The sequence below is a fragment of the Micromonospora sp. NBRC 110038 genome (assembly GCF_020884815.1).
GTDB lineage: Bacteria > Actinomycetota > Actinomycetes > Mycobacteriales > Micromonosporaceae > Micromonospora > Micromonospora haikouensis.
In genome coordinates this window covers 1-57,056 of the sequence record NZ_BBOL01000014.1, presented here as the reverse complement: position 1 = coordinate 57,056, position 57,056 = coordinate 1, and the positions used below count along the sequence as shown (strand labels likewise).

At 74.2% G+C, this 57,056-nt stretch carries 50 protein-coding genes; 37 read left to right on the top strand and 13 right to left on the bottom strand.

Annotation, left to right across the window (positions count from 1 at the left end):
- Positions 1 to 713 precede the first annotated feature (713 nt).
- From araB to LPU61_RS31035, 9 genes are all read left to right on the top strand, one after another.
- Positions 714 to 2,411 (top strand): ribulokinase, encoded by a 1,698-nt coding sequence (gene araB / locus LPU61_RS31075; RefSeq protein ID WP_229406929.1) that lies wholly within the window; start codon positions 714 to 716, stop codon positions 2,409 to 2,411.
- Positions 2,408 to 3,100, top strand: coding sequence for an L-ribulose-5-phosphate 4-epimerase (locus LPU61_RS31070; RefSeq protein ID WP_199486030.1), 693 nt, complete (start codon positions 2,408 to 2,410; stop codon positions 3,098 to 3,100). Before araB ends, LPU61_RS31070 begins: the two co-directional genes overlap by 4 nt.
- A gap of 157 nt (positions 3,101 to 3,257) precedes the next feature.
- Positions 3,258 to 4,274 (top strand): ABC transporter substrate-binding protein, encoded by a 1,017-nt coding sequence (locus tag LPU61_RS31065; protein WP_043963291.1) that lies wholly within the window; start codon positions 3,258 to 3,260, stop codon positions 4,272 to 4,274.
- Positions 4,275 to 4,346: 72 nt separating this feature from the next.
- Positions 4,347 to 5,891 carry a sugar ABC transporter ATP-binding protein gene (locus tag LPU61_RS31060; RefSeq protein WP_043963292.1) on the top strand — a complete coding sequence of 515 codons (1,545 nt, stop codon included), beginning with the start codon at positions 4,347 to 4,349 and terminating at the stop codon, positions 5,889 to 5,891.
- Positions 5,888 to 6,958, top strand: coding sequence for an ABC transporter permease (locus LPU61_RS31055; protein WP_229406928.1), 1,071 nt, complete (start codon positions 5,888 to 5,890; stop codon positions 6,956 to 6,958). The genes LPU61_RS31060 and LPU61_RS31055 overlap by 4 nt, the downstream gene beginning before the upstream one ends.
- On the top strand, positions 6,955 to 7,947 hold the full coding sequence (gene yjfF / locus LPU61_RS31050) for a galactofuranose ABC transporter, permease protein YjfF (protein WP_043963294.1): 993 nt from the start codon (positions 6,955 to 6,957) through the stop codon (positions 7,945 to 7,947). The genes LPU61_RS31055 and yjfF overlap by 4 nt, the downstream gene beginning before the upstream one ends.
- Positions 7,948 to 7,975: 28 nt before the next feature.
- Positions 7,976 to 9,481, top strand: coding sequence for an L-arabinose isomerase (gene araA / locus LPU61_RS31045; RefSeq protein WP_229406927.1), 1,506 nt, complete (start codon positions 7,976 to 7,978; stop codon positions 9,479 to 9,481).
- Positions 9,482 to 9,622: 141 nt separating this feature from the next.
- Positions 9,623 to 10,651, top strand: a complete 1,029-nt coding sequence (locus tag LPU61_RS31040) for a LacI family DNA-binding transcriptional regulator (RefSeq protein ID WP_043963296.1) — start codon at positions 9,623 to 9,625, stop codon at positions 10,649 to 10,651.
- A 234-nt stretch (positions 10,652 to 10,885) separates the two neighbouring features.
- Positions 10,886 to 15,691, top strand: a complete 4,806-nt coding sequence (locus LPU61_RS31035) for a family 43 glycosylhydrolase (protein WP_229406926.1) — start codon at positions 10,886 to 10,888, stop codon at positions 15,689 to 15,691.
- Positions 15,692 to 15,762: 71 nt separating this feature from the next.
- On the opposite strand, the gene LPU61_RS31030 is transcribed toward LPU61_RS31035, so the two are convergent.
- Positions 15,763 to 17,169 carry a PLP-dependent aminotransferase family protein gene (locus LPU61_RS31030; RefSeq protein WP_255700277.1) on the bottom strand — a complete coding sequence of 469 codons (1,407 nt, stop codon included), beginning with the start codon at positions 17,167 to 17,169 and terminating at the stop codon, positions 15,763 to 15,765.
- Here LPU61_RS31030 and LPU61_RS31025 point away from each other — a divergent pair.
- Complete coding sequence (locus LPU61_RS31025) at positions 17,168 to 18,154, top strand: DMT family transporter (RefSeq protein ID WP_229406924.1); 987 nt, start codon at positions 17,168 to 17,170, stop codon at positions 18,152 to 18,154. The two genes, LPU61_RS31030 and LPU61_RS31025, sit on opposite strands and share 2 nt — an antisense overlap.
- Here the strand turns inward: LPU61_RS31025 and LPU61_RS31020 are convergent.
- Positions 18,151 to 19,710, bottom strand: a complete 1,560-nt coding sequence (locus LPU61_RS31020; protein ID WP_043963298.1) for a polysaccharide lyase family 1 protein — start codon at positions 19,708 to 19,710, stop codon at positions 18,151 to 18,153. The genes LPU61_RS31025 and LPU61_RS31020 overlap by 4 nt on opposite strands.
- 473 nt (positions 19,711 to 20,183) lie before the next feature.
- On the opposite strand from LPU61_RS31020, the gene LPU61_RS31015 reads away from it, so the two are divergent.
- The gene (locus LPU61_RS31015) at positions 20,184 to 21,164 is read left to right on the top strand and encodes an ion transporter (protein WP_374199737.1); all 981 of its coding nucleotides are present in this window, start codon (positions 20,184 to 20,186) and stop codon (positions 21,162 to 21,164) included.
- A 76-nt stretch (positions 21,165 to 21,240) separates the two neighbouring features.
- Here the strand turns inward: LPU61_RS31015 and LPU61_RS31010 are convergent, their stop codons facing one another.
- On the bottom strand, positions 21,241 to 22,257 hold the full coding sequence (locus tag LPU61_RS31010) for a DUF1996 domain-containing protein (protein ID WP_052503789.1): 1,017 nt from the start codon (positions 22,255 to 22,257) through the stop codon (positions 21,241 to 21,243).
- Positions 22,258 to 22,578: 321 nt separating this feature from the next.
- Here LPU61_RS31010 and LPU61_RS31005 point away from each other — a divergent pair, with 321 nt between their 5' ends.
- The 3 genes from LPU61_RS31005 to LPU61_RS30995 all read left to right on the top strand — a co-directional run bounded on the left by LPU61_RS31005 (position 22,579) and on the right by LPU61_RS30995 (position 25,273).
- Positions 22,579 to 22,878 carry a hypothetical protein gene (locus LPU61_RS31005; protein WP_043963300.1) on the top strand — a complete coding sequence of 100 codons (300 nt, stop codon included), beginning with the start codon at positions 22,579 to 22,581 and terminating at the stop codon, positions 22,876 to 22,878.
- Positions 22,878 to 24,545, top strand: coding sequence for an amidase (locus LPU61_RS31000; RefSeq protein WP_229406922.1), 1,668 nt, complete (start codon positions 22,878 to 22,880; stop codon positions 24,543 to 24,545). The genes LPU61_RS31005 and LPU61_RS31000 overlap by 1 nt, the downstream gene beginning before the upstream one ends.
- A gap of 152 nt (positions 24,546 to 24,697) precedes the next feature.
- Positions 24,698 to 25,273, top strand: coding sequence for an NADPH-dependent FMN reductase (locus LPU61_RS30995; RefSeq protein ID WP_043963302.1), 576 nt, complete (start codon positions 24,698 to 24,700; stop codon positions 25,271 to 25,273).
- Between the two features lie 53 nt (positions 25,274 to 25,326).
- On the opposite strand, the gene LPU61_RS30990 is transcribed toward LPU61_RS30995, so the two are convergent.
- Positions 25,327 to 26,256: a diacylglycerol kinase family protein gene (locus LPU61_RS30990; RefSeq protein WP_043963303.1), complete on the bottom strand. Its 930-nt coding sequence runs from the start codon at positions 26,254 to 26,256 to the stop codon at positions 25,327 to 25,329.
- Positions 26,257 to 26,402: 146 nt separating this feature from the next.
- On the opposite strand from LPU61_RS30990, the gene LPU61_RS30985 reads away from it, so the two are divergent.
- Complete coding sequence (locus LPU61_RS30985) at positions 26,403 to 28,031, top strand: alkaline phosphatase (RefSeq protein WP_043963304.1); 1,629 nt, start codon at positions 26,403 to 26,405, stop codon at positions 28,029 to 28,031.
- Positions 28,032 to 28,104: 73 nt separating this feature from the next.
- On the opposite strand, the gene LPU61_RS30980 is transcribed toward LPU61_RS30985, so the two are convergent.
- Complete coding sequence (locus tag LPU61_RS30980; protein WP_229406921.1) at positions 28,105 to 28,932, bottom strand: amidohydrolase; 828 nt, start codon at positions 28,930 to 28,932, stop codon at positions 28,105 to 28,107.
- 110 nt (positions 28,933 to 29,042) lie between these two features.
- On the opposite strand from LPU61_RS30980, the gene LPU61_RS30975 reads away from it, so the two are divergent.
- The 6 genes from LPU61_RS30975 to LPU61_RS30950 are packed head-to-tail and all read left to right on the top strand — an operon-like array spanning position 29,043 to position 34,878.
- Positions 29,043 to 30,293, top strand: a complete 1,251-nt coding sequence (locus LPU61_RS30975) for a M20 family metallopeptidase (protein ID WP_229406920.1) — start codon at positions 29,043 to 29,045, stop codon at positions 30,291 to 30,293.
- Positions 30,290 to 31,291 (top strand): Gfo/Idh/MocA family protein, encoded by a 1,002-nt coding sequence (locus LPU61_RS30970; RefSeq protein WP_043963306.1) that lies wholly within the window; start codon positions 30,290 to 30,292, stop codon positions 31,289 to 31,291. The genes LPU61_RS30975 and LPU61_RS30970 overlap by 4 nt, the downstream gene beginning before the upstream one ends.
- Positions 31,292 to 31,304: 13 nt before the next feature.
- Positions 31,305 to 32,606, top strand: a complete 1,302-nt coding sequence (locus tag LPU61_RS30965) for an ABC transporter substrate-binding protein (RefSeq protein WP_229406919.1) — start codon at positions 31,305 to 31,307, stop codon at positions 32,604 to 32,606.
- Positions 32,607 to 32,666: 60 nt separating this feature from the next.
- Complete coding sequence (locus LPU61_RS30960; protein ID WP_229406918.1) at positions 32,667 to 33,629, top strand: carbohydrate ABC transporter permease; 963 nt, start codon at positions 32,667 to 32,669, stop codon at positions 33,627 to 33,629.
- Positions 33,626 to 34,459, top strand: a complete 834-nt coding sequence (locus LPU61_RS30955) for a carbohydrate ABC transporter permease (RefSeq protein WP_043963308.1) — start codon at positions 33,626 to 33,628, stop codon at positions 34,457 to 34,459. Before LPU61_RS30960 ends, LPU61_RS30955 begins: the two co-directional genes overlap by 4 nt.
- The gene (locus LPU61_RS30950) at positions 34,456 to 34,878 is read left to right on the top strand and encodes an L-rhamnose mutarotase (RefSeq protein WP_229406917.1); all 423 of its coding nucleotides are present in this window, start codon (positions 34,456 to 34,458) and stop codon (positions 34,876 to 34,878) included. Before LPU61_RS30955 ends, LPU61_RS30950 begins: the two co-directional genes overlap by 4 nt.
- Before the next feature lie 135 nt (positions 34,879 to 35,013).
- Here the strand turns inward: LPU61_RS30950 and LPU61_RS30945 are convergent, their stop codons facing one another.
- Positions 35,014 to 36,144, bottom strand: coding sequence for a mandelate racemase/muconate lactonizing enzyme family protein (locus LPU61_RS30945; RefSeq protein WP_052503792.1), 1,131 nt, complete (start codon positions 36,142 to 36,144; stop codon positions 35,014 to 35,016).
- A 130-nt stretch (positions 36,145 to 36,274) separates the two neighbouring features.
- Between LPU61_RS30945 and LPU61_RS30940 the strand changes: the two genes are divergently transcribed.
- The 7 genes from LPU61_RS30940 to LPU61_RS30910 all read left to right on the top strand — a co-directional run bounded on the left by LPU61_RS30940 (position 36,275) and on the right by LPU61_RS30910 (position 42,714).
- Complete coding sequence (locus tag LPU61_RS30940) at positions 36,275 to 37,210, top strand: thiamine pyrophosphate-dependent dehydrogenase E1 component subunit alpha (protein ID WP_229406916.1); 936 nt, start codon at positions 36,275 to 36,277, stop codon at positions 37,208 to 37,210.
- The gene (locus tag LPU61_RS30935; protein WP_043963310.1) at positions 37,203 to 38,183 is read left to right on the top strand and encodes an alpha-ketoacid dehydrogenase subunit beta; all 981 of its coding nucleotides are present in this window, start codon (positions 37,203 to 37,205) and stop codon (positions 38,181 to 38,183) included. The genes LPU61_RS30940 and LPU61_RS30935 overlap by 8 nt, the downstream gene beginning before the upstream one ends.
- Positions 38,180 to 38,971 carry an SDR family NAD(P)-dependent oxidoreductase gene (locus LPU61_RS30930; RefSeq protein WP_229406915.1) on the top strand — a complete coding sequence of 264 codons (792 nt, stop codon included), beginning with the start codon at positions 38,180 to 38,182 and terminating at the stop codon, positions 38,969 to 38,971. The genes LPU61_RS30935 and LPU61_RS30930 overlap by 4 nt, the downstream gene beginning before the upstream one ends.
- Before the next feature lie 48 nt (positions 38,972 to 39,019).
- Positions 39,020 to 40,342, top strand: coding sequence for a hypothetical protein (locus LPU61_RS30925; RefSeq protein WP_043963311.1), 1,323 nt, complete (start codon positions 39,020 to 39,022; stop codon positions 40,340 to 40,342).
- A gap of 13 nt (positions 40,343 to 40,355) precedes the next feature.
- A complete protein-coding gene (locus LPU61_RS30920) occupies positions 40,356 to 40,718 on the top strand; it encodes a YciI family protein (protein WP_158499177.1) in 363 nt (120 codons plus the stop codon).
- On the top strand, positions 40,715 to 42,298 hold the full coding sequence (locus tag LPU61_RS30915) for a hypothetical protein (protein ID WP_229406914.1): 1,584 nt from the start codon (positions 40,715 to 40,717) through the stop codon (positions 42,296 to 42,298). The genes LPU61_RS30920 and LPU61_RS30915 overlap by 4 nt, the downstream gene beginning before the upstream one ends.
- Positions 42,299 to 42,447: 149 nt before the next feature.
- Complete coding sequence (locus LPU61_RS30910) at positions 42,448 to 42,714, top strand: GlsB/YeaQ/YmgE family stress response membrane protein (protein WP_229406913.1); 267 nt, start codon at positions 42,448 to 42,450, stop codon at positions 42,712 to 42,714.
- A 53-nt stretch (positions 42,715 to 42,767) separates the two neighbouring features.
- Here the strand turns inward: LPU61_RS30910 and LPU61_RS30905 are convergent, their stop codons facing one another.
- From LPU61_RS30905 to LPU61_RS30895, 3 genes are read right to left on the bottom strand one after another with little or no spacing between them, the layout of a single operon-like run.
- A complete protein-coding gene (locus tag LPU61_RS30905) occupies positions 42,768 to 43,490 on the bottom strand; it encodes a lysoplasmalogenase family protein (protein WP_229406912.1) in 723 nt (240 codons plus the stop codon).
- Positions 43,487 to 44,353, bottom strand: a complete 867-nt coding sequence (locus tag LPU61_RS30900) for a sterol desaturase family protein (protein WP_077937696.1) — start codon at positions 44,351 to 44,353, stop codon at positions 43,487 to 43,489. Before LPU61_RS30900 ends, LPU61_RS30905 begins: the two co-directional genes overlap by 4 nt.
- Positions 44,350 to 45,072 carry a FadR/GntR family transcriptional regulator gene (locus LPU61_RS30895; protein ID WP_043963317.1) on the bottom strand — a complete coding sequence of 241 codons (723 nt, stop codon included), beginning with the start codon at positions 45,070 to 45,072 and terminating at the stop codon, positions 44,350 to 44,352. The genes LPU61_RS30900 and LPU61_RS30895 overlap by 4 nt, the downstream gene beginning before the upstream one ends.
- Before the next feature lie 253 nt (positions 45,073 to 45,325).
- On the opposite strand from LPU61_RS30895, the gene LPU61_RS30890 reads away from it, so the two are divergent.
- Positions 45,326 to 45,577 (top strand): hypothetical protein, encoded by a 252-nt coding sequence (locus LPU61_RS30890; RefSeq protein ID WP_063838578.1) that lies wholly within the window; start codon positions 45,326 to 45,328, stop codon positions 45,575 to 45,577.
- A 47-nt stretch (positions 45,578 to 45,624) separates the two neighbouring features.
- On the opposite strand, the gene LPU61_RS30885 is transcribed toward LPU61_RS30890, so the two are convergent.
- Both LPU61_RS30885 and LPU61_RS30880 read right to left on the bottom strand, forming a co-directional pair.
- Positions 45,625 to 47,445 (bottom strand): sulfatase-like hydrolase/transferase, encoded by a 1,821-nt coding sequence (locus LPU61_RS30885; protein ID WP_374199736.1) that lies wholly within the window; start codon positions 47,443 to 47,445, stop codon positions 45,625 to 45,627.
- Positions 47,446 to 47,477: 32 nt separating this feature from the next.
- Positions 47,478 to 48,236, bottom strand: coding sequence for a CDP-alcohol phosphatidyltransferase family protein (locus LPU61_RS30880; protein ID WP_374199735.1), 759 nt, complete (start codon positions 48,234 to 48,236; stop codon positions 47,478 to 47,480).
- Between the two features lie 122 nt (positions 48,237 to 48,358).
- On the opposite strand from LPU61_RS30880, the gene LPU61_RS30875 reads away from it, so the two are divergent.
- The 7 genes from LPU61_RS30875 to LPU61_RS30845 all read left to right on the top strand — a co-directional run bounded on the left by LPU61_RS30875 (position 48,359) and on the right by LPU61_RS30845 (position 54,303).
- Positions 48,359 to 49,354, top strand: a complete 996-nt coding sequence (locus tag LPU61_RS30875) for a zinc-binding alcohol dehydrogenase (protein ID WP_043963319.1) — start codon at positions 48,359 to 48,361, stop codon at positions 49,352 to 49,354.
- The gene (locus LPU61_RS30870) at positions 49,342 to 49,740 is read left to right on the top strand and encodes a 6-carboxytetrahydropterin synthase (protein ID WP_043963320.1); all 399 of its coding nucleotides are present in this window, start codon (positions 49,342 to 49,344) and stop codon (positions 49,738 to 49,740) included. The genes LPU61_RS30875 and LPU61_RS30870 overlap by 13 nt, the downstream gene beginning before the upstream one ends.
- A gap of 68 nt (positions 49,741 to 49,808) precedes the next feature.
- Entirely contained in the window at positions 49,809 to 50,834 is a 1,026-nt protein-coding gene (locus LPU61_RS30865; protein ID WP_229406934.1) for a glycosyltransferase family 4 protein, read from the top strand.
- Positions 50,835 to 50,944: 110 nt separating this feature from the next.
- A complete protein-coding gene (locus LPU61_RS30860) occupies positions 50,945 to 51,772 on the top strand; it encodes a class I SAM-dependent methyltransferase (protein ID WP_043964629.1) in 828 nt (275 codons plus the stop codon).
- Positions 51,773 to 51,809: 37 nt separating this feature from the next.
- Complete coding sequence (locus LPU61_RS30855) at positions 51,810 to 52,886, top strand: lysylphosphatidylglycerol synthase transmembrane domain-containing protein (RefSeq protein WP_229406911.1); 1,077 nt, start codon at positions 51,810 to 51,812, stop codon at positions 52,884 to 52,886.
- Positions 52,887 to 52,906: 20 nt separating this feature from the next.
- The gene (gene ribA, locus LPU61_RS30850) at positions 52,907 to 53,560 is read left to right on the top strand and encodes a GTP cyclohydrolase II (protein ID WP_043963321.1); all 654 of its coding nucleotides are present in this window, start codon (positions 52,907 to 52,909) and stop codon (positions 53,558 to 53,560) included.
- A gap of 68 nt (positions 53,561 to 53,628) precedes the next feature.
- Positions 53,629 to 54,303: a dihydrofolate reductase family protein gene (locus LPU61_RS30845; RefSeq protein WP_255700278.1), complete on the top strand. Its 675-nt coding sequence runs from the start codon at positions 53,629 to 53,631 to the stop codon at positions 54,301 to 54,303.
- 73 nt (positions 54,304 to 54,376) lie between these two features.
- On the opposite strand, the gene LPU61_RS30840 is transcribed toward LPU61_RS30845, so the two are convergent.
- Positions 54,377 to 55,132 carry a MerR family transcriptional regulator gene (locus LPU61_RS30840; RefSeq protein ID WP_229406910.1) on the bottom strand — a complete coding sequence of 252 codons (756 nt, stop codon included), beginning with the start codon at positions 55,130 to 55,132 and terminating at the stop codon, positions 54,377 to 54,379.
- 89 nt (positions 55,133 to 55,221) lie between these two features.
- On the opposite strand from LPU61_RS30840, the gene LPU61_RS30835 reads away from it, so the two are divergent.
- The gene (locus LPU61_RS30835; protein ID WP_229406909.1) at positions 55,222 to 55,764 is read left to right on the top strand and encodes a DUF6194 family protein; all 543 of its coding nucleotides are present in this window, start codon (positions 55,222 to 55,224) and stop codon (positions 55,762 to 55,764) included.
- On the opposite strand, the gene LPU61_RS30830 is transcribed toward LPU61_RS30835, so the two are convergent.
- Positions 55,745 to 57,056, bottom strand: a 1,312-nt coding sequence (locus tag LPU61_RS30830; protein ID WP_229406908.1) for a condensation domain-containing protein, incomplete at its 5' end; no start/stop codon positions are given. The two genes, LPU61_RS30835 and LPU61_RS30830, sit on opposite strands and share 20 nt — an antisense overlap.

The window sequence follows — 57,056 nt, the reverse complement described above, 5'->3', positions numbered from 1 at the left end:
CGGGCGCGGCCTGCCTCCGCGTCCGCTGTCGGCCGGGTCGGCGCCGCCGGACGGGGCGGCGTCGACCCGGTTGCCCGACACGGGGCGCCGGGCCGGGATCGCGGGCCGGGGGTGCGGTTTCGGCGGGGCCCGCGGGCTCAGGTGGTGCCGTCGCGCTCCGTGACGAAGGGGAGCTGTCCACATCGGGCCGATCGTTCTTACTCCGCGTTGCCATCCTTTGGGGTCCGCCTCGGTCCTGTCGCGCGCTTTGCTCTGCACCCACGGGCGCAGCACCCTGGTGGAGCTGCGGATACGTGGCATCGCCGGGAATCGCGAAGGTTCGTGCGCGGCGGCGGAGCGTGAGCGTTGCGTCCCTGGGTGCAGAGCAAAGCGGGTGGGCGGGATGGGGTGCCGCTGGGTCGAGAACATTCACTCCCCGTCACGGCCGGGCGGCGGGCGGGCGCGCCGGCCGCAGCCGGCGCGCGGCGGCGGGGCGTGCCCTGCCTCACGCGGCCGAAGCGCCCACTTCCTTGTGAACGCACACATCCCTGATCCAGGGCCGTCTCCGTCGTGGGTCGCGTCCCGTGACCGGATCGTTGCCGACGTCGTCATCTGGAGAGATTCCAGGCAGCGGGCCGTGTCGTGGACCGGACTGAAAGATCTTGGCGGGAAGCATCTTGACGCCACTACATGTGAGCGCTAACACTGTTGCCAGCAAGTGAGCGGAGGATGTCATGAGCGTTTCGGCAGGGCCGGGCGACCGGTACGTTGTCGGCGTCGACTACGGCACGTTGTCGGGTCGAGCGCTGGTGGTACGGGTCGGTGACGGTGCCGAACTGGGCACGGCGGTGCACGAGTACCGACACGCCGTGATGGACACGGTACTCGCCGTCGACGGCCAGGCGCTACCCGCCGACTGGGCCCTGCAGGACCCGGACGACTACCGCGAGGTGCTGCGGCAGGCGGTGCCGGCGGCCCTGGCCGCCAGCGGCGTCGACCCGCAGCAGGTCGTCGGCATCGGCATCGACTTCACCGCCTGCACCGTGCTGCCCACCCTCGCCGATGGCACGCCGCTGTGCGAGCTGCCCGACCTGCGTACCCGGCCGCACGCCTGGGTGAAGCTCTGGAAGCACCACGCGGCCCAGCCCCAGGCGGACCGGATCAACGAGCTGGCCCACGCCCGCAACGAGCCGTGGATCGGCCGCTACGGCGGCAAGATCTCCGCCGAGTGGCAGTACGCCAAGGGCCTGCAGCTGCTGGAGGAGGACCCGGAGGTCTACGACCGGGCCGAGCGGTGGATCGAGGCCGCCGACTGGATCGTCTGGCAGCTCTGCGGCGTCGAGACCCGCAACGTGTGCACCGCCGGCTACAAGGGCATCCGCCAGGACGGGCGGTACCCGTCGCGGGAGTACCTGGCCGCGCTGAACCCGGGCTTCGCCGACTTCGTCGCCAAGATCGACGGTCCGCTCGCGCCGCTGGGCGCCCGGGCCGGCGGGCTGACCGCCGAGGCCGCGGCCTGGACCGGCCTGCCGGAGGGGATCGCGGTGGCGGTCGGCAACGTCGACGCCCACGTCACCTCCGCCGCCGCCCAGGCCCTCGAGCCGGGCCGGCTGGTCGCCATCATGGGCACCTCCACCTGCCACGTCGTCAACGGCACCGAGCTGGCCGAGGTGGCCGGCATGTGCGGCGTCGTGGACGGCGGGATCAGCTCCGGGCACTGGGGCTACGAGGCGGGCCAGAGCGGCGTCGGCGACATCTTCGGCTGGTACGTCCAGCACGCCGCCCCCGCCGGCTACGCCTCGCACGAGGCGCTCACGGCTGCCGCCGCCGCCCAGCCGGTCGGCGCGCACGGCCTGGTGGCGCTGGACTGGTGGAACGGCAACCGCTCCCTGCTGGTCAACCACGACCTCAGCGGGGTGATCGTCGGGCTGACCCTGGCCACCCGGCCGCCGGACGTCTACCGCGCGCTGCTGGAGTCCACCGCGTTCGGCACCCGCATGATCATCGAGGCGTTCGCCGACGCCGGGGTGCCGGTCGACGAGATCATCGTCGCGGGCGGGCTGACCAACAACGCGCTGCTCATGCAGATCTACGCCGACGTCACGCAGCGCCCGCTGGGCATCATCGGCTCGGCGCAGGGTCCGGCGCTCGGCTCGGCGATCCACGCGGCGGTCGCCGCGGGCGCGTACCCCGACGTGCCGGCCGCCTCGGCGGTGATGGGCCGGGTCGACCGCGACGTCTACCGGCCCGACCCGCAGCGGGCGCTCGCCTACGACGCGCTCTACGCGGAGTACCGGCGTCTGCACGACCACTTCGGCCGGGGCGGCGACGACGTCCTGCTGCGGCTGCGCACCATCCGCAACGCCGCCCGCCGGGCGGCCGACCACTTCCCGGCCGGCGAGGCCGCAGTCCCCCTGGAGGTGTTGGCATGAGCCCCGACCTGGGCGCCGAGGTGACGCGCCTGCGTGAGCAGGTCGCGACCCTGCACGGCGAGCTGGTCCGGTACGGCCTGGTGGCCTGGACGGCCGGCAACGTCTCCGCCCGGGTGCCGGGCGTGGACCTGATGGTCATCAAGCCCAGCGGCGTCTCCTACGACGACCTGCGACCCGACAACATGATCGTCTGCGACCTCGACGGGGCCGTCGTGGAGGGCGACCTGTCGCCGTCGAGCGACACCGCCGCGCACGCCTACGTCTACCGGGCGATGCCGGAGGTCGGGGGAGTGGTGCACACGCACAGCTCCTACGCCACCGCCTGGGCGGCCTGCGGCGAGTCGATCCCGTGCCACCTCACCGCCCAGGCCGACGAGTTCGGCGGCGAGATCCCGGTCGGCCCGTTCGCGCTCATCGGCGGCGACGACATCGGCAAGGGCATCGTGGCCACCCTGTCCGGGCACCGCTCGCCGGCGGTGCTCATGCGCAACCACGGCGTCTTCACCATCGGCAAGGACGCCCGCGCGGCGGTCAAGGCGGCGGTGATGTGCGAGGACGTCGCCCGCACCGCCCACCTGGCCCGCACGCTCGGCCGGCCGGTGCCGATGGCCCGCGAGGACATCGACTCCCTCTACGACCGCTACCAGAACGTCTACGGGCAGCCCGGGGTCTCGTCCGCGGCCCCCTGACCGCCGCCCGCACCGTCCAGGCCGGTCCGCACCCCGAGGGCCCGGCCCGTTCCACCGCACCTCACCACAGCACCACCGGTTGGCCGTGCCGTCCCGGCACGCCGAGGCGGCCCCGGCCCATGTAGGTACCCCACCCACCCCCGCAAGGAGTCATCACATGCGCAAGTCCGGCACGACCATCACCCGCCGCGGGTTCGGCGCGATCCTGGCCGCCGGCCTGATGGCCACCAGCCTGGCCGCGTGCGGCAACAGCGACACCGGCTCGGACGCTGGCGACGGCAAGGGCGACGGCAACGGCCAGATCGTCCTCGGCTTCTCGCAGGTCGGCGCGGAGAGCGGCTGGCGGACGGCGAACACCAACTCCATCAAGGAGTCCGCCGAGAAGGCCGGGATCAAGCTGCAGTTCGACGACGCGCAGCAGAAGCAGGAGAACCAGATCAAGGCGATCCGCAACTTCATCCAGCAGAAGGTCGACGTGATCGCCTTCTCGCCGGTGGTGGAGTCGGGCTGGGACACCGTGCTCAAGGAGGCCAAGGACGCCAAGATCCCGGTCATCCTGACCGACCGCGCCGTCGACTCGGCCGACAAGAGCCTCTACAAGACCTTCATCGGCTCCGACTTCGTGAAGGAGGGCCGGCTCGCCGGCGAGTGGCTGGTCGAGCAGAAGAAGTCGGCCACCGGTCCGGTGAACATCGTCGAGCTGCAGGGCACCACCGGCTCGGCGCCGGCCAACGACCGCAAGAAGGGCTTCGCGGAGGCGATCGCCGCCAACCCCAACCTGAAGGTCGTCGCGTCGCAGAGCGGTGACTTCACCCGGGCCGGCGGCAAGCAGGTCATGGAGCAGTTCCTCAAGGCCAACCCGAAGATCGACGTGCTGTTCGCCCACAACGACGACATGGGCCTCGGCGCGCTGGAGGCGATCACCGCGGCCGGCAAGGTGCCGGGCAAGGACATCACCATCATCACCATCGACGCGGTCAAGGACGGCATGCAGGCCCTGGCCGACGGCAAGTTCAACTTCATCGCCGAGTGCAGCCCGCTGCTGGGCGACCAGCTGATGGAGCTGGTGAAGAAGGTCAAGGCCGGCGAGGAGGTCCCCGCCCGGGTCGAGACCCAGGAGACCACCTTCACCCAGGAGCAGGCCAAGGCCGCTCTGCCGACCCGGAAGTACTGACCGGAGGGGGCCGCCGCGCCACGCGCGGCGGCCCCGCCGCTCGCTTCCGCGACACACGAAAGGCCTGGTCAGATGTCGCAGAGGCATCCGGTCCTGACGATGACCGCGATCAGCAAGATCTTCCCGGGAGTACGCGCCCTCGACGGCGTCGACTTCCGCCTCTTCCCCGGTGAGGTCCACGCCCTGATGGGCGAGAACGGCGCCGGCAAGTCCACCCTCATCAAGGTGCTGACCGGCGTCTACGGCACGGACGCCGGCACGATCACCCTCGACGGTCAGCAGGTCTCCTTCGCCGGGCCGATGCAGGCCACCGCGGCCGGGGTGAGCACCGTCTACCAGGAGGTCAACCTCCTGCCGAACCTGTCGGTGGCGGAGAACATCTTCATCGGCCGCGAGCCGCGCCGCCTCGGGTCCGTCAACTGGCGTGAGATGCGCCGCCGGGCCCAGGAGCTGCTGGCCCGCATCGACCTGCACATCGACGTCACCGAGCTGCTCGGCAGCTACTCCCTCGCGGTGCAGCAGATGGTCGCCATCGCCCGCGCCATCGACGTGAACGCCCGGGTGCTGATCCTCGACGAGCCCACCTCCAGCCTTGACGCCGACGAGGTGGCCCAGCTGATGCGGATCATGCGCCAGCTGCGCGACGACGGCATCGCGATCGTCTTCGTCACCCACTTCCTCGACCAGGTGTACGGCATCGCCGACCGGATCACCGTGCTGCGCAACGGCCGCCTCGTCGGCGAGTACCCGACGGCCGAGCTGCCCCAGATCGCCCTCGTGGAGAAGATGATCGGCCATGAGCTCGACGCGCTGGAGCGCCTCGACTCCGAGACCGACCGGGACCGCGCGGCGATCGCGGCGGGGGAGCCCTTCGTGGCGGCGGACGGGCTGGGCCGCAGCGGCTCGGTCGCGCCGTTCAGCCTCACCATCCACGCCGGCGAGGTCGTCGGGCTGGCCGGGCTGCTCGGGTCGGGGCGTACCGAGGTCGCCCGGCTGTTCTTCGGCGCGGACCGCGCCGACCAGGGCCGGCTCACCGTCGACGGCGCGCCCGCCGCGATCCGCAACCCGGTGGCCGCGATCGACCGCGGCGTCGCCTTCTGCTCCGAGAACCGCCGCACCGAGGGACTGGTGGGCGAGCTGTCGGTGCGGGAGAACATCATCCTCGCCATGCAGGCCGCCCGCGGCTGGCTGCGGCCGGTGCCCCGGCGCAAGCAGGACGAGCTGGTCGAGCGCTACATCAAGGCGCTGAGCATCCGGCCCGCCGACCCCGACATGCCGGTGCGCAACCTCTCCGGCGGCAACCAGCAGAAGGTGCTGCTCGCCCGGTGGCTGATCACCGAGCCGCGGCTGCTGATCCTGGACGAGCCGACCCGGGGCATCGACATCGGCGCGAAGACCGAGATCCAGCGCCTGGTGGCGCAGCTCTCCGACGGCGGCATGGCGGTGCTGTTCATCTCCGCCGAGCTGGAGGAGGTGCTGCGGCTCAGCCACAAGGTCGTCGTGATGCGCGACCGGCGGCTGGTCGCCCAGCTCGACAACGACGACACCCTCGACGCCGACCGCGTGATGCGGGCCATCGCCAGCGGTGCGGCGCAGGAAGGGTTGGAGAAGGTATGAGCACAGCCCGTACCCGCCTCGCGGGCGTCACCGGCCACCGGCTGTTCTGGCCCCTGGTCATGCTGGTGGTGCTGCTGGCGGCGAACACCATCTACCGGCCGAGCTTCCTGTCGGTCGAGCTGAAGAACGGCCACCTCTACGGCAGCCTGATCGACATCGTCCGGCTCAGCGCCCCGCTGATCCTGGTCGCGCTGGGCATGTCCCTGGTGATCGCCACCGGCGGCATCGACCTGTCCGTGGGCTCCGTGGCCGCTGTCAGCGGCGCGATAGCCTGCCTCTACATCAGCGAGCAGCCCGACCAGAACAGCCTCGGCGCGGTGCTCACCGCGGTGGCGATCGCGTCCGGCATCGCTCTGGTGCTCGGCGCGTGGAACGGGATCCTGGTCGCCGGGATAGGCATCCAACCGATCATCGCCACGCTGATCCTGATGGTCGCCGGCCGAGGGCTGGCCCAGCTGGTCACCTCCGGGCAGATCATCACGATCAACAGCGAGCCGTACAAGACGATCGGGGTCGGGCACCTGCTCACGCTGCCGTTCGCGATCATCATCGCCCTCGCGGTGACCCTGGTCGTGGCGGTGCTGACCCGCCGCACCGCCCTCGGTATGATCATCGAGGCGGTCGGCGGCAACGCCGAGGCCAGCCGCCTGGCGGGCGTGCGCTCGCGGCGGATCACCTTCCTTGTGTACGTGGTGAGCGCCGCCTGCGCGGCCGTCGCCGGGTTCATGATGACCGCGAACGTCTCCAGCGCCGACGGCAACGCCGTGGGCCTCTGGGTCGAGCTCGACGCGATCCTCGCCGTGGTCATCGGCGGCACGTCGCTGGTCGGTGGCCGGTTCTACCTCAGCGGCACCATCGTCGGCGCGCTGATCATCCAGACCCTGACCACCTCGGTGTACGCCATGAACATCGACCCGCAGACGGCCCTGCTGTTCAAGGCGGTCGTGGTGATCGCGGTCTGCCTCATCCAGGCGCCGGCGTTCCGCGCCCGGTTCCGGCGTCGGCAGGCACCGGGGGCGCCCCCGGTGGCCCCGGTCGAGAAGCAGAAGGAGCAGGTTCCGGCATGACCACGACCCCACTGGCCGCGCGAGGCCCCCGGGCCTGGTGGCGGGTGCCGCAGCGGCAGGTGCCGGTGCTGGCCACCCTGGCCCTGCTGCTGGTGATGTACGGCATCGGCGTCTCGCAGTACCGCGCCTTCTCCAACATCCAGGTCGTCTTCAACATCTTCATCGACAACGGCTTCCTGCTCGTCGTCGCGGTCGGCATGACCTTCGTGATCCTGACCGGCGGCATCGACCTGTCGGTCGGCTCGGTGGTGGCGATGACCGCGATGGTGTCGGCGTCGCTGCTCGGCGACGGCGTGCACCCCGCGCTGGTGCTGCTGATCGCGCTGCTCATCGGCCCCGCCCTCGGGTTCGCGATGGGCTGCGTCATCCACTTCTTCGACATCCAGCCGTTCATCGTCACCCTGGCCGGCATGTTCTTCGCCCGGGGCATGTGCACCTGGATCAGCTCGACGTCCATCCCGATCACCGACGGGTTCTGGACCTCGGCGGCGCAGGAGCGCATCCGCATCGGCGAGAACTTCGTGACCGTGAGCGTCCTGGTCGCCCTCGCCGTGGTGGCGGTCGCGGCGTACACGCTGGCGTACACCCGGCTGGGCCGCAACGTGTACGCCATCGGCGGCAACCAGCAGTCGGCGCTGCTCATGGGCCTGCCCGTGGGGCGCACGAAGATCGCCGTCTACACGATCAGCGGGCTCTGCTCGGCGATCGGCGGCATCCTGCTGTCGTTCTACACGCTGTCCGGCGCCCCGCTGATCGCCATCGGCATGGAGCTGGACACGATCGCCGCCGTCGTCATCGGCGGGACCCTGCTCACGGGCGGCTCCGGCTACGTGTTCGGCACCGTGCTGGGTGTCCTCGTGCTGGGGGTGATCCAGACGCTGATCACCTTCGACGGCAGCCTCAGCTCCTGGTGGACCAAGATCGTGATCGGTGGCCTGCTGTTCGCGTTCATCCTCCTCCAGCGCCTCGTCGGCATCCGCAAGAAGTGACCACCCCAGTACACCGGAAGGCAACCCCATGACCAACCCATCCCCGGCCGCCGAGGTCTGGTTCCTCACCGGCAGCCAGGGCCTGTACGGCCCGGAGACCCTGCGTCAGGTGGCCGACCAGTCCCGGCAGATCGCGGCGCAGCTCGACGCCGACCCGGCCATCCCCGCCCGGGTGGTCTGGAAGCCGGTGCTCACCTCCAGCGCCGACATCCTGGCCGTCTGCCGTGACGCCGCCGTCCAGGGCGCGGTCGGGGTGATCGCCTGGATGCACACCTTCTCCCCGGCCAAGATGTGGATCTCCGGCCTGGACGCGCTGCGCACCCCGCTGCTGCACCTGCACACGCAGGCCAACGTGGCGCTGCCCTGGTCGGACATCGACATGGACTTCATGAACCTCAACCAGGCCGCCCACGGCGACCGGGAGTTCGGGTTCGTCCAGACCCGGCTGGGGGTGGCCCGCAAGACCGTCGCGGGGCACGTGAGCAACCCGAGCGTCACCGCCCGCATCGCGGCGTGGACCCGGGCGGCGATCGGGCACGCGGAGATGCGGTCGCTGCGGCTGGCGCGCTTCGGCGACAACATGCGCAACGTGGCGGTGACCGAGGGCGACAAGGTCGAGGCGGAGCTGCGCTTCGGCGTGTCGGTCAACACGTACGGCGTGAACGACCTGGTGGCGGCCGTGGACGCGGTGGCGGACTCGCGCATCGACGAGCTGGTCAAGGAGTACGACGACAGCTACCGGCTCGTCGCCGAGCTGCGGGCCGGCGGCGAGCGGCACGACTCGCTGCGCTACGCCGCCCGGATCGAGGCGGGCCTGCGCGACTTCCTCGACGCGGGCGGGTTCCGCGCGTTCACCACGAACTTCGAGGACCTCGGCGGGCTGCGGCAGCTGCCGGGGATCGCGGTGCAGCGGCTGATGGCCGACGGCTACGGCTTCGGCGGCGAGGGCGACTGGAAGACCTCGGTGCTGGTGCGCACGCTCAAGGCGATGTCGGTGGGCACCACGGGCGGCACGTCCTTCATGGAGGACTACACCTACGACCTCACGCCGGGGCAGGAGGTGGTCCTCGGCGCGCACATGCTGGAGGTCTGCCCGACCATCGCCGCCGACACGCCCGCCGTGGAGATCCACCCGCTGGGCATCGGCGGCCGCGAGGACCCCGTGCGCCTGGTGTTCGACGCCCAGGCGGGGCCCGCCGTGGTGCTGGGGCTGGCCGACATGGGGGAGCGGTTCCGGCTGGTCGCCAACGAGATCGATGTGATCGTCCCGCCGCAGCCGCTGCCGAAGCTGCCCGTGGCCCGCGCGGTGTGGCGGCCCCGGCCGGACCTGGCCGGCTCGGCGGAGGCGTGGCTCACGGCCGGCGCGCCGCACCACACGGTGCTGTCGCAGGCCGTCGGGGTCGAGGAACTGCACGACCTGGCCGAGATGGTCGCCACCGAGCTGGTCGTCATCGACGCGGAGACGAACACCCGTGGGCTGACGAACGAGTTGCGGTGGAACCAGGCCTACTACCGGTTGGCCAGGGGCTTCTGAGGCCCGACCGGTCGACCGTACGACCGGGTGTCCGGCGTGGTCCCGGAGGCGGGAGCACGCCGGACACACCGTCCGCGCAGCGAGCCTGACCGCCCGTCTTGTTGATCACGACGGGCTACGATGGCCACGAGGGGAGTTGCCATGGGTCAGCAGCCGGCCGCACGCGCGGCGGTGATGAACGACGTCGCCCGGCTCGCCGGTGTCTCGCACCAGACGGTGTCGCGGGTGCTCAACAACCACCCGAGCGTCCGGCAGGAGACCCGCGAGCGGGTGATGCGCGCGGTGCACCAGCTCAACTACCGGCCCAACGCCCTGGCCCGGGGGCTGGCCGGGCGGCGCTCCCGGGTCATCGGCGTGGTCAGCTTCGACACCATCCTCTACGGCCCGGCGGCGACCCTGCTCGGCATCGAGCGCGCCGCCCGCGCGGCGGGGTACGGCATCAGCATCGTCACCCTGGAGCAGCTCGACCGGGCCGGGATGCGGTCGGCGATCGACGCCCTCACCGAGCAGTCGGTGGCGGGGGTGGTCGTCATCGCCCCGATGATGACGGCGGCGGTGGCCGTGCACGGACTGCCCACCGGCGTGCCCGCCGTGGTGGTCGAGTCGAGCGGCGGCGCCCGGGAGCTGCCGAGCATCTCCGTCGACCAGGTCGCCGGGGCCCGGCTGGCCGTGGAGCACCTGCTGTCCCTCGGGCACGAGACGGTGTGGCACATCGCCGGCCCCCGGGACTGGCTGGAGGCCCGCGACCGCGTCGACGGGTGGCGGTTGGCGCTGGAGCAGGCCGGGCGGTCCGTCCCGCCGGTCCTCGTCGGTGACTGGAGCCCGCGCGCGGGCTACGAGATCGGGCAGTCGCTGGTCGACCGCCCGGACGTGACGGCCGTGTTCTGCGCCAACGACCACCAGGCGCTCGGCCTGCTGCGGGCGCTGCACCAGCGCGGCGTGCGGGTTCCGGAGGACGTCAGCGTGGTCGGGTTCGACGACATCCCCGAGGCCGAATACCTCTCGCCGCCGCTGACCACGGTGCGGCAGGACTTCGACGAGGTGGGCCGCCGGTGCGTGGCGGCCCTGCTCGAGCTGTTCGACGCCGACGGCCCGGCGGGGCGCTTCCCGCATCCGCAGGTCGAGCCGCAGCTCGTCGTACGCGCGAGCAGCGGCGGTCGGAAGGGCTGACCGCACGTCGGGATCCGGTGCGCCGCAAGGGCCGCGCCGGTCTTCGCCGTGTCGGCCGACCGTGAGGGTCCGCCCGCTGCCGGCCGGTGGCCGTCCCGCCCCGGATTGCAGTGACCCCTGTTAGCGCGCACATACCCAGCGTTGTACCTGGTGGGGCCCTTGACTTCGGGGTTTTGTAGCGCCGAGAATTCGGGATTGTTAACGCTCACACCCCCGCCACCACGAGGGAACCCCATGCGCGAAGCTCCCCCGGAACCGCGATCCTCCTTCCCGTCCCGCTCCCGGCGCCGGGCCCGGCCCCTCGTCGCCGGGGCGCTCCTCGCCCTGGTCGCCGGTCTGCTGCCCGCCACCGCCGCGCCGGCCGCCGCCGCCGACGTGACCGACGGCCTGCTGGTGCGCTATGACCTGACGCAGACCACCGGCACGACCGTCACCGACAGCTCCGGCCGGGGCAACGACGGCACGCTCACCGGCGGCGGCACCTGGACCGGCCAGGGCGGTCTCGTCCTCGACGGCGTCGACGACCACGTCAAGCTGCCCAACAACATCATGGCCGGGCTGTCGTCGATCACCGTCGCCGTCGACGTGCTCGTCGACCCCACGCAGCAGACCCCGTACTTCATCTGGGGCCTCGGCAACCCGGCGACCTCGAACTCCGGCACCGGCTACCTGTTCACCAGCGGCGACGCCTTCCGCACCGCCATCACCACCACCAACTGGTCCGGCGAGAAGGTGACCGGCAAGGGCGCGAACCTCACCCGGGGCGTGTGGAAGTCCGTCACCTACACGCAGACCGGCACCACCGGCACCCTCTACGAGGACGGCGTGCAGGTCGCGCAGAACACCGGCGTCACCGTGCTGCCCAGCGCCATCGGCAACGGCACGACGACCAACAACAACCTCGGCCGGTCCAACTACGCCGCGGACCGCTACCTCAAGGGCCGGGTGGCCAACTTCCGCATCTACGACCGCGCGCTGCCCGCCGACGAGGTGGCCGCCATCGCGCTGCCCGACGCCACCCGCGTCGCCGGCGACACCGCCGCCCTCGACCTGGGCGACCTCTCGGCCGTGACCGGGAAGCTCACCCTGCCCACCACCGGCACGTACGGGTCGGCGATCGCCTGGTCCTCCAGCGCCCCCGGCACCATCAGCGCGACCGGCCAGGTGACCCGCCCCGCCCCCGCCGACGGGCCCGCCACGGTCACCCTCACCGCGACCGTCAGCCGGGGCGGCAGCAGCGACACCAAGGCGTTCACCGCCACCGTCCTGCCCAACGAGACCGACCAGACGCGGGCCGACGCGGCCGCCGCCGCCCTCTCGCTCGTGAACGCCGGCGACGTGCGCGGCAACCTCACCATGCCGAGCACCGGGATCAACGGCGCGACCGTCGCCTGGCGCTCCGCCAGCCCGGACGTCGTCAGCCCCGACGGCATCGTCAAGCGCCCCGCGCACGGGGCGGGCGACGTCAAGGTCACCGTGACCGCGACCGTCACCGTCGGCACGGCCACCGCCGAGCGGGCCATCGACCTGACCGTCCGCGAGCTGCCCGAGGCCGCCCCCTACGCCGGCTACGCCTTCAGCTACTTCACCGGCAACTCCATCGCCGGGGAGAAGATCTACTTCGCGGCCAGCCAGGGCAACAACGCGCTGCGGTGGACCGAGGTCAACGGCGGCCAGCCGAAGCTGGAGTCGAAGTTCGGCACCCTGGGCCTGCGGGACCCGTTCCTGATCCGCAGCCCCGAGGGGGACCGGTTCTTCCTCATCGCCACCGACCTGTCCATCGGCCGCAACGGCAACTGGGACGTCGCGCAGCGCCAGGGCAGCCGGTACCTGGAGGTCTGGGAGTCCACCGACCTGGTGAACTGGTCGGAGCAGCGGCACATCCTGATCTCCCCGCCCACCGCCGGCAACACCTGGGCGCCGGAGGCGTACTGGGACGCCGCCCGGGGCGAGTACCTCGTCTTCTGGGCCTCGAAGCTCTACGCGGAGAACGACCCGAACCATACCGGCAACACGTACAACCGGATGCTCGCCGCGACGACCCGTGACTTCGTCACGTTCAGCCAGCCGACGATCTGGCAGGACCCGGGCGACTCGCGCATCGACTCCACCGTGATCCGGGAGGGCGACACCTACTACCGGTTCACCAAGGACGAGGGCGGCGGCGGCACCGGCTGCTCCGACATCATCCAGGAGAAGTCGCCCTCGCTGACCGCCGTCGACCTGCCCGGCAAGCCCTCCTGGACGGTGCTCGACTCCTGCATCGGCCGCGACGCCGGCACCTCCGCCGTCGAGGGCCCCACGGTCTTCAAGGCCAACCCGGGCGACACCTCCGGCTCGAAGTACTACCTGTTCGTCGACGAGTACGGCGGCCGGGGCTACATCCCGCTGGGCACCGACGACCTGGAGAACCCGAACTGGAAGGTGCCGGCCTCCTACGACCTGCCCGCCAGCCCCCGGCACGGCACCGTCATCCCCGTCACCAAGGCCGAACTCGACGCCCTCAACGACGCGCCGCCGCCGGTGCGCGCCAACGCCGACGGCGTCGTCGCCCACTACGCGCTCGACCAGGCCAGCGGCACCACCGTCACCGACGACTCCGGCAACGGCTACGACGCGAAGCTGACCGGCGACGCGACCTGGGGCGACGGCAGCCTCGCCCTCGGCGGGACCAACGGCCACGTGGCCCTGCCCGACAACATCATGGCCGGCCTCGACGAGATCACCGTGTCGATGGACGTGAAGATGGCCACCGACCAGGCCACCCCGTACTTCATCTGGGGCCTGGGCAACACCGACTCCGACGGCGTCGGCAACGGCTACCTGTTCACCACCGGCAACAACTACCGGACCTCGATCAGCCTCGGCAACTGGACCGGCGAGCAGACCGTCAACGGCGGCAGCGCCGTCCCCCGGGGCGTGTGGAAGACCCTCACGTACACCCTGAACTCGGCCGGCACCGCCCGGATCTACCTCGACGGCGTGCGGGTCGCCGAGAAGACCGGGCTGACCCACCGCCCCGGCGACATCGGCGGCGGCCGGACCACGGCCAACTACATCGGCCGCTCCCAGTACGCCTCGGACAAGTACCTCAAGGGCCGGGTGCGCGACTTCTCCCTCTACAACCGGGCGCTCACCGACGGCGAGGTCGCCGCGCTGGGCTCCAACGGCACCAGCGTCGTGGCGGTCGAACTCGACAGCCTCAAGGTCCCCGCGATCATCGACGCCGCCAGCAGCACCATCACGCTGCCGGTCAAGCCGGGCACCGACGTGACCGCCCTCGCCCCGACGTACGTGGTCGCGCCGACCTCGACCGTCACGCCCGGCGGCGCGCGGGACTACTCGCAGCCGGTGACGCTGACCGTGACCAGCGCGGCCGGGGCGACCCGCGAGTGGACCGTGCGGGCGGTGCAGATGCGCTCGCCGGTGCTGCCCGGCTTCAACGCCGACCCGAACATCGTCCGGTTCGGCGACACCTACTACATCTACGCGACCACCGACGGCTTCCCCGGCTGGGGCAGCTCGAAGTTCACCGTCTGGTCGAGCCGGAACCTGGTCGACTGGACCGAGCACGACACGATCCTCGACCTCGGGCCGGACATCACCTGGGCCGACAGCAACGCGTGGGCGCCCGCCGCGATCGAGAAGAACGGCAAGTACTACTTCTACTTCTCGGCGCAGCAGAACATCGGCGTCGCCGTCGCCGACTCGCCGCTCGGGCCGTTCGTCGACCCCATCGGCAAGCCGCTGGTGAGCAAGGCCGACTACAACAACGCCCAGCAGATCGACCCGGCGGTCTTCACCGACGACGACGGGCAGAGCTACCTCTACTGGGGCAACGGCACCCCGTACGTGGTCCCGCTCAACGACGACATGGTCTCCTACGACGTCGCCAAGCGGGTGCGGCTGACCGGCCTCACGGACTTCCGCGAGGGCCTGTTCATGCACAAGCGCGCCGGGACCTACTACCTGTCCTGGTCGATCGACGACACCGGCAGCGAGAACTACCGCGTCGGCTACGGCACCGGCACCAGCCCGCTGGGGCCCTTCAGCGCCAAGGGGGAGATCCTCACCAAGGATCCGAGCCAGGGCATCCTCGGCACCGGCCACCACTCGATCCTGCAGGTGCCGGGCACCGACGACTGGTACATCGCGTACCACCGGTTCGGGATCCCCGGCGGCGACGGCACGCACCGGGAGACCACGATCGACCGGCTGTACTTCGACGCGGACGGCGCCATCAGGAAGGTCGTCCCGACGCTGGGCAGCGTCGACCCGCTGCGCTACGAGGGCGGGCAGCCGACGGCGACGGTCACCGACGCGGGGGCCGACGGATGGTACGGCGCGGACGCCGCCCTGACCATCACCGCCGGTGACAAGGTGAAGCTGGTCGAGTACCAGATCGACGGCGGCGGCTGGTTCCCGTACCGCGAACCGGTGGACCTGCCGGCGGGCAGCCACCGCGTCGACTACCGGGCCCAGGGCGTCAACCTCTTCTGGAGCGACGTGTGGTCGCTGCAGGTCAAGGTGGACGAGACCGCCCCGACCGTGCAGGCGTACCTGGTGGAGCGCAAGTTCGTGGTCAACGCCAGCGACGTCGACTCCGGCGTGGCCCGCATCGAGTACCGGATCGACAAGGGCGCCTGGCAGCCGTACCTGGCCCCGGCCCGGATCGACAGCTGCGCCCACGTGATCCGCTACCGGGCGTACGACGTGGCCGGCAACGTCAGCCGTGAGCGGGCCCTCAACGTGCCCGCGCTGGGCGACCCCGCCGAGGCCACCAAGCTCCCGTCGGTCAGCGGGACGGCCAAGGTCGGCAAGACCCTCACCGCCGACCCGGGCACGTGGGACGAGAAGAAGCTCACCTTCTCCTACCAGTGGCTGCGCGGCGGCAAGGTCATCGCCGGGGCCACCGGCAAGTCGTACGTGCCCAAGGCCGCCGACGTCGGGTACCGGCTCTCCGTGCGGGTGACGGCCACCCGTTCGGACCTGCAGCCCGGCACGGCCACGTCGAAGGAGACCGCGAAGGTCGTCAAGTAGGTAACCGGGTTCCATCGCCCACGGCCGAAGGCCACCTCCCCCGGGACGGGAGGTGGCCTTCGGCGCGCGTGCTACCGGTGGCGGCCGAGGCCCGCCAGGGCCCGGGCCAGCCGGCGTACGCCCTCGTCGAGCTGCGCCGCGCCGGCGGCGGCGTAGGTCAGGCGCAGGAACGCGGCCGGCGGCTCGGCGGCGTGCCAGGGCTGTCCGGGGAAGACGACGACCTGTTCGGCGGCCGCGGCGGCGACCAGGTCGGCCTCGCCGACGTGGTCGGGCAGCCGGACCCACAGGTGCAGGCCGCCGCGCGGCACGGCGTCGGGCCGCAGGTCGGGCGCGTACCGGCGCAGCGCCGACAGCAGCGCGTCGCGGCGCTCCCGCAGGGCGGACCGCACGGCGCGGCGGTGCCGGGCCCAGGCCGGCGAGGTGACGAACTCCAGGGCGGCGTGTTGCAGGGGGCCGGCGACGAAGAAGTCGTCGAGGAGGCGGGCGGAGCGCAGCCGCGCCCCGGCCGGTCCACGGGCGCCGAGCGCGGCCACCCGTAGCCCCGGCGCGACCGACTTGGTCAGCGAGCGCAGGTACACGACGTGGCCGTCGACGTCGTCCGCCGCCAGCGGCGGCGGCGGATCGCCGTCGATGCCCAGGTCCCGGGCGTAGTCGTCCTCGAGCAGGAACGCGCCCGCGTCCCGCACGGCGGCCAGCACGGCGGCGCGCCGGTCCGGGCGCAGGACGCCGCCGTGCGGGTTGGCGTACAGCGGCTGGCAGTAGAACAGCCGCGCGCCGGTGCGCCGCAGGGCCGTGGCCAGCAGGTCCGGCCGTACGCCGTCGGCGTCGGCCGGGACGGGCACCACCTGCCGCCCGGCCGCCCGGGCCGCCGCGAGCACGCCGAGGTAGGTCGGGGACTCCACCAGCACGGCCTCGCCCGGGGCGGTGAGCGCCCGGATCGCGGTGGAGAGCGCGGCCTGCCCGCCCGGGCAGACGGTCATGTCGTCGGCGTGCCACACCCCGCCGCACTCCCGCGCGAACCAGGCCCGCAGCTCCGCGCTGCCGGCCACGGGTCCCCGGTGCCACGCCTCGGGGCGGCGCGCGGCCCGGTTGAGCGCCGCGCCCAGCGCCGCGATGGGTTGCAGCGCGGGGTCGAGATAGCCGCCCGACAGCGGGACCGCCCCGGGCGGCGGGACGGCGAGCAACGCCTGCATCGCCTCCTCGCCCGCTGGCCGGGCCCCGAGCGCGACGGCCTGCCAGGACAGGTCCGGTGCGACCGGCGGGCCGCCGGGCGGGTCGACGACGAAGACGCCGCGGCCGGGGACGGCCTCCACCAGCCCCTCGGCCACCAGCCGGCGGGTCGCCCGCGCGACGGTCGCCGGTGACGCGCGGTGCCGGGCGGTCAACTCCCGCACGGACGGCAGCCGGGTGCCCGCGCCGGCGGCGATCACCCGACGCAGATCTTGGATAACGCGATCGACAGCGTTATCGTCGTTCATGAGAGCTGAGAGTAACACTTCCCGCCGTGGTGCGATAACGGGTAGCGCGCTGGGCGCGGTGGGCGTGCTGGCCTTCAGCATGTCCCTGCCCGCCACCCGCGTCGCCGTCGGCGACCTCGACCCGTGGGTGGTGGCCTTCGGGCGCGCCGTCGGCGCCGCCGGCCTGGCCGCGCTCTACCTGCGGGCCCGGCGGGTGCCCTGGCCGTCCGCCGGGCAGTGCCGAAGGCTGCTGGTCGTCGCCGCCGGGGTCGTGGTGGGCTTCCCCCTGTTCACCTCGCTGGCGCTGACCGCCAGCACGGCCGCCCACGGCGCGGTGGTGATCGCGGTGCTGCCGGGCCTGACGGCGGTCTTCGCCGTGCTGCGCGCCCGGGAACGCCCTCCGACGTCGTTCTGGGTCGCCAGCGGTGCGGGCGTCGTCGCGGTCCTGATCTTCACGACGGTCGGCTCGGGCGCGTCCGCCGCCCCGGCGGTCGCGGACCTGTTCCTGCTCGCGGCCGTCGTCCTCTGCGCGCTCGGCTACGCGGAGGGCGGCGCGCTGGCGCGAAAGCTCGGCGGGGCGAACACCATCTGCTGGGCGCTCGTGCTGTCGGCGCCCGCCACGGTCGCCATCACCGCCGTCGCCGCCGTGCGTACCCCGCCGCACGCGGGACCCGTCGCGTGGCTCGGGTTCGCCTACCTCACCGCCGTGTCGATGTTCCTCGGCTTCTTCGCCTGGTACGCGGGCCTGGCCCGGGGCGGCGTCGCCCGGGTCGGCCAGCTCCAGCTCGCCCAGCCCCTGCTCACCCTGGGCTGGTCGGCCCTCCTGCTCGGCGAGGGCGTCACGCCCGCCGCCGTCGTCGCCGCGCTGCTGGTCCTGCTCTGCGTCGCCCTCACCCAGCGCATCCGCGCCGCGCGGGTCGTTCCCCTTGCGGGCGGGAACCGGGGGCCGTCGCACGTGCCGACGGCCCCCGGCCCCGATTCCCGCCGATCAGCGGCGCGGCGCTAGCCGGCGTACGTCTCGAACTCGGCGACCCGCGGCGTGCCGTTCGCGCCGGTGATCTCCAGGTTGATCTTCTTCAGCGAGGTCGGGCTGAAGGACGCGACGCCCACTCCGTTGCTGCCCGAGGCGAGCACGGCGCCGGTGTCGTTGTTGACCAGTCGCCAGGAGCGGATGACGCCGGTGGCGCCGGAGGCCTCGCGGATGTTCACCGAGCCGACCCGGACGGCGGCGTCCCACTTGACCGAGATCCGGCCGGTGGAGCCGGAGGGCGACCAGAAGGTGCTCAGGTTGCCGTCCAGCACGTTGCCGTAGCTGCTGCCGTCGGCCTTGCTGGAGCCGTCGGCGCCGGCCCCGAGGCTGAGGTTGGTGCCGCCCGGGTTGGTCGGGCCCGGCGTCGGGGTGGTCGGCCCGGGGGTCGGGTTGGTCGGCGCGGGCGTGGTCGGTGCCGGGGTCTGCGGCGTGCAGCTGCCGTCGGACACCTGCAGGCCCTTGTTGGCGCCGGCCGTCTGGCGCACCAGGTTGGGCACGCAGCTGGCCCCGTCGAGGCGGTAGGAGTAGGGGATGCTGACGGTGGTGGTGGAGGTCGGGTTCGGCCCCGCCGGGTAGTTCTCGTTGCCGGGGCTGGACCAGGTCACGTTGTCGAAGATGTTGCCGGCGACCTGCCACGAGCCGCGCTCGTTGGTGTAGAAGGTGCCCAGGACGTCCTTGGAGTCCTTGAAGTAGTTGTTCTCCACCTTGGCCTTGGCGCCGGCCCGCGAGTTGATGCCGGACTCGCGCAGGTTCACGTACGAGTTGTTGTACATGTGTGCCGTGGCGCCGCGCAGCAGCGGCGCGCGCGAGTCGAGGTTCTCGTACAGGTTGTGGTGGAACGTGATGTAGTTGTTCCCCAGGTCGCTCTCGCTGGAGCCGACCAGGCCGCCCCGGCCCGAGTTGCGCAGGATGCTGTAGGACAGCGTCACGTACTGCACGTTGTCCTTCATGTCGAACAGGCCGTCGAAGCCCTCCGCCTCACCGCCGGAGGCCTCCAGGGTGACGTGGTCGACCCAGACGTTGCGGACGGTGCTCTCCATGCCGATGGCGTCGCCGCCGTTGGAGGTGGGCGAGCCCGACTTCTTGACGTTCCGGACGGTCACGTTCTGGATGATGATGTTGCTGGAGTCGCGGATGTGGATGCCGAGCTGGTCGAAGACCGCCCCGCTGCCGACGCCGACGATCGTGACGTTGCTGATCTGCTTGAGCTCGATCAGGCCGGCGTTGGTGTTGCAGCTGTCGCCCGACACCTTGGCGGTGTTGCCGTGGTTGATGGTCCCTTCGACCTGGATGATGATCGGGGTGCTGCTGCTGGCCCGGGTGCACAGCGCCGTGTGGATCGCGGTCCCGGTGGTGGCGCGCACCGTCTGCCCGCCCGCGCCGCCGGTGGTCCCGCCGTTCTGGGTCGCGTAGCCGGTCACGCCGCCGGTCGCCGCCGACGCCTGGGGCGTCGGCAGTGCCACGCAGATCGCGGCCCCGATGACCGTCGCGGCCACCGCCGCGTGGAGTCGCAGTGGGACTGGTCGTCTCATCCTTGCCTCGCCTTCGATGTGTTCCTGGAGGTGGTACGCCCGGCGACTGCCGGAGGCGACGAGGAGGCCCCCGCCCTGGGACGTGGTCTACGGGAGCCCGTCGCCGTCGACATGTCGACGGGCGGCGTGCTGCGTCTTCGTCATGGCGTCCACCCTCGTTCCGGTGCGTCGGCGTCCGGTATGGGACCCGGCCGCGCCGGACCGGTGGCGGTGGCAACATGCGCAGGAGATCGCACCGGACCGCGGCGATGATCGCCGCCGACCGACCGGACCCGCGTCGCCTGGAAAGCGCTTTCCGACACCGAGAATAGGGATCGGTGAATGGGTATGGCAAGGAGGTGTCCGCTTTGTGCACTAAAGCCCTCGGTGCCCACCGCCACCACGTCGCCCGTCGTCGAACGTGGACACTTCGTGTCACCGGCCGACCACGACCGTCCAAGATCGCGTCGGGGTGGGCCCGGTAGGGTGGGGGGATGCTCGATGCGCCTCCGCCGGTGGCCGGCGGGGGGTCGTCGTCCCGAGGGGGCCGCGGGCCCGGTGGGGGGCCGTCGTCCCGAGGGGGTGGCGCGCCCGGTGGGCGGCCGGCGGCGGGACGGGGCGCGGCGGGGCTGGCCGGGCGGTGCGCGCGGGTCACCCGGTCCCGGCCCTTCGAGATCGCCATCGTCGTGCTCATCCTGGCCAACGGGGCGGTGCTCGGCGTCGAGACGTACCCGGACCTGGGGTCGGCGCGGCCGGTGCTGCGCGGCCTGGAGTGGGCCTTCCGGCTCGCCTTCGTCGCCGAGATCGGCGTGCGGGTGCTGGCCTACGGCCGTCGTCCGCAGGACTTCTTCCGCCACGGCTGGAACGTCTTCGACTTCCTGGTGACCGCCGCGATCTTCGTGCCCGGCCTGCACGGCGACTCCGCGCTGCTGCGCGTCGTCCGGGTCGCCCGGATGCTACGACTGGTGCGCTTCTCGCCCGGCCTGCGCACGATCGTGGCGGCGTTGTGGCGCAGCCTGCCGGGCGTCGCCGGCTTCCTCGCGCTCGCCGGCGTGACGCTCTACGTGTACGGCATGGCCGGCTGGCTGATCTTCGGTCGCTCCCAGCCGGAGGAGTACGGCGACATCGGACGGTCGCTGCTGACCCTCTTCGTGCTGCTGTCGCTGGAGACCCTGCCCGACCTCGTGGCGCAGGGCATGGCCCTGTCGCCGTGGACGCTGGTCTACTACGTCAGCTACGTGATGATCACCGTCAACCTGCTGCTCAACATCCTGATCGCGGTCATCGTCAACTCCATGGAGGAGGCCCGCCGGCTGGAGATGACCGAGCGGCTGGCCCCGGACTACGACGCCGACGGCGACGGCGTGCCCGACGAGGTGGACCGGATCGCGCTCACCCAGCGGCTCGACGACCTGCGGGCCGTCATCGCCGAACTGGAGCGGGAGCTGCGCATCGACCGCGACGACAGGCCGTAGGACCCGGCGGCCCGGCGGGCGAAGACGCGGCGGCGCGCGCCGGCCGGTGGGTCGACGCGCGCCGCCGCCGGGGGCGTCACTGCTGGATCGGCTGCCCGTCGTTGCCGCAGATGTAGCCGTCGACGATGCAGGTCTTCACCCGCCGGGCGAGCTCCGCCTCGTCCCAGGCGTTGAAGAAGTCGCCGTGGAACGTGTAGCCGGGGGCGGTGGTCACGTTGGCCCCGTTGCGGATGCCGGCCAGGCTGAGCCCGGTGCCGCGCACGTCGTACGTGATGAGGAACTCCAGCCGGGGCACGGGCACCGGGTGGCTGGCCGGGCAGGTGCCGCCCACGCCGCCCAGGCCGAACGCCATGTGGCTCTTGTGGTCGGGGCTGTCCAGGTTCTTCCCGTCCCAGCAGGTCGGGAAGTCCAGGTACGTCTCCAGCTTGGACCCGGCCGGGCAGACCGGGAAGTCGCCGCTGGCGGCCGGGATGCCGACGCAGTTCCACCGGGCGGCGGGGTTCTGGCCCGCGCTGGTGGCAAGCGGGTTGCCCACCACGATCCGCAGGCCCTGGGGGTGGGGCTTGACGTTCGCCCGGTCGGTGAGGCCCTGGTAGTAGATCCGGACGCTCTGCGGCTTTTGCGCCACACCGTTCTGGTAGAGCGTCGGCACCCAGTACGCGGACTTGTCGGCCACCGGGTTGCAGGTCGTCCCGCCGGCCCGCAGCGAGGCCAGGTCGGTGTACGCGTTGGTCGTCGTGTTGCCGAAGAACTCGTGCGTGTGCGAGGCGCCCGGGCGGCCCGACATGACGATCGGGTCGTCGTTGGCCCGGCCCTTGCTCGGGCAGTCGGCCCGGAACTCGGAGCCGCGCACCGGCGCGAGCTGGAGTTCCAGGGCGGCGGCCTCCTGCTCGGGGCTGAGCGCGTACGCGTGACCGGCGTGGGTGCCGGCGGCGGCCGGACCGCCGGTCGCCGCCTGCGCGTCGACGGCGTCCCGGTCGGCCAGCACCCCGCCCGCGACCAGGGTCAGCAGCGCCACGGTCAGCGCGCCGACGCGGCGCAGGGGCGGGCGGGGGATCGGGCCGGCGTCGCGGCGCCCTCGGATGAACCGCATGCTTCCTCCTCGCCCGGCGCACCGGGCACCGGCCCGGGATCGCCGGGCCGTAGACGGGATGGGTGGGAGAGCGCTCTCTGCGTCATTGATAACCGAACGCAGTTATGCCTGTCAATCTCAGTGACGGTACGGCAGGTCCACTCCGGACGGTCCGGCCCCGGGGCGGCCCGGCGGGCGGGCGGAGCGGGGCGGCCCGCGCCCGCGCAGGTCAGAGGGCATAGACCCGCGTGGGTTCATCGCGTCGAGATCAACTCGACACGCCGGCGACACGGCCCGGTCCGACAGTGGGCGCATCATCTCCCACCCCAGGAGGAGCACCCCTTGGCGCCAACCCCACCGACCGACGCCGAACTGGACGTCCTCATCCGCGCCCGGCTCGCGTCCCTCGGCATCGACCTCGACCAGCTCCCGCCCGGCACCACCGCCGACCCCCAGACCGGTTCCCCCGGCCGCGACACCGTACTGGCGTCCCTGCGGTCCTTCGTGCGTGGCACCGTCGGCACGCTCGCCGCGTACCAGCTGCCCGCCCCGGCCGGCACCGACCCCGTCGTCGCCATGGCGCTGTCCCAGCAGCCCGCGCCGATGCTCTACCCCTCGATCAGCACGGAATGGCGGAAGTGATGACCGCAGCCCCCGTCGACCGTGGCGTCGACCGCCGAGCCTTCCTCGCCCGCACCGCCGCCTTGGCCGCCGCGTCGGCGGTCGGTGGCGCCGTCGGGCTGCCCGCCGTGGCCTCGGCGGCCGGTCCGGCCCGAACACCCCTGCTCACGGCGGCGAAGTGGAACCCGGCGCTGGACGTGCCCAACGCCTACGTCAAGCCCCGCCCGGAGGCCGTGGCCGACCCCACCGAACTCACCGTCGCCGAGGCGGCCTGGCTGATCCGCGCCGGCAAGCTCACCCCCGCCAGGCTGGTCGAGGCGTACCTGGCCCGCATCTCCACGTACGACGGCACGTACCAGGCGTTCAACCTGGTGCTCGCCGAGGCGGCGGCCAAGGCGGCGGCCGCCCTGGCGAAGAAGCCCCGGCGGGGCGCGCTGCACGGCATCCCGCTGGCGATCAAGGACAACTACTACACCGCGGGGGTGCCTACCACGGCCAACTCCTACCTGTTCGCCGACTTCCGGCCGCCGTACGACGCCACGGCCGTGTCCCGGCTGCTCGCCGGCGGGGCGATCGTGCTCGGCAAGACCCAGATGGGGCCGCTGGCCACCACCCGGGCGACCACCCCCAGCGGGGTGGTCACCACCGTCAACGCGTGGACCCCGGCCGACAGCCGCACCGACCCCGGCGGCTCGTCCACCGGCACCGCCACCGCCGTCGCCGGGCGGCTCGCCGCCTCCGGCACCGGCACCCAGACCGGCGGCTCGATCACCGCGCCGTCCAACGCGCAGAACCTCACCGGCCTCAAGCCGACGATGGGCCGGGTCTCGCTGCACGGCATCATCCCGCTCAGCTACACCCGCGACCACCCCGGCCCGCTGGCCCGCGACGCCAAGGACGCGGCCATCATGCTCACCGCGATGGCCGGCGAGGACCCCGCCGACCCGCGCACGCAGGGCCTGCCCGGGGTGCCGAAGCTGATCGACGCGGCCACCCCGGCGTACTCCGGCGGCAAGCTGAAGCTGCGCTGGAAGACCCGCATCGGCGTGCTGCCGGGCTTCACCGCCGGCACCACCGAGACGGCGGCGGCGCGGGCCGCGTACCTGGCGACGCTCGCCGCGATTCCCGGCGCGACCGTGGTGGACGTGCCGCTGCCCGACGAGTGGGACCTGCTCACCGGCAGCGCGTTCAACAACGTCCGGCTGCCCGAGCGCAGCGAGCCGTTCATGCCGTACCTGCGCACCGACCTGCGCGGTTTCGGCGTGTCGGTGACGGGCTGGCTGCAGGGCGCGCTGCTGGGCGCCGACGAGTTCATCACCGGCCAGCGGGCCAAGCTGCTGCTCATGGAGCGGGTGCTCGACCAGCTCTTCGCCTCCTGCGACGTGGTGGTGCAGACCAGCCCGGTGCCGTTCGACATCCTCGGCCTGCCGGAGATCGCCTTCCCGATCGGGTTCACCGCCGCGGGCGTGCCGATCGGCACCATCCTCGGCGGCCTGCCGTACGGCGAGGACCGGCTGTTGTCGGTGGCGGCGGCGTACCAGGCGGTCACCGACTGGCACCGGCGGCGTCCCGCCGACCCGCCGGCGGCCCCGCCCGCCCCGGCCGCCGCGGCGCGCGGCCTGGCGTCGCCCGCGGCCCCCGCCGCCCTGCGGCTGACCGCCGAGGAGGTCGCCGAGCTGGCTCAGTGAACCCCGCCGTCGCCGGCCCGCCGCCTTCGGGCGGGCCGGCGACGACGGCATGCGGCCCCCGTCGCGTCCGGATTGACCTCAACCCTGGTTGAAGTCGTACGGTCGGCGGGTGGTCGTCGAGGGACGGCCCGTTGTCCCCTCTGGAGGATGCGTTGTCCGAGTCCCCGTACCGGTTGGCCGTCATCGTCGGAAGCGTCCGCGACGGCCGGTTCGGCCCCGTCGTGGCCGACTGGTTCTGCCGCCAGGCGGGCCAGCGCGCCGACCTCGTCGTCGATCTGGTCGACCTCGCGCACGTCCCGGCGGCGCTCGGCGGTGTGCCGGGTGCCGTGGCCCCGGACGAGGCACCCTTCGCGGAGCGGATCGCGGCGGCCGACGCCGTCGTGGTGGTGACGCCGGAATACAACCACAGCTACCCGGGGCCGCTGAAGGCCGCGATCGACTCGGTGGGCGGCCAGTGGCACGCCAAGCCCGTCGGCTTCGTCTCGTACGGCGGCATCTCCGGCGGCCTGCGGGCGGTGGAGCCGCTGCGAGGGGTCTTCGCCGAGCTGCACACCGTCACCATCCGCGAAACGGTCAGCTTCGCCGGCGCCCACGGGTGCTTCGACGCGGCCGGGGAGCCGGTCGACGCGGGACCGGTCAACCGCGCGGCCACCGCCATGCTCGACCAACTGGGCTGGTGGGCCGAGGCGCTGCGCACGGCGCGGGCGGCCCGGCCGTACGGAGGGTGAGAAGGGAGCCCTTCTCTACCGGATGCGTCAACAGGGGGCCCTTCCTTGCGCCGTCAGCGGTCGAGGGCGTCGGCGGGGGCCATCACCCGCAGCGCGTTGGCGGCCAGCCCGATCCGGATCGGGGTCTGGCCGCACAGCTCGCCGTCCACCTCGACCCGCGCCGGTCGGTCGGTCTCCAGCCACAGCTCGCCGACGGCGAGGAACGGCGTCTCGGCGAGGGTGCGCCGGGCCCCCGTGGCGGCGTTGCGGGCGGTGTCCCGCAGCAGGCCGCGCCGGGTCGGCCCGCCGACCGGGTACGCCACCAGCAGCCGGTCGTCGGCGTCGGTGTCGGCGGTGATCGGGCGGCCGGCGTGGAAGCCGCCGTTGGCCACGTACAACTGGTGGGTGTGGAACTCGTGCGTCGCGTCCCCGGCCCGCACGGTGGCCCGCAGCGCCCGGTGCCGGGCCAGCAGCGCCAGCGCGGTCGCCGGGTACGCGAGCCGGCCGGTGACCCGCTTGAGCGCGGGCGGCGTGCGCAGCATGATGTCGGCCGACATCCCCACCCCGACGTGGTTGGCGAACGGCACGTCCCCGGCCAGCCCCAGGTCGACGTCGATCACCTTGCCGTCGGCGAGGACCGCCACCGCGGAGGCCAGGTCCAGCGGGAGGCCGAGGGTGCGGGCGAAGTTGTTGGTGGTGCCCAGCGGCAGCAGGCCCAGCGCCACGTCGCGGTGCGCGAGCAGCCGGGCGGCGGCGCTCTGCGTGCCGTCGCCGCCGCCCGCGACGAGCAGGTCGGGCCCGAGCGCCAGGGCGTCGTCGAGGCTGCGCTCCAGCTCACCGGGGCGGTCGGCCGGGTACGCCCCGAGCAGCTCGAAGCCCGCGCGGGTCAGCAGGGCCCGGGCGTGCTCGTAGAGGCGGCGACCCCGGCGGGAGCGGGCGTTGACCACCAGCGCCGCCCGCCGATCGCGCCGGATGGCCGCGCCCAACTCATGCTTCGTCCGCATGGCTGCCGACCCTATCTCCGCCGGCCGGGGATTCCGGTGGCCAGGCCGCCGCGTGGCGCGGGAACGGCCGACGGCCGGTGAAGGATCGGCGAACAGTGGCGGGCGGGGCAGCGGGCGAGACGGTGAAGACGGTAGATACGTGAGGCATGACGAACACCATCGACCGTCGTACCCTCCTGCGGCTGGCCGGCGCATCCGCCGGCACGGCCGTGCTCGCCGGCGCCACCCTGACCGGCGCGGCACCCGCCGGCGCGGCCGGCGGCGCGTTCCGGCACGGCGTGGCCTCCGGCGACCCGCTGCCCGACGGGGTCCTGCTCTGGACCCGGCTCACCCCCACCGACGAGGCGCAGCCCGGCTCCGGCGTCGGCCCGGAGGCGGAGGTGACCTGGCAGGTCGCCGCCGACCCCGACTTCGCGACCGTGGTGGCCCAGGGTGCCCTGACCACCGGCCCCGCCCGCGACCACACCGTCAAGGTGGCGGTCACCGGCCTGGCCCCGGCCACCACCTGGTGGTACAGGTTCGGCTACGCGGGGGCGTGGTCGGCGACCGGGCGCACCATGACCGCGCCGCCCGCCGACGCCGACATCGACCGGCTCCGCCTCGGCGTGGTCTCCTGCGCCAACTGGGAGGCGGGCTACTTCTCGGCGTACCGCAACCTGGCCGACCGCGGCGAGGTCAACCTCGTCGTGCACCTCGGCGACTACCTCTACGAGTACGGCACCGGCGAGTTCGACGCCGGCGGGTCGGTGGTGCGGCCGGTGCTCCCGGCGCACGAGGTGCTGACGCTGGCCGACTACCGGATCCGGCACGCGCTGTACAAGACCGACCCCGACCTGCAGGCCCTGCACGCCTCCGTGCCGTGGGTGATCACCTGGGACGACCACGAGGTGGCCAACGACCAGTGGTCCGGCGGCGCGGAGAACCACACCCCGGCCACCGAGGGCGACTTCGCCGACCGGGTCGCCGCCGCCCGGCAGGCGTACGCCGAGTGGATGCCGGTGCGCACGGGCGCGGACGGGGCGATCTACCGCCGGCTGCGGTTCGGGCGGCTGGCCGAGCTGTCCATGCTGGACCTGCGCAGCTACCGGTCGCAGCAGGCGTCGGGCTCCGCCGTCGACGACCCGGCCCGGACGATCACGGGCGACGCGCAGATGTCCTGGCTCAAGAGCGGCCTGGCGGCCTCCACCGCCCGGTGGAAGCTCGTCGGCAACCCCGTGATGATCGCCCGGGTCGACCTCGCCACGCTGCCCGCCTGGCTGCTCGGCCCGATCGGCCGGCTGCTGGGCGTCCCCGAGAACGGCGTGGTGCTCAACCCCGACCAGTGGGACGGCTACAACGCCGACCGCAACGAACTGGTCGACCACCTGCGCGCCACCGGCACCCGCGACGTCGTCTTCCTGACCGGCGACATCCACACCTCGTGGGCCAACGAGGTCACCACCCGGGCCACCGGCACCGCCACCCCGGCCGCCGTCGAGTTCGTGGTGCCCTCGGTGACCAGCGACAACGTCAACGACTTCCTCGGCCTGCGGGAGGGCAACGCGCTCAGCGTCCTCGGCGCGGACCTGCTCCGCGCGACCAACACCCACGTGCGGTGGACGGAGCTGGACGGCCACGGCTACGGAGTGCTGGAGGTGACCCGGCAGGCGTGCCGGATGGACTGGTACCACCTGGCCGACCGGACCCGTCCGGGCAGCGCCAGCCGGTGGGTGGCCGGCTGGTCCGTGGCCGCCGGGTCGTCGACGCTGCGCCGGGAGGCCGCGCCGCAGGCGTGACCCGGCTGCGGCGGGACGGGCGGGCAGCGGACCGCCCGTCCCGCCCCGGGGGCCGTCCCGCCCGGCCCCGGCGTCACCGCCCGCTCAGGGCGCGGTGGAGGTTGCCGCCGAACACGTCGGCCGCCTCGGCGGCGGAGAGCCCGTCGAGCCCGACCGGGCGCAGGGTCTGGGCGAACGACACGTGGTCCAGGCTGGGGGAGAAGTCCGAACCCCAGTAGAGCCGCCGCGCGCCGAACCGGTGCAGCAGCAGGTCGACGAAGGGCCGGGCGGCGTCGTGCGGGTACGCCTCGGCGGGGTCGCTCACGGCGTACAGGCCGGAGACCTTGACCCCGACGTGCGGTAGGTGGGCCAGGTCCGTCAGCGGGGCGAGCCGGTCGGCGGCGGCCTGGTCGGCCGGCACGGCGCGCTGCCGGCCGGGCAGGCCGAGGTGGCTGAACAGCACCGGGCAGCCGTCGAGCGAGGCCAGTGCCCGCCCGAGCCGGCCGGTCGCCTCGGGCGTGGCGTTGAGGCTGACCACCGCGCGGGCGTCGTTGAGCGGGCCGGCGACGGTCAGGGCCCAGCCGGCGAACGCGTCGGCCGCGTCCGGGTCCGGCAGGTACGCGGCGACGCCCGCGAACCCCGCCGCCCAGAGGCGGTCCAGGCCGGCCCGGTCGGTGCCGGTGACCGGAACGTACGCCACCGGCGCGATCCAGTCGTGGGTGGCCGCGAGCGCGGCGAGGTGCCCGTTGTTGCCGGCGAACTCCGGCGCGCCCTCGTAGCCGACGACGAGCGCCCGGCCGATGCCGTGTTCGTGGCGCAAAGTCCGGTAGACGGCGAGTTCGTCGCCCCCGGCCGGGGACCTTCCGTAGCGGCCCGGATACCCGTCGGCGAAGAGGTGCAGGTGTGCGTCGGCGCGTTCCATGGCCGGACCCTAACCGATTCCGAGCTGCCCATTGACGTGGGAGGACCCCTCGCTTAGGTTCTTGTCTCAATTAGGTCCGGATTATCGGACGCAGGCGAGGGGTGGTCCGCGTGGTGCAGGCGTACGAGGGTGTTGATGATCTGGTGCGGCTGCGACGGCAGCTTCACCAGCACCCTGAGCTGCGGTTCACCGAGAAGCAGACGGCGGCGGTCCTCGCCGACCGGCTCGCCCCGATCGCCCGGGTTCGCTCCGGTGTCGCCGGCACCGGTCTCGTCGCCGAGATCGAAGGGCGTGCGCCGGGCCCCTCGGTCTTGCTTCGGGCCGATATGGACGCCTATCCGGTCCAGGACGCCAAGGAGGTGCCCTGGGCGTCGGGCAACCCGGGGGTCTGCCACGCCTGCGGGCACGACGTGCACATGAGCGTCGTCGCCGGCGTCGCGGCCCGGCTCGCGGCCGACCCGCCCGCGCGGGGCACGGTGACCGTGCTGTTCCAGCCGGCCGAGGAGATCCCCTTCGGCGAGGACTCCGGCGCCGCCGCCGTGCTCGCCGACGCCGCCCTGCGCGGCCGGCGCTTCGACGCCGTCCTCGGCCTGCACTGCTGGCCCGACCTGCCCGTCGGCGCGGTCGGCGTCGACCGGGAGACCGCGATGGCGGCCAAGGACGCCTTCCGGGTCGAGGTGCTCGGCCGCGCCGCGCACGCCGCCACCCCCGCCCTGGGCCGGGACGCCATCCTCGGCCTGGCCGGCATCGTCAACCTCCTGCACGCCGGGGTCGCCCGCTCCCGCAACCCGCACGAGCTGGTCGCCTTCAACATCGGCACGATCGCGGGCGGGGCCAGCCAGAGCCAGGTCGCCGAGCGGGCGGAGGCGACCGGCACCCTGCGCACCCACGACGAGGCCACCCGCGCGCGGCTCAAGGAGGTCATCGAGCGCATCGCCCGGCAGCAGGCCGCCGCGCTCGACCTGGGCCTGCGGTTCACCTGGGCCAACGAGATGCCGCCGGTGCGCAACGCCGCGCCGCTGGTGGCCCTCGCCCACGCCGAGCTGCCCGCCGTGGTCACCGTCGCGGACCTGACCGCGCCGCCGCTGACCACCGACGACTTCGCCCTGCTGGGCGCGCTCGGCCCCAGCCTGTACGTCAAGCTCGGGGTGACCGGCGAGCGCGGCGGCGCGCCGCTGCACTCCGGCGCCTTCGACGTCGACGAGCGGTGCATCGGGGTGGGCGTGGCCGCCCTGGACCGCCTCACCCGGGCCGTCCTCGCCGGCCGCCTCGCCGAGGCGGAGACCGCCGACGTCCCCGGCGCGCGGGCCGCCGACGCCGCCCCCGCCCCCGCCGCCGCCTCCGAGGCGGTCGGGGCATGAGCCGCCCGTCCGTGGCCGTGGTCGGCGCCGGGGCGTTCGGCGTACGGCACCTGGCCGCGTACCGGTCGCTCGGCGTGCCCGTGCACGCCCTGGTGGAGCCGGACGCCGAGACCCGGGCGCGGGTGGCCGCGGAGCACGACGTGCCGCGGACGTACGCCACCGTGGCCGAGCTGCTGGCCGCCGCCGGGCCGGACGCCGCGTCGGTGTGCGTCCCCGGCCCGGCGCACCGCGCGGTCGCCGTGGACCTGCTCGCCGCCGGGGTGCCCGTGCTGGTGGAGAAGCCGCTCGCCGCGACCGCCGCCGACGCCGCCGCCATCGTGGCCGCCGCCGAACGCGCCGGTGTGCTCTGCCAGCCGGGGCACATCCTGCGGCACAGCGCCCCGCACCGGGCCCTGCACGACGCGGTCCGCGCCGGCCGGATCGGCGAGGTGCTCGCCGTGTCGTCGCGCCGCGACCGGCCCCGCACCCTCAGCCGGCTCTTCCCGCGCGAACACCCCGCGCTGCTCACCGCCGTGCACGACATCGACCTCGCCCTCTGGTACGCCGGAGCGCCCGTGGTCGAGGTCCGCGCGGCGGCCCGGACCCGACCCGGATCGGCCACCCCGGTCCTGGTGTGGGCGGAGCTGCGGCACGCCAACGACGTCGTGTCGTCGATCCGCAACAGCTACCTGCTGCCCGAACACACCCCGAACCACACCTCGGACCTGGTCGAGGTGTACGGCACCGACGGGGTCGCGCACGTCGACCTCGGCCACCCCACGCTGCTCGTCCAGGGCGAGCCGACCGAGGCGCCGGACTGGCTCCTCTCCCCGGTCGACGGCGGCGGAGCGCTCGCCGCCGAGCTGCGGCACTTCCTCGGCCGGATCGACGGCACCGAGCCGACGGCGGTCGTCCCGCTCGCCGACGGCCTGCACGTCGTCCGGGTCGCCGAGGCCGTGGTCGACAGCGCCTCCGCCGGCGGGTCGGCCCGCCGCGTCCCTCAGAGCCCCCACTTGTGACAGGAGCTACCCGATGTTTCGACGGAGTTTGGCCGGCGCCCTCGCCGCCGGCATGGCGGCCGCCGCGCTGCTGACCGGATGCGGCGGCGGCGGTGACGACGCCAGCGACGGCCCGGTCACCCTGAAGGTGCTGACCTGGGAGCCCGGCGGCACCGAGTACTGGAAGCAGGTCAAGAGCACCTTCGAGGCCGGGCACCCGAACATCAAGCTGGAGATGCAGTCCGTCCCCTTCGACAAGTACCCCGAGGTGCAGGGCCCCTACATCACCTCGCAGTCCGGGCCGGACGTGATGGCCAACAACGCCGGCCTGGAGCTGTTCGACCGGCGCGGCGCGTACGTGCCGCTGGGCGACAAGGCCGCCGAGATCACCAAGGACCTGGTCACCTACAGCGGCGCCTGCGAGGGCTTCGACACCAGCAAGACCTGCTACGGCGTGCCGTTCTCCTATCAGGGCAACGTCCTCTACTACAACAAGGCCGTCCTGACCGCCGCCGGCCTGGACCCGGAGAAGCCCCCGGCGACCTGGGACGAGTTCGGCGCGGCCTGCGACGCGGTGAAGAAGGCCGGCAAGACCTGCCTCGCGCTCGGCCTCTCCGGCACCTTCCCGGCGTACTGGGACTTCCCGGAGATCGCCCGCAACTATCTCACCGAGGACGACATCCGGGACCTGCTCGCCGGCAAGCTGTCCTGGAAGGACCCGAAGCTCGTCGCGGTGCTGGAGAAGCTCGCGGAGATCACCACCAAGGGCTGGGCGAACAAGAACGCCCCGTCGATCACCATGCTCCCCGACGGCGCGGACATCTTCCAGCGCGGTGACGCCGCGTTCGCCGGCACCATCATCTCCGACGCGGTGAACTGGGAGGCGTTCGGCAAGGCCCTCGGCGACGACAAGCTCGGCGTCACCCGGTGGCCGGCGATCGACCCGGCGGCCCCGCTGGCCCAGAAGTTCTCCGGCATCGAGGGCGCCGTCTACGGCGTCACCCAGTGGAGCCAGAAGAAGCAGGCCGGCCTGGAGTTCATCACCTGGCTCGCCGGCAAGGAGAACGGCGAGCTGTGGGTCAAGTACGGCAAGGGCCAGCCGCTGAACAAGAACGTCGACAAGGCGCTGCTGCCCTCGTCGCCGGCCTTCCTGAAGATCCAGGAGCTGGTGGCCCAGCCGACCCTGCACGCCGGGGTGATGCTCTCCGGCCCCGAGGCCGACGCCCTGGCCCGCGGCTGGCAGCAGGTCACCCTCGGCCAGCTCACCGTCGACAAGTGGGCCGAGCAGATGCAGCAGGCGCTGGAGCGAAGCCCCACGAAGAAGCAGACCAAGTAGCCACCCCGGGCGGGGCGACCCTCGTCGCCCCGCCCGGCCAGCCCCGGGGGAGGAACCCTGATGACGATCTCCACGGCGCCGGTGTCGGAGCCGGTGGCCGCCGACGCCCCGCCCGCGCCCGGCCGCCGCCGGGCCCACCGGCCGGGACAGGCCCGGGAATGGTGGCTCGGCGCCGCGCTGGTGCTGCCCGCGCTCGCCCTGGCCGTGCTGTTCAAGCTGGTGCCCCTCGCGCGGGGCGTGCTCACCAGCTTCGAGTCGTCCAGCGGGTTCGGCGGCAGCGAGTTCGCCGGGGCCGACAACTACACCCGGATGTTCGACGACCCGATGGTGCGCACCAGCTTCCGCAACGCCCTGCTGGTGGTGGCCACCCTGCCGGTGTGGATCGTGGTCCCGCTGGTGCTGGCGCTGCTCATCCACCAGCGCTCGCCGGGCTGGAAGTTCTTCCGCGCCGTCTACTTCGTGCCGTACACCATCGCGCCCATCGTCGTCGGCATCATGTTCCGGCAGATCCTCGCCCCCGACGGGCCGCTCAACGCCCTGCTGCGCGGCGTCGGCCTGCAGCCGCTGGCGATCGAGTGGCTCAACGGCCGGCACAGCGCGCTGTTCTCGCTGGTCGCGGTCGCCCTGTGGAGCTTCTTCGGCCTCGGCGTGATGACCTACCTCGCCGGCCTGGCCACCATCCCCGAGGAGACGCTGGAGGCGGCGTACCTCGACGGGGCGGGCTTCTGGCGGCGGCTGTTCTCGGTGGTCGTGCCGATGCTGCGCCCGACCGTGGCGTACTGGAGCGTGCTCTGCGCCTCCGGCGTGCTGATCTGGCTGTTCCCGCTGATCTACGCGCTGACCCAGGGCGGGCCGGGCGACGCCACCATGCTCCCCGAGTACCTGGTCTTCCTCACCACCTTCCAGTTCCTCGACCGCGGCTACGGCTCGGCCATCGGCATCGCCCTGTTCGTCTTCGTCGCCGTGCTGTCGATCTTCAGCGTGCGGCACATGTTCACAGAGGGGACCCGTAAGCCGCGATGAACGCGCGCCATTCCGCCCGCATCGGGCGCTACCTGCTGACGTTCGCGTTGGTCGTCGTCGCCGTCGCAGCGATCTACCCGCTGCTGTTCACCGTGGTCAGCTCGCTGAAGACGCAGGCCGGCTTCGCCGAGGACCCGCTGGGCCTGCCCGCCGGGATCACCCTGGACAACTACCTCGAGGCGTTCCGCCGGATGAACATGCCCCGGCTGCTGCTCAACTCGCTGATCACCACCGTCGGAGGGCTGGTGCTGTCGGTGCTCGCCGCGCTGCTGGTCGCGTACGCGGTGACGAAGCTGCGCTTCCGCGGTCGCAAGGTCGTCTTCCTGCTGATCATCGTGACCCTGACCATCCCCAGCCAGGCGATCATCTACCCGCTCTACCAGACCGTGCTGGACCTGGGCATGTCCGGCGAATACCAGGGCCTGATCCTGGCGTACGCGGCGTTCGGGCTGCCGCTGGGCACATACCAGCTTGCCGGCTACTTCCAGCAGGTGCCCGACGAGCTGATCGAGGCGGCCCGGGTCGACGGCGCGGGGCACCTGACCATCCTGTTCCGGCTGCTCGCCCCGATCGCCACCCCGGCCCTCGCGGCGCTGGCCATCTTCAACTTCGTCTGGATGTGGAACGACCTGCTGCTGCCCCTGGTCATCATGGGCGGCTCGGACAGCAAGACGCTGATGGTCGGCGTCTCCCTGCTCAGCGGCCAGTACGACGTGTCGGTGCCGCTGGTCAGCGCCGGCCTGATCGTCGCCCTGCTGCCGGTGCTGGTCATCTACCTGGTCTTCCAGCGGCAGCTCGTCTCCGGCGCGCTGGCCGGCTCCGGCAAGTGAGCGCCCCGGCGGGTGCCGGCCCCGGTCGTCCGCCGGCCGGCGGCGCCGGCCCGGGGCGGCGCGCGGCGGGCGCGACGGCCGGGCCGGGGGAGCAGGTGTGCCACCTGTACCGGCTGCGTCCCGGCGCCGAGGCCGAGTACGAGCGCCGGCACGCCGAGGTGTGGCCGGAGCTGTCCGCGTTGCTCGACGAGGCGGGGATCTACGAGTACGCCATCTACCGGCGCGACCTGCTGCTGATCTGCGTGCTGCGGACCCGCTCGGGCTTCGCCCACGCCGGCGCGGTCACCGCCGCCTCGCCGGTGCAGGCCCGGTGGACGGCGTCGCTGGCGCACCTGTTCGCCGAGATCGCCGACGCCGACGGCGAGCCGCTGTGGGCGCACCAGGTGTTCCACCACCCCGGCCACCCGGCACCCGCCTAGCGGGGCGGTGTGCGCCGCCCCCACCGCACCCGCGTCGCCCACCCCACCGCACCCCACCCCGCGCACCCCGCGCCGCCTGCGCCTGCGGTGAGAAGGGTTCCCTTCTCTACCGCAGGCGTTGACAGGGGCCCTTTCTTACACCGCGTACGCGACGGAGCCGTCGGCGCGCAGCGGGATGCGGGTCAGCGGACGGCCGGTCAGGTCCAGCGGCGTCGGGTCGGACAGGTCGAGGGTGACGCCCAGCCCGGGGTCCTGCGGCACGGGCAGGAACCCGCCCTCGCGGCGCACGCAGGCCCGCGCCGGGCCGTCGGCGAGCGCATCGTCCAGCGGCGAGTACTCCTGGGTGACGAAGTTCGGGATGACCGTGTCCAGGTGCACGGAGGCCATGGTCAGCAGCGGGCCGAGGCAGTTGTGGGTGACCACGGCCGCGTGGTGCGCCTCGGCCAGCGCGGCGATCTTGCGGGCGTGGCTGAGGCCGCCGGCGAGCCCGACGTCGGGCCGCACGTACTGCGCGCCGCCCTGGGCGAGCAACTCCTTGAACTCCCAGATGGTGTGCAGCCGCTCCCCGTTGGCCATCGGCACGCCCGGCGCCCGCCGGAGCACCCCGGCCTGGCTGCTCACGCTGTCGATCTGGATCGCGTCCTCCACCATCAGCGGGTGGTGCCGGGCCAGCGCCGGCACGACCGCCTCGGCCTGCAACGGGGTGAGCTTGCGGTGCAGCTCGATCAGCAGGTCGACGTCCGCGCCGACGGTGTCGCGCACCGCCGCCGTGGTGGCCTCGGTCTCGGCCACGAGGCGGGCCTGCGACAGGTCGCCGTAGTTCGCCGGCAGCGGGTCGAACTTCACGGCGGTGAAGCCGTCGGCGACGGCGGCGGCAGCCTCGGCGGCGAGGGCCTGTGCGCCGGTGCCGCCCAGCAACAGGTGCAGCCGGATCCTCTCGCGCACCCGGCCGCCGAGCAGCTGCCACACCGGCACGCCGAGCCGCTTGCCGAGCAGGTCCCACAGGGCCAGGTCGACGGCGGAGACGGCGGCGGTGAGCACCGAGCCGCGGAACGGGCCCATCCGGTAGAGGTGGTGCCAGTGGTGCTCGATCCGGCCGGCGTCCGCCCCGATCAGGTAGGGCCGGAACGCCTCCACCACGGCGTGCACCGCCGTCGGGTAGCCCCAGCAGGCGGACTGGCCGACCCCGGTCAGCCCGTCCGCCGTGTGCACCTGGACGAAGTGCGCGTCGCCGCGCACCGCCGACTCGACCTCGACGATCTCCATGCCCGCTCCCAAATTAGAGACCAATAACGGCCACAAACTTGCTTCAGCACTCTTCCATAGCCTTGGACTGCTGGTCTAGGCTCCACAACCAACGAGCCGGAATAAGGCTCAATTATCTCTGGGGGGTGTGATGGGGCTGCCGGACGACTATCGGCTCATGGCCCGGATCCGCCGGTTCGAGGAGCGGCTGACCGCCCTCAAGGACGCCGGCGAGATCCCGGGCTCGATCCACCTGTGCAACGGCCAGGAGGCCATCCCGGTCGGCGCCTGCCGGGCGCTGCGCGACGGGGACCACGTCACCGCGACCTACCGGGGGCACGGCTGGGCGATCGCCCGGGGCGTCGACCTCACCGGCCTGTTCGCCGAGATGATGGGCCGCGACTCGGCGCTGTGCGGTGGGCGCGCCGCCTCGCCGTACCTGTCGGACCCGGGCCGCTGGTTCGTCGGCGAGAACTCCATCGTGGGCGCCGGGGTGCCGATCGCGACGGGTGCGGCGCTCACCGCGCAGCGCACCGGCAGCGGCGCGGTGTCGGTGGTCAGCATCGGCGACGGCGCGATGAACCAGGGCAACGTGCACGAGGCGCTCAACCTCGCCGCCGTGCTCGACCTGCCCCTGGTGCTGGTGGTGGAGAACAACGTCTACTCCGAGATGTCGCGCATCTCGGACATGGTGCGGGTCAAGCAGCTCGCCGAGCGGGCCGCCGGCTACGGCCTGCCCGGCCGGGTGGTCGACGGCAACGACCCCGACGCCGTCGCCGAGGCGGTCGCCGAGGCCGTGGACCGGGCCCGCGAGGGCTCCGGACCGTCCATCGTGGAGGCCATGACCGAGCGCCTCGTCGGCCACTACAGCGGCGACGCGCAGCACTACCGCCCGGCCGGCGAGATCACCGCCGCCCGGCAACGCGAGCCGCTGGCCCGCATCCGGGCCGCCGCCGACGCCGACCTGACCGCCCGGCTCGACGCGATCGACGCCGAGGTCGACGCCGAGATCGAGGCCGCCGTCACCGCCGCCCGCGCCGTGCCCCACCCGGACCCGGCGACCGCGAGGGAGCACGTCTATGTCTGAGTCGCTGCGCTACATCCAGGCCGTCAACGCGGCCCTCACCTGGGCCCTGGACAGCCGGACCGACACCGTCTACTTCGGCGAGGACGTGGCCCTGCCCGGCGGGCCGTTCGGCGCCACGAAGGGGTTGCACAAGAGGTTCGGCTCCGACCGGATCTTCGACACCCCGATCTCCGAGACCGGCTTCCTCGGCATGGCCCTCGGCGCGGCCATGACCGGCCTGCGGCCGATCGCCGAGATCATGTACGCCGACTTCTCGTTCGTGGCGATGGACCAGATCGTCAACCAGATCGCCACCATCCGCTACTCCAGCGCCGGGCGCTGGAAGGCCCCGCTGGTGATCCGGATGCAGCAGGGCTACTCGCCCGGGGCGTGCGCCCAGCACTCGCACTCGCCGGAGGCGTACTTCGCGCACACCCCCGGCCTGCGGGTCGCGCTGCCGGCCACCCCCGACGACGCGTACCAGATGCTGCGCACCGCCGTCGTCAGCGACGACCCGGTGGTCGTCGCCGAGGCCCGGATGCTCTACCCGACCCGGGGCCCGGTGCGCACCGACGCCCCGGTGGAACCGGTCGGCGGGGCCCGGGTCGTCCGGTCCGGCACCGACGTCACCGTCGTCGCCTGGTCCCGGATGGTGTCGGCGGCCCTCGACGCCGCCACCACCCTGGCCGGGGAGGGCATCGACGCCGAGGTGGTCGACCTGCGCTGGCTCAACCCCCTCGACTTCGACACGGTCGCCGCGTCGGTGGCCCGCACCGGCCGGCTGGTCGTCGCGCACGAGGCCAACCTCACCGGCGGGTTCGGCGCGGAGATCGCCGCCCGGGCCGCCGCCGAGTGCTTCGCCGACCTGCGCGCGCCGATCGCCCGGGTGGCCGCCCCGGACGTGCCGATGCCCGCCGCGCCCGCCCTGCAGGCCGTCGTGGTGCCCGAGGCCGCGACCGTGGCCGACGCGGTACGCCGGACGGTGCGGGCGTGAGCGACGGGGTCCCGCCGTCCGGTGCGGGCACCGGCGGCGGGGCCGCCGCCGGCCTGCTCGCCGGCCGGCGGGTGGTCGTCGTCGGCGGAGCGTCCGGCATCGGCCTGGCCACCGTGGTCGCCGCCGCCGACGCCGGGGCGGCCGTCGCCGTGCTCGACGCCGACTCCGCCGGCGCGGACCGCGCCGCCGCGCGGGCCCGCGCGGCCGGGGCGACGGCCTGCTCCCGCGGCGCGGACGTCACCGTCGAGGACGAGGTGGCCGCCGCGTTCGACGCCGTGGCCGCCGACCTGGGCGGGGTCGACGCCGTGCTGCACGTCGCGGGCGTGATGCGCGGCCAGGGCCTGGACGTGCGCGACGTGCCGGTCGAGCTGTGGGCGCGGGTCATCGCCGTCAACCTCACCGGCCCGTTCCTGGTCGCCAAGCACTCCGCGCGGCACCTGAGCAGGGGCGACGGGGTGCTCGTGCTGGTCGGGTCGAAGGCGGGCGTGCAGACCGGCTCCGGCTCGGTACCCTACGGCGCGAGTAAGGGAGGGTTGCACGGTCTGGCGCTCACGCTGGCCCGCCAGCTCGGTCCACAGGGGATCCGCGTGCACGCGCTCTGCCCGGGGGACATCGACACGCCGCTGATGCGACGGTCGCTGGACGAGGCGCGGGCCAACGGCACCGACGGCGGGCGGATCGCCGCGGTCGAGGCCGCGCTGGGTCGCCCCGAGGACGTCGCCTCGGTGCTGGTCCTGCTGGCGTCGCCGGTCAGTGCCGGCCTCGTCGGCACGGTCTGCGCCGGCTGATCAGCCCACCCACCCCAGGCCAGCGGCGCACCACATGGAGGCAGCATCGTGATCGGGATCATCGGCCCGGAGGACTCGATCCGGCTCGTGCAGGAGGTGGCGGCCGGGGAGGGGCGCGCGGACACCGTCACCGCGCGCGCCTACACCCGGCCCGAACAGGCCCCCGACCTCGCCCGTGAGCTGGACGAGGTGTGCCAGGTGCTGCTGTTCACCGGCCGCATCCCGTACGCGTTCGCCAGCGCGGCCGGCGACCTGCGGGCGGAGATCGACTACGTCCCGCACGCCGGCATCGACCTCTACCGGACCCTGTCGCGGATGCTGCTGGCCAGCGGTGGAAAGCTGCCCCGGGTCAGCGTGGACACCATCGAGGCCGAGATCGTCCGCGAGACGTACCACGACATCGAGGTGGCCCCGCCGACCGAGATCCTGCCGATCGCCGACTCCTCCGGGCTGCTCTTCTCCGGGCTCGACGAGATCACCGCCTACCACCGCGAGCGCTACGCCTCCGGCGCGGTCGAGGCGTGCCTGACCTGCCTCGGCGCGGTGCACCGCGACCTGGCCGACAGCGGGGTGCCGGTGTGGCGCGTCGAGCACACCCGCGCCTCGGTGCGCGACGCGTTGCGCCGGGCCTGGCTCGCCGCCGAGGTACGCCAGTCCCGGGCGACCCAGATCGCCGTGATGATGGTCGACCTCGGCGCGTCGACGCACCGGGCGCAGGACCCGTACCAGGCCGAGCGGCAGCGGCTGCGGGTGCGGGAGGCGCTGCTGGAGCACGCCGAGCGGATGCGCGGCCGGCTCGCCACCGTCGACGACCGGACCATGCTGATCACCACCACCCGAGGCACCGTGGAGAGCGCCATCGCCCGGCACCGCGACGGGCACGCCTCCCTGCTCACCCTGCGCGGGGTCGACGTCGAACACGCCGTCGGCTTCGGCGCGGGCACCACCATCGCCGCAGCCGAGGACAACGCCCGCAAGGCCCTCGCGCTGGGCCGGCACAGCGGCGACACCCACGTGGTCTTCCCCGACGGCGAGGTCTACTCCAGCCGGGAGACCACCGTGCGCCCCCGGCTGCGGGAGACCGCCCCGGGCGTGCTGCGCGTCTCCGAGCAGCTGCGCATCGGGCCGCTGTCGACGCGCCGGCTGCTGGAGGCCCTGCACCAGATGGACCCCGACCAGGTCACCGCCCGCGGGCTGGCCGACGCGTACGGGGTGGAGGCGCGCTCGGCCCGCCGCCTGCTCAAGGCCCTGCGGGCGGCCGGCTTCGCCGAGGAGGTCGGCGTGCACGTGAGCACCGGCGCGGGCCGCCCGCAGGCCGTGTACCGGGTCGCCATGCGGCGGCTGCTCGGCGCGATCGGGGCCGAGGCGTGAGCGGGGCCGGGGCGTGAGCGGCATCAGCGGGGCGGGCGTGGGCGGCCCGGCCCGCCCCGAGGACGCGGGCGCGCCGCTGCGCTTCGAGCCGACGTATCTCGTCACCGCCGCCTTCGCCGCCGACGCCGCCGCCCGGCGCGAACCCCACCGGGCCGCGCACCTGGCGCACGTGCGCGCCCTGCTCGCCGACGGCACCGCCCTGGTCGCCGGGGCGCGCGCCGACCTGACCGCCTCCGTGCTGGTGCTGCGGGCCGCCGACGCGACCGCCGCCCGCGCCCTCGTCGAACAGGACCCCTACTGGCGGCACGGGGTGTGGACCACGCTCGACGTGGCCGACTACCTCGCCGCCACCAGCCACACCCTCGGGAGGACATGATGTCGTCGTACCGCCAGGTTGCCGGCGTGCGGGTGCTCGGGGCCGAGCACGCGCCGTACGCCGCCGGGCTGCTGCGTGAGGCGTGGGGCGACGGCGGCCCCGACGCCGTGCCGGTGCGCCTCGCCGTCGACCCGGCGCTGCCCGAGGGCGGCCACCGCGTCGAGGTGCCGGAGGCCGGCGAGATCCGGCTCACCGGCGACCCGTTCGCCGGCCTGGTGTACGCCGCCCGCGACCTCGTCGACCGCGCCACCGGAGCCGGCCTGCCCGTCGGCGCGTCCGCCGCCGCACCCGGGCTGCCGCTGCGCACCCTGTGGACCTGGGACCACTCGACCAACTGGGACACCCGGCAGCTCGGCCAGCAGGAGATCGGCGCGCTCAACCCGTACGCGAAGTCCGCCGACGCGTTCGGCGCCGACTACCGGCGGCTCGTCGACTTCTGCAGCCGCGAGCGGATCGGCGGCATCGTCGTGTACGGGCTGCTGCGCGACGCCCACGGCGGCGTCGAGGCGGCCCGCGACCTGTGCGAGTACGCCAACGCCCGGGGCGTGCGGATCATCGCCGGGGTCGGCATCAACGCCTACGGCGGCATCTACTTCGACGGCCGGCACCGCTACAACCTGGCCACCTGGCTGCGGCAGCGCCCCGACCTGGCCGCCGAGCTGCCGAAGAAGGTCGGCTTCGACATCGACGAGTTCGGCGACCTGCACTTCCCGGCCAGCGAGTACATGATGGCCGCCTGCCCGTCGCAGCCGGACAACCTGGCCTGGCACCGCGACGCCATCGACTGGCTGCTGGACACCCTGCCCGTCGGCGGGATCAACTTCGAGACCGGCGACTACGGCAGCTGCGCCTGCGCCCGCTGCGCCCGGCGCACCGGCGGCGAGCGCACCTCCTGGTCGTACGAGGCGATGCGCGCGGTCTACCCGACCCTGCTGGAGACCGCCCGCCGCCCCGGCCCGGCCGGGGTGCCGCTGCGCCACCTCGTCGAGGTCTACTGGGACAACATCTTCGACCTCGACGCGCAGCGGCCCCTCGCCGACCTGCCCGACGACGTGGCCTACCAGTACTGCGTGAACCGGGGCTTCTGGTACGACCAGCGCGACCGGCTCACCGCCGCCCACGTCGACCGGCTGCCGCACACCACGAACGTGCTGCGCACCCACGCCGGGTCGCAGTGGAACCGGCAGCGCCACTCCTGGGTGCCCGAGATGTACGCCGACATGGCCACCCGCTGCGGGGCGGCCGGGCTGCGCGGGCTGACCATCTTCGCCGAGGCGGCGGCCTACCACCCGACCAACGAGATCAGCTACCTGGCGTACGCCCGGTTCTCCTGGAACCCGGAGCTGGCCTGGGCGGACTTCTGGCGCGACGAGGTCGCCCCCCGCTTCGGCGGGTCGGCCGAGGCCGAGGCGTTCCGCGACGGCGCGGCCGTGCTCGACGACCCGGCGGCCGACGCGGCGGCCCTGACCGCCGTGCGCGGCGAGGCCCTCGCCATGGTCGCAGCGACCGGCGGGGAGGTGCAGCGCCGCTGGCTGTGGCTCGCCGAGCGGGCCGCCCGGTACGCCCACTCGGCCGGCTGACCGCGCCCGGCCGGCGGCATGACGGTTGCCGCGCGGGACCGTGACAGTCGTGTGAAGAATCCGCCGGTCAGGTGGCGGCGGGTTTGCCGCCCCGGCCACCGGGGGCACGGTGGAGGTGCACGCGACAACCCCTTGAGAGGAACGGCCCAGTGGAAGTCACCGGTTTCTTCACCGCCATCATCATCGGTCTGATCATCGGCGCGCTGGGTCGGCTGGTCGTGCCCGGCAAGCAGAGCATCCCGATCTGGCTCACCCTGCTGATCGGCGTGGTGGCCGCAATCCTCGGCACCCTCGTCGCCGGGGCGCTCGGGGTCGACGAGACGGCGGGCGTCGACTGGATCGAGCTGTTCATCCAGGTCGTCTTCGCCGCGATCGGCGTGTCGATCGTCGCGGGGGCCTACGGCCGCCGCCGCTGACCGCCCGCGCCGACCGCCGGCCCGCCCCCGCACCGGGGCGGGCCGGCGGCGGGTCAGGGTGCCGCCGGGTCGCGCCGCGCCGCGCGGTCGGCCCCGGTCCGGTGCGGTCGGTCGGCCGCACCCGGGCCGCCGGCCGCCGCCCACGCCGTGGTGAGCAGCAGCAGCGCGGCGAGGTAGGTGCCCATCACCAGCAGGCCGTGGCCGGGCAGGGCGGTACCGGCCGCGTCCACGCCGATCAGCAGGTCGGACACGAGGAAGAGCGCCCCGCCGGCCGCCGCGCGCGCCGAGACGCCGGCCGCCGCGGCTGCCATCAGGCACAGCGCGAGGCTGTAGCCGAGCACGGGCAGCCGCAGCGCCCCGAGCGGGCCCCACAGGACGGCGTTGGCCAGCGCCCACAGGGCCAGGTAGCCGGCGACCGCCGCCACGGGCGGCCGCCGGTGCCGGGTGAACGCCACGACGAGGCTGACCTGGGTGCCGAGGAAGAAGCCCATGCCGACCAGGAACGCGGGTTCGCCGGGCAGCAGCAGCGCCACGTCGCCGGCCGTGGCGAAGACCAGCCCGAGCGCGAACGCGTCGAAGCGCCGCCGCCCGCCCGTGCGCGCCGCGCCGGCGGGGGCCCGCCCGGCACCGGGACCGCCGGGGCCGGGCCGCAGCAGCCAGAGCAGCAGCAGCGGGGCCAGCAGCGGCTTGGCCAGCCACTGGAGCACCAGGTTGTCGAGCGCCACGCCGACCAGCTCGACGGCGGCGACCAGCCCGAACGGCGCGAGCCGCCTCACCGGGTGCCCCCGGCGGCCCGGACCGCCCCCGCCGGATCCGGCAGCGGCCGCCAGCCGGGCCGGCGGAACAGGTGGCCCAGCCGGTGCCGCCAGGACGCCGCCGCGCGCACGTCGGCCCAGATCGCCGCGTACTCGTGGGTGGCCACCCGCAGCGGGTTGTAGGTGCCGATGTTCGTGGTCAGCCCGTACCGGGCGGGGGCGCGTTCCGGCTCGAAGGTGCCGAACAGGCGGTCCCAGACGATCAGGATGCCGCCGTAGTTGCGGTCCAGGTACTCGGCGTTCACGCCGTGGTGGACGCGGTGGTGCGACGGGGTGTTGAAGACCCACTCGATCGGCCGGGGCAGCACCCGGATCCGCTCGGTGTGCAGGAAGAACTGGTACAGCAGGCTGACCGACTGCTGGAGGAAGATCATCCACGGCGGGATGCCGAGCAGGGCCAGCGGCAGCCAGAACGGCAGCGACGTCATCGGCGTCCAGCTCTGCCGCAGCGCGGTCGACAGGTTGTAGAACCTGCTGGAGTGGTGCACCACGTGGCTGGCCCAGAACAGCCGCACCTCGTGGTGGGTGCGGTGGAACCAGTAGTAGGCCAGGTCGTCGGCGAGGAACAGCAGCACCCAGGTCCAGACGCTGGTGGGGGAGAGCTGCACCGGCGCGACGGTCCACAGGCCGGCGTACAGGCCGATGGTGAGCAGCTTCCACGGGAAGCCGATCACCTGGCTGCCCGCCCCCATGGTGAGGCTCGTGGCGGTGTCGCGCAGCTCGTAGCCCCGTTCGTCGTCGTCGGGAGCGAACCGGTAGGACAGCGCCTCCACGACGATGAGCAGCAGGAACGCGGGCACGGCGTAGAGCACGGCGGGGATCATGCGCGGCACTCCTGTCCCGGCGCGGCGGGGGCGGCGAGGGCGGCGGTGAGCAGGGACCGGGCCTGCCGCGCGGCGTCGTCGCCCCGGCCGGCGGCGATCGCGGCGGCGAGCCGCCGGTGCCCGGCGACGTCGAGCAGCTCGGCGGCGCGCCGCTGCGGCGGCACCTCGCCGACGGCGAGCGCGCCGGCCACGAGGCTGTTGAAACCCAGCAGGTACGCGGTGTTGCCGCAGCCGCGCACGACGTGCCGCCACAGGGTGATGTTGGCCTCGGCCATCCGGGGCAGGTCGGGCGCGAGCGCGGCGTACTCCTCGACGGCGCGGGTGACGGTGTCCCGCGTCGCCGCGTCGGCCCGTTCGGCGCAGAGCCGGGCGGCGTCGACGCCGATGCAGGCGCGCATCTCCAGCATGTCCCGCACCAGCGTGTCGACCGGCAGGACGTCGCCGGAGCGGACCAGGGACAGGGCGAGGTCGAGCCCGGCGTGCACCCGCCAGTCGAGCACCCGGGTCGCGCCGCCCTGGCTGACCCGGACCAGGCCGAGCTGTTGCAGGCGGCGCAGCGCCTCGCGCACGGCGTGCCGGTTCACCGCGAACGCGGCGGCCAGCTCCCGCTCGCCGGGCAGGGTGTCCCCGGGCCGGTACGCGCCGCTGACGACGGCGTCGCGGAGCTGGGCGAAGACGTGGTCGGAGACGGAACCCCGGGGGACAGGGACGAAGGTCATGCGGTGCAGTGTGGCCCCGCCCACATCAACCCGTCAACTGGTTGGACCACTCGGGTTCGCCGTCGGCGACGCCGGCAACCGCATTTGCGGCGGGGAACGACAATCGGCGGGGTGTGACCAACCGCCTGCCCGGGGCGGGTTTAGCGGGCCGGAATGCCGGTCAACCTGTTCGGGTAGCGACGACGAGAGGGGTTTCCGCGTGTCCGGCACAACGCACCACCGGTCCAGTCACGACACGGCTCCGCCGAGCGACGTGACGGACACGCTGCTGTGGCGGCTGGCGTACGACGTCGCCGAGGCCCACCAGCCCGACGCCACCGGCCGCTGCCAGAACCTGCTCTGCGGCGGCCGGCAGGCCCCGTGCGACCCGCTGCTGAACGCCGAGCGCGCCATGCGGCTGGCCCGGGGCGACGCCGCAACGGGAGCGCAGGCCCCCGCGCCCCGTCCCCGACCCGCCGCGCCGGCCCGGCCCGAACACCCCCGCTCCGGGCGGGAGGCGGCCTGACCGCCCCCGGCGCCACAGCGGCCTGACCGGCCCGAACGGCACCGCGGTCAGCGCGGCGCGGCGGCCGGCGGCGCCCCGGGGTCGGGCTGGGACCCGAACGTCGTGAGGAAGCGGTCCCGGAAGGTGTCCATCCGCCACACCGGCGCGCCCGGACCGGGCCGCAGCCCGTCCTGCCACTGCCAGCCGTCGATCCGGTCGACCACCTTCGGGTCGCGGGCCACGACGGTGACCGGCACGTCCCGGCTGGCGTCCTCGCCGGTGACGACCGGGGAGGGCTGGTGGTCGCCGAGGAAGACCAGCACCAGGTCGTCGTCGCCGTAGGTCTCCACGTAGGAGATCAGCGACTTCAGCGTGTACTCGACGGTGCGCCGGTAGTCCGCGCGGATCTGGGCGGCGGTGCGGCGCACCGGCTTGCCGCCGACGTCGGCCACCGCCGAGTTGCGGTGGTAGACCGAGCCGTCGCCCACGTCGTCCCAGTCGATGACCCGGGGGAACGACGTCCACGGTGAGTGGCTGGACGTCAGCGGGATCTCGGCCATCACCGGCGGGTGGCCGGGGGCCGACCGCTCGCGGCGCTGCAGCTCCGACAGGGCGTACTGGTCCGGCATGAGGAAGTAGCCCAGCTTCGGCCCCCGGTAGCCCAGCTCCCGGGCCGGGTAGAACTGGTCGTAGCCGTAGAACTTCCCCTCCGGCCAGTCGGCCAGCGCGCCGGGCATCACCCCGACGGTCCGCCAGCCCGCCCGCTGGAACGCCCCGCCTAGGGTGAGCCGGTCGGTGGCGAGCAGACTGCGGTGCCGCTGCTGGCTGTCGATCCACAGCCCGGACAGCAGCGTGGCGTGGGCCAGCCAGCTTCCGCCGCCCGCCGTCGGGGACGTCAGGTACGCGCTGCGGGAGGTGAACCCGGCCGCCCGCAGCCGCCGGGTGCCCTCGTCGAGCACCGTGCCGACCTGCGCGAACTCCGGCTCCTCCACCGCGTCGCGGCCGTAGCTCTCGACGAACGCGACGACGACGTCCTTGCCGCGCAGCGCCGTCAGCAGCTGGTCACCCGGCGTGTCCCGGAACCGGTCGGCGGCGACCTCGGCGGCGAACACGTCGCCGTCGGACAGCCCGCCGCGCACCTGGTCCGCGTGGTAGCGGACCAGGGCGGTCGCGCCGCTGTCGGCCACCGGCACCCCGGGGACGATCCGCACCCCGAGGGCGGCGCAGGCGACCCAGCCGACGGTCAGCGCCGCGACGGCCCTTCTCGCCCCGGTGTCGTGGCGGGCGAGCAGCGTGGCCAGGCGCAGCGCGGCCAGCGCCAGCGCCACGAGCAGGCCCACGGCGAGCAGCACGACGCCCACGGCGGCGCCGACCGCGCCGGCCCGGCCGACCGAGCCGGCGAGGAACGCGTACGCGTCGTCGAACAGCACCCAGTCCGACACCAGGTCGAAGGGGCGGTCCCAGGCGACCTGGAAGCCCAGGTCGATGAGCCTGACCACGGTGACCAGCCCCAGGGCGGCCCCGGTCAGGGCGGCGACCACCCGGCGGGGGCGCGGCGGCAGGGCGAGCAGGGCGGCGGCGACGATCAGCGCCTCGACCGGCAGCCGCAGGAACGCGGCCGGGCTCAGCTCCCGCAACTGGTCCGGCGCGGTGAGGGCGGCGGCCACGAGCAGCGCGGCCAAGGGGCCGCCGACCGCCCGGCGGACCCGTCGACCCCGCCCCGGCACCTCGGCCGGCCGGCCCGCGTCGTCCGCCGCGCGCCGACCCTCGTCGCCGCCCGTGCCGTCGCCGGTGGCGTCGGTGGGGCCCTCGCCCGTCGGATCGTCGCCCGTGGCGCGGGGCGGGTCGTCGCCGGCCGCGTCGGTCGGGTCGCCCGTGTGGTTCGTCACGTCGTCTTCTCTCCCGTGCAGGGGGTGGGCGGTCAGGCCGGCAGGTGGGCCGGCACCCGGACCGGCTCGTCCCGGCGCAGGGCCGCGCCGTCGGTCGCGGCGACCGGGCGATGCCGCCACAGCCACCCCACGTCGCGCCCGAAGGACTCGACGAGCAGCGCGAACGCCCCGGCCAGCAGCACCGTCGCCCCGACCGGCGGCAGGACCCCGGCCGCGGCGACGACCAGGACGATGCCCTGGAGCGCGGCGACGACCTTACGCCACTGCCGCGGCGGCAGCGTCCCGCGCAGCCACGGCGACGTCCAGCCGGCCACCACGAAGGCGTACCGCATCGCGCCCAGGGTGAGCACCCACCCCCCGGCCGTGGGCGCGAGGTGCACGCCCAGCAGCAGGATGAGGTACGCGTCGACCTCCATGTCGAACCGGGCCCCGAGGTCGCTCTCGGTGCCGGTGCGCCGCGCCACCTGCCCGTCGACGGCGTCCAGCAGCAGCGCCACGGCGGCGAGGCCGACCAGCAACGGCACCGGCGCGGCCCGGGTGAACCCGTCGGCCACCAGCGCCGTCACCCCGCCGATCAGCACCGCCCGGCCCAACGTCACCACGTCCGCCGGCCCCAGGCCGGAGCCGCCCGCCCCGCGCAGCGCCCGGGCGAGCAGCCCGCACAGGACCATCCCGTACGCCGTGCCGGCGAGCCAGCCCGCCGGGCCGAGGCCGACGGTCGCGCCGATCCCCGCCAGCAGGACGAACAGGCTGACCAGTCCTGCCAGCGGACCGTGTTGAACCCTGCGCACCGTGCCTCCGTGTTTGATGATCGAGAGACTGCTGTTCGACGGGCTGTCGACAGACAACACGGATCTGCCGGCCAAATGGTTCGGCGGGCGAGGAGGACGACGGTGGCGACGAGGACATTCCGGTGACCGGCGAGGCGTACGCGTTCTGGCTGCGTGAGCCCGGGGTGGGGGAGATCCGCCCCGCGGTGCTGCCCGCCCCCGCCCCCGACGAGGTGCTGGTGCGCGCCCGCTACTCGGGGGTCAGCCGCGGCACCGAGACCCTCGTCTTCGCCGGCCGGGTCCCCGTCGACCAGCACACCGCGATGCGCGCCCCGTTCCAGGAGGGCGACTTCCCGGCCCCCGTGAAGTACGGCTACCTCAGCGTCGGCGTCGTCGAGCAGGGCCCGGCCGAGCTGCGCGGGCGGACCGTGTTCTGCCTGCACCCGCACCAGAGCGCGTACGTCGTGCCCGCCTCGGCCGTGGTGCCGGTGCCCGACGGGGTGCCGGCGGCCCGCGCGGTGCTCGCCGGCACCGTGGAGACCGCCGTGAACGCCCTGTGGGACGCCCCGCCGCTGATCGGCGACCGGGTGAGCGTCGTCGGCGCGGGCATGGTCGGCTGCGGGGTCGCCGCGCTGCTCGCCCGCTTCCCCGGGGTACGGGTCGAACTGGTCGACGCCGACCCCGCCCGGGCCGCCGTCGCCGCCGCGCTCGGCGTCGACTTCGCCACCCCCGAGCGGGCCACCGGCGGGCGCGACCTGGTGGTGCACGCCAGCGCCACGTCCGAGGGGCTCCAGCGGTCGCTGGAGCTGCTCGCCCCGGAAGGCACGGCGTTGGAGCTGAGCTGGTACGGCGACCGCGCGGTGCGGCTGTCGCTGGGCGGGGCGTTCCACTCCGGCCGGTTGACCGTGCGCAGCAGCCAGGTGGGCATGGTCGCCCCGGCCCGCCGGGGCAGCCGCACGTACGCCGACCGGCTCGCCCTCGCCCTCGAACTGCTCGCCGACCCCGCGTTCGACGCGCTGATCACCGGCAGCTCGCCGTTCGCGGAACTGCCCGACGTGCTCGCCGGCCTCACCGACGGCAGCCTGCCCGCCCTGTGCCACCTCATCACCTACCAGGAGAGTGACCCGTGTTCAGCGTGACCGTCCGCGATCACATGATGATCGCCCACAGCTTCCGCGGCGACGTCTTCGGCCCGGCGCAGCGCCTGCACGGGGCCACGTTCGTCGTCGACGCCACGTTCCGCCGCCCCGACCTGGACGCCGACGGCATCGTCGTCGACATCGGCCTGGCCACCGAGCAGCTGCGCGCCGTCCTCGGCGAGCTGACCTACCGCAACCTCGACGACGAGCCCGCGTTCGCCGGGGTGAACACGACCACGGAGGTGCTGGCCCGCACGGTCGCCGACCGGCTCGCCGACCGGGTGCACGCCGGCGATCTCGGCGCGGGCGCGCGGGGACTGGCCGGGATCACCGTCACCCTGCACGAGTCGCACGTCGCCTGGGCCAGCTACGAGCGGCCCCTGTGACAGCCCCGGCCCCGGCCGGCGGGGGCGTCCCGGCCGGCGGGGCGGCTCCCGCCGGCGCCCGTCCCGAGGTGCACGTGGTGCTCCCCGGAGACATCGACGACCCGGCCACGCCCAGCGGTGGCAACCACTACGACCGGCGGGTCTGCGCCGGGCTGGCCGACGCCGGCTGGCGGGTCCACGAGCATCCGGTGCCCGGTGACTGGCCGACGCCCGGCCCGGCCGCGCGGGCCGACCTCGCCGCCCGGCTCGCCGCCCTGCCCGACGGCGCGGTGGTGCTGCTCGACGGCCTCGTCGTCTCGGTCACGCCGCAGGAGCTGGAGGCGCAGGCCGACCGGCTGCGGCTCGTCGTGCTGGTCCACATGCCGCGCGACGACGCCGCCGAGGCCCGCGCCCTGGCCGCCGCCACGGCCGTCGTCGCCACCAGCGAGTGGACCCGCCGCCGACTGCTCGACCGGTACGGGCTGCCCGCCGACCGGGTCCACGTCGCCGTGCCGGGGGTCGACCCCGCGCCACCGGTCGCCGGCACGGCCGCCGGCACGGCGCTGCTCTGCGTCGCGGCCCTCGCCCCGCACAAGGGGCACGACGTGCTGCTGGCGGCCCTGGCGGCGGTGGCGGACCTGCCGTGGCGGTGCGCCTGCGTCGGCACGCTGACCCGCGACCCCGCCTACGTGCGGCGGCTGCGCCGGCAGGCCGACGGGTCCGGCCTGACCGGGCGGGTGGAACTGCTCGGCCCGCGCACCGGCCCCGCCCTCGCCGCCGCGTACGCCGCCGCCGACCTGCTGGTGCTGGCCTCGCGCGGCGAGACGTACGGGATGGTCGTCACCGAGGCCCTCGCGCGGGGCATCCCGGTGCTGGCCACGGACGTCGGCGGCGTGCCCGAGGCGTTGGGCCACGCCCCCGACGGCGTACGTCCCGGCCTGCTGGTGCCGCCCGACGACCCGGCGGCGCTGGCCGGCGCGCTGCGCGCCTGGCTGGGCGACGCCGGCCTGCGGGAGCGGCTGCGCCGCGCCGCCCGCGCCCGCCGGCCGGCCCTGACCGACTGGTCGACCACCTCCACCATCCTCGCGGCGGTCCTGAAGGGAGCGGCGACATGAGCGACGCCCATGGCGGCGGGGGCCCGACGGCCCACCCGCGCGACGGCCACGGCACCGGGAACCCGACGGTCCGCACGCGCGACGACGGCCACGACGGTGCGGCGGGGCACATGAGCGACGGCGACGACACCGCCGCCTTCGCCGGCTGGCTGCGACTGCGGGAGCCCGCCGACGCGGCGGCCCGCGCGGTGGACCTGCTGGCACCGGTGCGCCGACGCCTCGCCGGCGACCGGCCGGTCGTGATCCACGACCTGGGCGCCGGCACCGGGTCGATGGGGCGCTGGCTGGCCCCCCGGCTGCCCGGCCCGCAGCACTGGGTGCTCCACGACCGCGACCCCGGCCTGCTGGAGCGGGCCCGGGCCGCCCTGGCGGGCCTCGCCGCCTCCGGCGGCGGCGAGGTCACCGTGGAGACCCGGCAGGGTGACATCACCCGGCTGTCCGCCGCCGACCTCGCCGACGCGTCCCTGGTCACCGCGTCGGCGCTGCTGGACATGCTCACCGCCGAGGAGGTCGAGCGGATCGTGGCGGCCTGCGCCGGCCGGCCCACGCTGTTCACCCTCACCGTGGTCGGCCGGGTGCGGCTGACCCCCGCCGACCCGCTGGACGCCGAGGTCGCCGCCGCGTTCGACGACCACCAGCGGCGCGTCGCCCTCGGCCGGGGCGCGCTGCTCGGCCCCGACGCCGTCGCCGCCTGCGTGGCCGCGTTCGCCCGCCGGGGCGTCGACGTGCTGACCCGGCCCAGCCCGTGGCGGCTCGGCCCGGACCGCGCCGAGCTGACCGCCGAGTGGTTCACCGGCTGGCTGGGCGCCGCCCGCGAGCAGCGGCCCGAGCTGACCGGGCGAACCACGGCGTACGGCCGAACCCGGCGGGCCGCCGCCCACGCCGGTACGCTCGACGTCCTGGTCGACCACGCCGACCTGCTCGCCGGCTGCGGGTGAACCATCCGGGCGTGCCACACGTGAACCCGGAGGAAAGATGATCGTGCAGGGAGGTCCGGGTTTGCCAGCGAGCACGGAACCGGCGGCGTCGCCCGCCACACGCGTCGGCCGGCTGCCCCGGTCGTTCTGGGGGTGGGCGCGCACCCTTGCCGGGGTCGCGGTGCTGGCGGCCCTGCTCTGGCGGCTGGGCAGCGGCCCGTTCGTCGCCGGGCTGCGCCTGATCGACGGCGCGGCCGTCGCGGCGGCGCTCGGCATCGGCCTGGTCACCACCGTCTGCGCCGCGTGGCGGTGGAGCCTGGTCGCCGCCGGGCTGGGCGTCCGGCTGCCGCTGCGCGAGGCGGTGGCGCACTGCTACCGGGCCGTGTTCCTCAACTCCACCCTGCCCGGCGGGGTGCTCGGCGACGTCGACCGCGCGGTGCGTCACGGCCGCGACTGCGGGGACGTCGGCCGGGGCGTGCGGGCCGTGGTCTGGGAGCGCACGGCCGGCCAGGCGGTCACGGTGGTCCTCGCGGTGGGCGTGCTGGCCGCGTTCCCCTCGCCGGTGCGGCAGCACCTGCCGGCGGCGGCGGGGCTGGTCGTCGCCGCCGGCCTGGGCGCGGTGCTGCTGGGTCGCGTCGCGCCCCGGTCGGGGGCGTCGCGGTGGGCGCGGGCGCTGCGCACCGCCGTGGCCGACGTCCGCTCCGGCGTGCTGGGCCGGCGGACCTGGGCCGGCGTGCTGGTCGCCTCCGCCGTGGTGCTGGCGGGCCACCTGGCCACGTTCGTCGTCGCGGCCCGCACGGCGGGCGTCGACGCGCCGCTGTCCCGGCTGCTGCCGCTGACGCTGCTCGCGCTGCTCGCGATGATCCTGCCGCTGAACGTGGGCGGGTTCGGGCCGCGCGAGGGGGTGGCCGCGTGGGCGTTCGCCGCCGCCGGCCTGACCGCCGCCGAGGGCGTTGCCGCCGCCACCGTGTACGGGGCGTTGGCGCTGGTGGCGAGCCTGCCCGGGGGCGTGGTGCTGCTGGCCCGCCGGCTTCCGCCGCCTGCGGCGACCGGCGTCGTGTCCCCGGCCCCCGTCGCCACCGCCCGCGCCGCCCGGTGGGTGTCGCGTCCGGCGCGCACCGGCGTGCACGGTTGACCGTCCGACGAAGGAGACCGATGTCCGAAGCACTGCCCGTCGCGACCATCCGGACCCAGGTGACGGTCCCGCTGCGCTTCCCCGACGGCTACGCCACCACCGCCCGGGTGTTCTCGTTCCACGGCCTCGTCGATGGCCGGGAGCACCTCGCGTTCGGGCTCGGTGACTGGTCGGTCGCGGTGGACCGGGCCGCCGCCGGCGGGTCGCCGCCGCTGGTCCGCCCGCACAGCGAGTGCCTGACCGGGGACGTGTTCGGCAGCCAGCGGTGCGACTGCGGGCCGCAGTTGCGCGAGGCGGTCGAGCGGATCGCCGCCGCCGGTGGGCTCCTGCTCTACCTGCGCCAGGAGGGGCGCGGCATCGGCCTGTACGCCAAGCTCGACGCGTACGCCCTGCAGGACGCCGGGCTGGACACCTACGAGGCGAACCTGGCCCTGGGGCGGGGCGCGGACGAACGGGACTACACGGTCGCCGCGCAGATGCTGGCGGCCCTCGGCGCCGAGCGGGTGGCCCTGCTCAGCAACAACCCGGACAAGGCCGACCAGCTGCGCCGGCTCGGCATCGAGGTGGCCGAGCGGGTGCCCACCGGGCTGCACCTGTCCGACGCCAACGCCGGCTACCTCGCGGCCAAGGTGGACCGCGCCGCCCACACCATCGACCTCCCGTTCGTCCGGTGACCGCCGCCGCGCCGACTCCGCAGGACGCCGCGCCGGCCGCCGGCGCGCCCGCGACGCCCCGGCCGTACGTGCTGCTCAGCTGCGCCATGTCGATCGACGGCTACATCGACGACGCCAGCGACCAGCGGCTGCTGCTGTCCAACGAGGCGGACCTGGACCGGGTCGACGCCGTGCGGGCCGGGTGCGACGCGATCCTCGTCGGCGCGGCCACCGTCCGGGCCGACGATCCGCGCCTGGTGATCCGCTCGCCGCAGCGGCGCACCGAGCGGGCCGCGCGCGGCCTGCCGCCGTCGCCGACGAAGGTGACCGTCACCGCGAGCGGCGACCTCGACCCGGCGGCCCGGTTCTTCACCGTCGGGGACGCCGAACGGGTCGTCTACTGTGCCACGTCCGTGCTGGCGCGGACCCGGCACCGGCTCGGCGGCCTGGCCACCGTCGCCGACGGCGGTGACCCGGTCGACCCCTGCCGGGTGCTGGCCGACCTGGCCGCCCGGGGGGTGCGCCGGCTCATGGTGGAGGGCGGCGCGGCCGTGCACGCCCTGTTCCTCGGTGCCGGCCTCGCCGACGAGCTGCACCTGGTGGTCGCCCCGTTCTTCGTCGGCGACCGCCGCGCGCCGCGCTTCCCCGGCGAGGGCCGGTTCCCGTGGCACCCCGGCCGCCGCGCGGGCTTGGCGGAGGTCCGCCAGATCGGCGACGTCGTCCTGCTGCGCTACGCCCTGTCCGGGCGCTGCCCCGGCGCGTGACCGGCCCGGTCGCCGCGCGGGGTGCCTGCTGCGGTCGCCCGCGCAGGCTGCGGGGGCTGGCCCGCCGCGCGGGTCAGTCGTCCGGCGGGGACAGGTGCTCCGCGAGTCGGACGGCGGCGGTGAGCATGGCGCGGCCCCGGTCGGTGAGCCGCCGCCGCCAGTTCTCCAGGGACTCGGCCAGCGGCTCGGTGCCGGCCGCGTCGCGGACCTGCCGCACGACCGTGGCGATGTGGTCCAGCCGGTAGCCGCCGCGCCGCAGCAGGTGGGCCAGTTCGGCGTCGCGCACGTCGTCGGCCGAGTAGAGGCGGTAGCCGGTGGCCCGACCCCGGCTCGGCGCGAGGATGCCGGCCCGTTCCCACTTGCGCAGGGCCGCCGGGGTCACGCCGACCCGGCGGGCGAGACCACCGATCGCCAGGGGTCGCTCGGGTCGGCCCGGAGGGGACAGGTCGGGACGGGCCGTCGGGGGCCGGTCGGGTCGGCTCGCCGCCGGTGGCCGCGTGAGCAGGCCCACGGCCACCTCGACGGCGTCCAGCGTCTCCCGGTCGCGCAGCAACTGGGCGTGGCTGCGGTCGATCGCCCGCAGGGCGGCGTCCATGTCACCGGCGTTGACGGCGCGCATGATCTCGCCACTGGTGGCGTACCCGTGCGCCGGGATCAGCGCCAGGTAGGCGCGCAGCGCCCGGACGTGCACGGCCGTGTAGGCGCGGTAGCCGCTGGGCGTGCGCCGGGCCGGGGGCAGCACCCCGTCGCGCTCGTAGTTGCGGACCGTCTGCGTCGAGATGCCGTGCTCGCGCGCGAGGTCGGCTGGCCGGTAGGAACTCCTGCGCACCTGACCTCCCGTTTGATGCTTATCCCCGGCTCCGCTGCCTGATTCTCGGCCCCAGCTTCACAAGGGAGTTCAACGATACGGTAGAGGTCATGAGCCAGCCTTCCCCGAGCGTCCCCGCCGCCGGCGTCCCGACCGAGGCCGAACTCGCCCAGCGGATCCTCGCGCTGCCCGGCGTCACGCAGGTGCGGGCCGACGCGGCGTCGGGCGCGCCCCCGGCCAGTTGGGGCGAGCGGTTCTTCTTCGTCGGCCCGGACCGCCGCCGGCCGTTCGCCACGATCGTCGCGCACGACACGCCCGGGTTCGACGAGGACTCGCGCCTCGACCGGCCCGACGTCCACCGTCTCAACGTCGAACTGGGCCGCGCCGAGTTCCAGCGCCGGTTCGGCTACCCGCCCGCGCGCTTTCCCGACCACCGGGCCGGCATCGACTTCACCCGGCAGGGCGAGATCATGCCCCACCCCGCGTACGGCCTGCACGGCTGGGCGTGCGTCCTGCGTCCCGGCACCGACCTGCTCCCGGAGGTGGACCGGCTGCTCGCCCACGCGCACGCCCGGGCGGTCGACCGGCACCGGCGGGCCGGCGGCCGCCCGGGGCTGGACGGGGGCGGGGCCCTCAGCGCGCCGGGCCGGTGACCTGGGGGCCCGCTTCGAGGAAGCGCAGCATGTGAGCGCCCAGCTCCTCGGCGAGGGCGAACGGCAGCAGGTCGGTGCGGATCGTGATGCGCAGCAGGGCGTCGGCGTGGCGGGGGATCGCCTCGACGGTGAGCCCGCTCATCACCTCCCGGGCGTACGGTTCGACGACCTCCTCGGTGCGGCAGCCGGGCAGGTCCAGCGGGAGCACCACGTTGTCCTGGTACGCGAAGCCGGGCAGGCCGGCGACGACCTCGCTGGGCAGCCCGACGGCCGGGTCGGCGGCGCTCTCCGAGAACGGCACGTCCTGGGCGGCCATCAGCTCGTCGACGGTCTGCTGGACGTGCCGGATCAGGTCCTGACCGGGCTCGAACCGGACCCGCACGCAGTTGGAGTTGATCCGGGTGGTGAACGCGGAGTCGAGGACGCGGCTGCCGCGCTTGGCCACGATCATGAGCAGGCCGATGTCGTCCTGGTGGTGGACGGCGCGCAGGGCGGTGGCGAAGGCGGCGACGAAGTAGCTGGAGCGGCTGAACCGGTGCTCCCGGGCCGCCTGGTCCCAGCGCTGCAGGACCTGCGGGCTGACGGTGAGGATGTGCCCGGCCTTCGGGCCCCAGGCGAGGGCCTGCTCCAGCGGCACCTTGAGCTCGCCGTCGCCCTGGCGGGGGAGGCCGTGGAGTTGGGTGCGCCAGTATGCGCGTTGGGTGGGCAGGTCGGCGGCGTCGTGGAGCCGGGCGTACTCGTCGTAGGTCTGGCGGAGGGTGGGCGCGGGGCGGTCCCATTCGGGGGCCTTGCCGGCGAGGCGGGCGGTGTAGGCGTGGGTGAGGTCGTGGACGAGGAGGGTGTGGGACCAGCCGTCGAAGGCGATGTGGTGGATGCCGATGCCGAGGAGGGTGCGGTTGGTGGAGCGGTCGCGGATGATGGCGGTGCGCCAGTTGCGGCCTTGGGTGTAGTCGAGGGGTTGTTGGACGGCGTCGGCGAGTTGGTCGAGGGCGTCCTGGGTGGTGGTGGCGTCGGTGAGCAGGAGCAGTTGGGGCATGCCGGGGTTGGGCGGGATGATCGCGACGGGTGGGTCGACGCGTCGGTAGCGGGCGTGCAGTGCCTCGTGCCGGCGGTGCACGTCGCCGAGCGCGGCCATCAACGCCCGCAGATTGAGCTCACCCTCCACCCACCAGGTGGTCGGGCAGACCAGCTCGAAGGGGAGCCAGACGCACTTGGCGACCGACAGCGTCAGCGGCACCGGTTTCGCCGGCCCGGAGCGGGCGGCACCCGACGGTTTTCCGCCTCGACCCGGA

Coding starts and splice junctions, on each gene's coding strand:
- LPU61_RS30980 (WP_229406921.1), bottom strand. CDS start 28,932: ATGGAACGCGCCGACGCACACCTGCACCTCTTCGCCGACGGGTATCCG.
- LPU61_RS30960 (WP_229406918.1), top strand. CDS start 32,667: ATGACGATCTCCACGGCGCCGGTGTCGGAGCCGGTGGCCGCCGACGCC.
- LPU61_RS31065 (WP_043963291.1), top strand. CDS start 3,258: ATGCGCAAGTCCGGCACGACCATCACCCGCCGCGGGTTCGGCGCGATC.
- ribA (WP_043963321.1), top strand. CDS start 52,907: ATGTCCGAAGCACTGCCCGTCGCGACCATCCGGACCCAGGTGACGGTC.
- araA (WP_229406927.1), top strand. CDS start 7,976: ATGACCAACCCATCCCCGGCCGCCGAGGTCTGGTTCCTCACCGGCAGC.
- LPU61_RS31015 (WP_374199737.1), top strand. CDS start 20,184: ATGCTCGATGCGCCTCCGCCGGTGGCCGGCGGGGGGTCGTCGTCCCGA.
- LPU61_RS30895 (WP_043963317.1), bottom strand. CDS start 45,072: ATGACCTTCGTCCCTGTCCCCCGGGGTTCCGTCTCCGACCACGTCTTC.
- LPU61_RS31040 (WP_043963296.1), top strand. CDS start 9,623: ATGGGTCAGCAGCCGGCCGCACGCGCGGCGGTGATGAACGACGTCGCC.
- LPU61_RS30835 (WP_229406909.1), top strand. CDS start 55,222: ATGAGCCAGCCTTCCCCGAGCGTCCCCGCCGCCGGCGTCCCGACCGAG.
- LPU61_RS30915 (WP_229406914.1), top strand. CDS start 40,715: ATGATGTCGTCGTACCGCCAGGTTGCCGGCGTGCGGGTGCTCGGGGCC.
- LPU61_RS30970 (WP_043963306.1), top strand. CDS start 30,290: ATGAGCCGCCCGTCCGTGGCCGTGGTCGGCGCCGGGGCGTTCGGCGTA.
- LPU61_RS31070 (WP_199486030.1), top strand. CDS start 2,408: ATGAGCCCCGACCTGGGCGCCGAGGTGACGCGCCTGCGTGAGCAGGTC.
- yjfF (WP_043963294.1), top strand. CDS start 6,955: ATGACCACGACCCCACTGGCCGCGCGAGGCCCCCGGGCCTGGTGGCGG.
- LPU61_RS30855 (WP_229406911.1), top strand. CDS start 51,810: ATGATCGTGCAGGGAGGTCCGGGTTTGCCAGCGAGCACGGAACCGGCG.
- LPU61_RS31025 (WP_229406924.1), top strand. CDS start 17,168: ATGAGAGCTGAGAGTAACACTTCCCGCCGTGGTGCGATAACGGGTAGC.
- LPU61_RS31060 (WP_043963292.1), top strand. CDS start 4,347: ATGTCGCAGAGGCATCCGGTCCTGACGATGACCGCGATCAGCAAGATC.
- LPU61_RS30965 (WP_229406919.1), top strand. CDS start 31,305: ATGTTTCGACGGAGTTTGGCCGGCGCCCTCGCCGCCGGCATGGCGGCC.
- LPU61_RS30945 (WP_052503792.1), bottom strand. CDS start 36,144: ATGGAGATCGTCGAGGTCGAGTCGGCGGTGCGCGGCGACGCGCACTTC.
- LPU61_RS31010 (WP_052503789.1), bottom strand. CDS start 22,257: ATGCGGTTCATCCGAGGGCGCCGCGACGCCGGCCCGATCCCCCGCCCG.
- LPU61_RS30940 (WP_229406916.1), top strand. CDS start 36,275: ATGGGGCTGCCGGACGACTATCGGCTCATGGCCCGGATCCGCCGGTTC.
- LPU61_RS30900 (WP_077937696.1), bottom strand. CDS start 44,353: ATGATCCCCGCCGTGCTCTACGCCGTGCCCGCGTTCCTGCTGCTCATC.
- LPU61_RS30860 (WP_043964629.1), top strand. CDS start 50,945: ATGAGCGACGGCGACGACACCGCCGCCTTCGCCGGCTGGCTGCGACTG.
- LPU61_RS31035 (WP_229406926.1), top strand. CDS start 10,886: ATGCGCGAAGCTCCCCCGGAACCGCGATCCTCCTTCCCGTCCCGCTCC.
- LPU61_RS31030 (WP_255700277.1), bottom strand. CDS start 17,169: ATGAACGACGATAACGCTGTCGATCGCGTTATCCAAGATCTGCGTCGG.
- LPU61_RS30990 (WP_043963303.1), bottom strand. CDS start 26,256: ATGCGGACGAAGCATGAGTTGGGCGCGGCCATCCGGCGCGATCGGCGG.
- LPU61_RS30935 (WP_043963310.1), top strand. CDS start 37,203: ATGTCTGAGTCGCTGCGCTACATCCAGGCCGTCAACGCGGCCCTCACC.
- LPU61_RS30955 (WP_043963308.1), top strand. CDS start 33,626: ATGAACGCGCGCCATTCCGCCCGCATCGGGCGCTACCTGCTGACGTTC.
- LPU61_RS31020 (WP_043963298.1), bottom strand. CDS start 19,710: ATGAGACGACCAGTCCCACTGCGACTCCACGCGGCGGTGGCCGCGACG.
- LPU61_RS30985 (WP_043963304.1), top strand. CDS start 26,403: ATGACGAACACCATCGACCGTCGTACCCTCCTGCGGCTGGCCGGCGCA.
- LPU61_RS31055 (WP_229406928.1), top strand. CDS start 5,888: ATGAGCACAGCCCGTACCCGCCTCGCGGGCGTCACCGGCCACCGGCTG.
- araB (WP_229406929.1), top strand. CDS start 714: ATGAGCGTTTCGGCAGGGCCGGGCGACCGGTACGTTGTCGGCGTCGAC.
- LPU61_RS31000 (WP_229406922.1), top strand. CDS start 22,878: ATGACCGCAGCCCCCGTCGACCGTGGCGTCGACCGCCGAGCCTTCCTC.